We start from the raw sequence: 57,671 nt of genomic DNA on the forward strand, positions 1-57,671 counted from the left end.
AAGCCGCTGTCGCCGCGCTGCCCTGCGGTGATGACCAGCGAACCCTCGCCACAGGCAATACGCAACGGGTCGTGGCTGATGACCGTGCCGGGTGCTTCGCCGTTATTGCCTGCCTCGGCATTGGCGGCCCAGACAATCAACTTGTTCTCGCCCACCGGGCAGAATGCGCCAGGGTAGGGCTGCGTGACTGCGCGGATCAGGTTGTAGAGCTGGGTGGCTGGCAGCGACCAGTCGATCAAGCCGTCAGCCGGGGTACGCCGACCGAAATACGTTGCACGGGATTCATCCTGAGGCGTAGCTGGCAGTTGCCCTTCTGCCGCCAGCAGGGGCAGTGTTTCGCAAAGCAGGTCAGCGGCGGCATCACGCAATTTGCCATGCAGCGTCAAGGCGGTATCGGTGGCACTGATCGAAACCCGCTGCTGGGCGACTATCGGCCCGGCATCCGCGCGTTTGACCATCTGATGCAGGGTCACGCCGGTTTCACTTTCGCCGTTGACCAGCACCCAGTTGGCCGGCGCGCGGCCGCGATAACGCGGGAGCAGCGAGCCGTGCAGGTTCAGCGCGGCCTTTTTCGCGCAGGCCAGCAGCGAGTCGCCAAGAAGCTGGCGATAGTAAAAGGAGAAAATGAAGTCCGGGGCCAGTTTGCCGATGCGCTCCACCCACAGCGGGTGATTCGGGTCCTCGGGGGCATGCACCGTAATGCCGTGCCGGGCGCACATCTGGGCCACAGAACCAAAAAAGGTTTTTTCCCTGGGGTCGTCGGCATGGGTGAACACTGCGGCAATCTCATAGCCTGCATCCAGCAACGCTTGCAGGCCGACACAGCCAATATCGTGATATGCGAAAACGACAGCTTTAATGCTCATGGCGCGACCTTGTTCATATAGGGAATTACAGGGGAATCAACGCTGTCGGTGGCCACTCGGGACGAGCTGCGCACGACTTTCTCGATGAAGAAGCGCGGACGCGCACGCACGTCGCTGTACATCCGGCCCAGGTACTCACCCAGCAGTCCCATACCGATGAACTGCCCTCCGGTGAACACGAACAACACGGCAAACAGGACGAACATGCCGTCCCCGGCCCATGACGCGCCGAAGATCAGGCGCAGAACGATCAGCAGCGCCGCGAACAAGACACCGAGCAACGCCATGCTGAAACCGATGATGCTGAGCAGGCGCAGGGGCGTGGTGGTCATGCAGGTGATCAGGTCGAACATGAGGTTGATCAGGCGCATCGGGCTGTATTTGGAGTCGCCGTGCTCGCGTTCGGCGTGGTCGACCAGCACCTCAGTGGTGTGTCGCGCGAAGCTGTTCGCCAGAATAGGAATGAACGTGCTGCGCTCCCGGCAGGCGAGCATGGCATCGACAATCGTGCGTCGGTATGCGCGCAGCATGCAGCCGTAATCGTTCATGGCCACGCCGGTGGAACGCTGCACGGCCAGGTTGATGAGTTTCGATGGCCAGCGTCGCCAGGCGGAGTCCTGACGATTGCTGCGCACCGTGCCGACTACGTCGTACCCTTGTTCAGCGAGCTTCACCAGGCGAGGGATTTCCTCGGGAGGATTCTGCAGATCGGCATCGAGGGTGATGACCACGTCGCCCTGGCACTGCTCGAATCCAGCCATAATGGCGGCGTGCTGACCGTAGTTTCGATTCAGGATCACTGCGACGAACGGGCTGTCGGCGCGTCCGGCAGCCCGCTGGAGGATGTCTGTCGAGTCGTCGCGGCTGCCATCGTCGACCAGCACGATTTCGAATCGGTGGTTGAGCTGTTCGCAGGCCGCTTCAGTACGGCGCAACAACTCTGGCAGGCTTTGTTGTTCGTTGTAGACCGGGATGACGATCGACACGAACTTGATGGGATACGGTTTCAATGGCTGGATTCCACGGTCGATTCAATGGCACCGACCACCCGCTCGACATCATCGAGGGTCATGTCGGGGAACAGGGGGATGGAGCACAGCCTTGATGAATTCCATTCAGTGTCTGGCAGACGGACGTTCGGGAAACGCTTGCGGTAATAGCTGTGCAGGTGAGTCGCGATGAAGTGGATGCCGGTGCCGATGTTCCGCGCTTGCAAGGCCTTCATGAAGGCGTCGCGATTCAGCCCGCAGCGCTCGGGGTCGATGCGCAGAATGAACAGGTGCCAGGCATGTTGCTGGGCATGCCGGGGCAGGGCGAGAGGCAGAACAGGGCTGTTGGCCAGTCGATCGAGGTAATGGGTGGCGAGTGTCTGGCGCTGTGCATTGATGGCGTCAAGGCGCTGCAACTGCACCCGCGCAATGCTCGCATTGATGTCGGCCAGGTTGTATTTGAAGCCAGGCTCCATGACCTCGGCCTGAGGCTTGCGACCCAGGGTCAGGCGGTCGTAGGCATCGACACCCAGACCATGGAATTTAAGCTGACGCACCCGATCAGCCAGCCGTGCATTGTCGGTGACCAGCATCGCGCCTTCGGCACAGGTCATGTTCTTGATTGCGTGAAAAGAGAAGATCGCAGTGCCTTGCTGGCCGACCGGACGTCCCCGGTAACCGGTGCCAACGGCATGTGCAGCATCCTCGATCACGGTGATGCCGTGCCGTTCGGCGAGCGCATACAGCGGATCGAGATCGAATGCGGCGCCTGCGTAATGCACCGGCACGATCGCTTTGGTCCGGGGGGTGATGGCTTGCTCTATCAGCGCGGCGCTGGTCATCAGGGTGTCACGGTCAACATCGACAAACACCGGAGTGGCCCCCAGCAGGCAGATCATGTTGGCTGTCGACACCCAGGTTTGCGATGGTGTAATCACTTCATCGCCAGGCCCTACACCCAGCGCCAGCAGCGCAATGTGCATCGCTCCGGTGGCCGAAGACAGTGCAACTGCATGTTGCGCGCCGACCCGTTCGGCGAACTCTTCCTCCAGCTTCTGACATTCCGGGCCGGTGGTGATCCATCCGGAACGCAGCACGCGCGTTACCGCAGCAATTTCTTCATCGCCAATGGACGGCCGTGAAAAGGCAAGAAAAGTTTGACTCATCTACAGAGACTCTCCGATTGACGCAGCAGGGCCGAACATAAAAAAGTCACACGACGAGTGCGCAAATACAGGGTGCGTGAGTGTCGTGAACTTAGGCGTTCAACTGTAAAAATAATGTCCATATGCCGTTGCTTTTTTGTATCGCTTGGCAGGCTTTCGAAGCATAGAGTAGGGGGAAACTCAAACGGCCGACAATGTCGTTATGCGTCCATGTAGAATTATTAATCTGGCGTTCAGGTTTCATCGAGCCCGTCATGAACAGACAGCTTTAGTTCAGCTTGTTCATGATAATCATGGAAAGTTAAAGCGGATGATGTGTGTTGCATTTGCAGGATTTTTTAATGAAGGTTTCATGACCGCGAAATGGGTTTCGCGTTTTTTAACAGGGTCGAACATGAATCGAACAGGTTGCTATTGGTCCGGTTTCATTGGGGGGAGGCAGCTGTTTTCTCGGTTTTTTGAAAAGCAGACTGCGCGTCCGGATCAACCCGGGTCGAGAGGAATTCGCTCGGGTGTAGAAAACAGTGTCGCCATCAAGTGATATATATAACCAGGCGATAGAGTCGGGCAGTGTGGCATGGAAAAGTACGTGTATAAGGGCCAGGTTGGTACGGGTCATCATCGAGGTGTGATTGGGGGTGTTATAAGTTCGAGTCGGTTCAGTGCACGCGTGCTGGTTGTTGCAAGGTGTTCAAGGTTTACTTCATGTTCTCTTATGTCCATTGGCACGATCCTGTAGGTGGCGGGTACAGGCGAAGTATTTAACGACGGATTTAAAAACGACTGTCTGCTCGACTGCAATTGCCAGGTTCATTCGATGCAGCGAAGCAAGAAACCACGCGGAGCGCCTTGGCGTCCACCAGCACATGGCGGGCTCGTGTAACCCGCTTCACCGCGATTATCGCTCCTGCGAAGGCTGCCGATCCTTACACCCCGTTCTGTCTAGTTCCAGCTGGAGATGTTAAATTAGCCGCCATGAACTTCTTGCGAACCCATTGCTCGCCCATTGCCTGGATACTGTACGCAGTTGTCCTGTTCAATGGTCTTGCGTGCAGCATCGGTCATGGCCAGATGATGGCCGCCTTTGCAGGCACTGCAGTGGCGTCGGTCTCCCATGCAGACCATGGGATGTCGGATATGCACGGTGGGCATCACACGATGCACATGTCCATGGACGGCTCGTCCAAAAAGACGGACATGTCAGGCAGCATGAAGACGCAGTCGGGAGACTGTTCGTTTGCCGGCACGCTGACGCTGGCGATGATTTTCTTCGTGGCGCTGGGCTGGCTGACCCGTATCCGCCGTTCTCGTTTCGTGTTGCCCGACCTCTGGCTCGGCAACCTGCCAAGGTACTCCCTCCCGCGACTCAATCCACAGGCCCCGTAGCGCCCATCGTGGACGTGTGAGTATCGCTCGCACGAACAACCGATATTGTCTTTACAGCCTGCCGGAAGGTCATTCCGGCGGGGCGCGTTTATACGTTGGTGAGTCCTTATGTCTGTATCCTGTTCAAGCCCGGAGCTACGGCCTTCCGGGGCGTTTGTCGCCTTTCTGAAAAGGCTCCATTTTTACATCGGCATATTCGTCGGTCCGTTCATGCTGGTCGCGGCCTTGAGTGGCATCGTCTATGCGCTGACCCCGCAGATCGAAGATTCGCTCTATGCGCGTGCGCTGCACACAGACAGCCGTGGTCCTGCCATGAGCTTGCAGGCGCAGATCCAGCGCGCGCAGGCATCGGCAGGTCCAGGCCTGAGCGTGGCCGCAGTGCGCCCGGCACCCCGGGAAGGGGATACCACTCGGGTCATGTTCAGCGATCCGGGCTTTGGCCCATCAGAGCATCGAGCGCTGTTCGTGGACCCGGTGAGTGGCGAAATTCGCGGCGACATGAAGGTCTACGGTACCAGTGGCGTACTACCCCTACGCACCTGGATCGATCAGTTTCATCGGGGCCTTCTGCTGGGCGATGTCGGCAGGATCTACAGCGAGCTGGCCGCCTCATGGCTGTGGGTGGCTGCGCTCGGCGGTCTGGTGCTGTGGACGGTTCGCCGTCGTCGGCAGAGTCGTGAACGCGGCAACGTGCGCCGCTGGCATGCAACCACCGGCGTATGGCTGTTGCTGGGGCTGCTGTTCTTCTCGGCCACCGGTTTGACGTGGTCACAGTACGCTGGCGATAACATTGGCGTACTGCGTGCCTACTATGGCTGGTCAACGCCAAGTGTGGCCACCGCACTGGGCAAGTCGGCGGCGATGCCAATGTCTATGCCCATGGACGAGCACGCCGAGCACCATATGCACATGGCGCCGACGACACAGGCATCCGTGTTGGACCCTGCCTTGTTTGACAGCGTTCTGGCCAGCGCGCGTGCCGAGCATATCGATGCAGCCAAAGTTGAGATCAGGCCATCCGCGAGCAGCGACAAGGCGTGGGTGGTCAGCGAGATAGATCGCAGTTGGCCGACGCAAGTGGATGCCGTGTCGATCAACCCGCAAACACTGGAAGTGGTCGATCACGTCAGGTTTGCAGACTATTCGCTGCCCGCCAAGCTGACCCGCTGGGGCATTGATGCGCACATGGGCGTGTTGTTCGGTCTGGCCAATCAATTGGTGCTGGTGGTGTTCGCCAGTGGCCTGGCGGCCATGGTCGTCATGGGTTATGTGATGTGGTGGCGACGTCGTCCAACGCTTTCTCAACCACGCAATCAGCAGGCAACGCTCTTGAGTCTCTGGCGCTCATTGAATCCGGGCGCGCAATGGGCGTTGATCCTGGTCGCAGTGTTGACTGGCTTTGCCCTGCCCGTATTGGGCGTGAGTCTGCTGGGCTTTATCGTCCTGGACGCGCTACTGGGCTACCGGCGAGCCGCAAGACCCTTGGTCGACGGCAAGGTGTAACCCTTAGTTGCGCGGATTACCAAGCGCATCGAGCAACTGTTTCCCGACCAGGGCCGTCTGCTCGATGGCTTGTCAGTAGCGGATATCGCGGTCGCTCAATACGCTGCGACCGTTCCGTCCTTCCTCGGATCGGTCCCGCCCACGTATCCATGCGCGGTGCGCTGGATAATCTGCGCACCGCCGAAGGCAAACACGCCGCTCGGCTCTTCGACATCGATGTCGTGACCCTTGGCGCGCAGTGCTTTCACCACCTCGGGGTCAAACGCACGCTCCACGGCGACTTTCAGGCCGGATTCGATCCTCCAGCGCGGTGCGTCGGCAGCGGCTTGCGGGTTCTGTTTGTAGCGCAGGATGCGCATCATCATCTGCAAGTGACCCTGCGCCTGCATCGGGCCGCCCATCAAACCGAAGGACATCAGCGGCGTGCCGTCGGCATTCATGACAAAACCGGGGATGATGGTGTGGAACGGGCGTTTGCGCGGCGCGACGTAATTGACGTGCTGCGGGTCCAGCGAGAAGCCCGCGCCGCGGTTCTGCATGCTGATGCCCGTACCGGGTACCACCACACCCGAACCGAAGCCCATGTAGTTGGACTGGATGAACGAGATCATCATGCCGCTTTCATCCGCTGCCGACAGGTACACCGTGCCACCCGGTTTTGGCGAGCCGTGCCCGGGATTGGCGGCCTGATCGGTGATCAGCCGTGCGCGTTCCGTCAGGTAAGCCTGGCCCAGCAAATCGGCTGAGGGCACGCGCATGTGCTCGCTGTCGGCGACATGTTCGTCGAGGTCGGCCAAGGCCAGTTTCATTGCTTCCAGCACCGGATGAACCGTCTCGAGGCTGTCCACCGGGTGTTTACCGACGCCCAGTGCTTCGAGCATGGTCAGGCCGGCAAGGGTGGCAATACCCTGGCCATTGGGCGGCAGTTCATGCACCACAGCGCCTGCGTATGGCACTGACAGGGTGTCGATCCAGTCCACAGTGTGCGTCGCCAGGTCGTCGAGACTCATCACGCTGCCATTGGCGTTGGCATGGGTGATGATTGTTTGCGCCAGTTCGCCGCGATAAAACGCTTCGCCTTTGGTCTGCGCGATCAGCTCCAGCGTGCGGGCATGGTCCTTGAGCCGGATTTTCTCTCCGGCCATGGGGGCCTTGCCATCCGGCATGAAACACTCGGCAAAGCCCGGTTGGTCCTTAAGCAGATGCGCGCCGCGTTTCCACAGCTCGGCGATAATCGGTGTGACCTGATAGCCATCGCGGGCGTAGCCGATCGCCGGTTCGGCCAGGGTCGCGAAGGGCAGTTTGCCGTAGCGTGCCGAAAGCTCCACCCAGGCCGACACTGCACCCGGCACGCTGACCGCAGGCCAGCCGCGTTGCGGCATCTGGCTCTGGCCTTCGAAGTATTCCGGTGTCCAGGCTTGTGGCGCGCGGCCGGAAGCGTTCAAGCCTTGCAGCTTGCTGCCGTCCCAGACGATGGCAAAGGCATCGCTGCCGATGCCGCAGCCGGTGGGCTCTACCACAGTCAGCACCATGGCCGCGGCGATGGCGGCGTCGACTGCATTGCCGCCACGGCGCAGCATGTCCAGCCCGGCCTGAGCGGCCAATGGTTGAGAGCAGGCGACCATATTGTTGCCCATCACCGGCGAGCGGGCCGACGCGTACGGTTGGTTGTAATCCAGATCATCGAACATAAGCGTTTCTCTTTGGCAGAAGACGAAAGGTTTAGCCCTTGGGGTCCAGCGCATCGCGCAGGCCGTCACCCAGCAGGTTGAAACACAGGACCGTGATGTAGATCGCCACACCTGGCGCAATCGACATCCACGGCGCCTGCTCCATGAAATTTTTCGCAGTATTGAGCATCGAGCCCCAGGACGGCGACGGCGGTTGCTGGCCCAGGCCGAGAAACGACAGGCTGGCTTCGGCCAGAATCGCCGAGGCGATGGTCAATGTGGCCTGTACCACCAGCGGCGACATCACGTTGGGCAGCACGTAACGCAGGATGATCCAGCGATCCGGCAGACCGATGGCGCGGGCACCTTCGAGGTAATCCTCGTGTTTGATCGACAGCACCTGGCCACGGGTCAGGCGGGCAAAGATCGGCATCGCGGACAGGCCGATGGCGATCATCGCGTTGGTCAGGCTGGGGCCGAGAAAGGCGCCCAAAGCGATGGCCAGCACCAGGAACGGACAGGACAACAGCGCTTCCATGACCTGCGAGATGATCATGTCCAGCTTGCCACCGAAGTACCCGGCCAGCAGGCCCAGCGGCACGCCGATGACCATGGCGATGGCCACCGAAACACCACCGGCCAGCAGCGAACTGCGTGCGCCGTACAGCAAGCGCGAGAATAAATCGCGCCCCAGTTCGTCGGTGCCCATCCAGTAGATCAATGAAGGTGCCTTGCGTACCGCGAGGAAGTTGGCTTTGAGCGGGTCATGAGGCGCAATCCAGGGCGCCAGAACGGCGGCCAGGACAAACAGCAACAACACTGCCGCGCCAATCACTGCGCCTTTGTTGGCCAGGAATTTTTTCAGAAAAGGCGAGCGACTGCGGGGCAGGATCGCGCTGTGCGACAGGCTGGCGATAGCGGTCATCAGGCAGTCCTCAGGCGTGGGTTGATCAGGCGATAAAGCACGTCTGCCAGCAAGTTCAACATCAGGAAGCCAATCGCGACACATAACACCACGCCTTGCACCACGGCGTAGTCACGGTTGAATACGGCGTCGACAATCATCTTGCCGAACCCCGGAATGCTGAATACCTGCTCGGTCAACACCGCACCGCCGAGCAACTCGCCGAACAGCAATGTCGTGAGGGTGATGATCGGCATCAATGCGTTGCGCAACGCATGCTTGAGAGTCACCGTGCGCGGGAACAATCCCTTGGCCCGTGCGGTGCGGACGTAGTCAGCACGCAGGACTTCCAGCATGGCGCTGCGGGTGTGGCGCATGAGAATCCCGGAAAGCCCGGCACCCAGTACGAACGCTGGCAGGATCAGGGTCTTCAGGTTTTGCCCGAAGTCCTCACCCATCGGCACAAAGCCGGAGGCGGGTAGCCACTGCAGTTTCACTGCAAAGATCATGATCAGCAGAATGCCCAGCCAGAAGTGCGGGATGGAAATCCCCGACAGCGCCACCACGTTGGCCCCGTAATCCACCGCAGTGCCTTTGCGCACCGCCGAAATGATCCCGGTGGGAATGCCGATCAACAGCGCAATCAGCAGGGCCAGCACGGCCAGTTCGATAGTCACCGGCAGTTTCGACGCCAGCAGCGTGGTCACCGGTTGCTCGGTGCGCAGCGATGTTCCCAGGTCGCCGGTCAGCACGTTGCCGACCCAGTTGAGGTACTGCAACGGGATCGGGTCATCGAGCCGGTATTTGTCGCGCAGGTATTCCATGACCGCTGGATCGCGTTCTTCCCCGGCCATGGCCAGCACCGGGTCACCCGGCAGCAGCTTCTGCAGGGTGAAGACGAACAGCGAAACCAGAATCAGCGTCGGTATCGAGCTGAGCAGGCGTCGCAGGATGAACATCAGCATACCGGAACCTCGCAGGTGCGCCCGTCAGTCATGGCTTGAACGCGACATTGTTCAGACGAATCAGACCGTCCGGGTTAGGGACGAAACCGGTCACGTTGTTACGCATGGCAATGATTCGCGGGTCGAAATACAGGTAGGCGGTCGGTACTTCATCGGCCAACAAACGCAGCGCTTCGTTGTACAGCGCCTGGCGTTGTGCAACGTCGTTCACGGTGCGCGCCTTGTTGAGCAGTTCGTCGAGCCTGGCGTTACAGTATTTACCGTCGTTCTGGCCGCCTTTGCAGGTCACGAACTGATGGATATCGCCGTCCGGATCGGGGCGGCCTGACCAGGCGCTCATGCCGATCTGGAAGTTGCCGCTCGCCTGTTCGCTGAGCATCGTCGCGTATTCAGTGGCAATCAGGTTGACCTTGAAGCCTGCTTCTTCAGCCATGGCCTGAATGATCTGCCCGACTTGCTGCGCGATGGGGTTGTTGGCCACTTTCAGGTCCACCGCCAATGGTAGCTTCACACCGGCCTGAGCCAGCAGCGCCTTGCTTTTCTCGATATCGCGAGCCGGGATCGGCAGGTCCTTGTCGTAATACGGGCTGTTTTTCGGGAACGGCTGAGCGCTTGGCGCGTACAGACCCTCGAACACCACCTGGTTGATAGCATCGCGGTCGATGGACAGCTCAAAGGCTTTGCGTACGCGCTTGTCCTTACCCATCGGCGAGTTGGCTTTTTCACCGTTGCCGATGTTGAACATCAGTTGCATGTAGCCCAGGCCGGGTGTGTTGTAGATCGCCAGCTTGCTGTCACCCTTGACCGTTTTCACATCGGTTGGTGCAACACGCTCGATGATGTCCAGGTCGCCGGAGCGCAGGTTGGCCAGGCGCACCGAGGTATCCGGAATCGGCAGGAACACCACTTTGTCGAAGTGATAAGCCTGTTGATTCCAGTACTTGTCAAAACGCTCCAGCACGATTCGATCCTGCTGCACGCGCTGCACGAATTTGTAAGGGCCGGAGCAGACCGGGTTGGAGGCGAATTCGCCTTGCGCAGCTTTCGGCGCGAGCATCATTCCGGCGCGGTCCGACAGCTGTGAAACCAGCGTGGCATCGGCCTGCTTGAGCTTGATGGCGACGGTTTTTGCGTCTATCACCTCGACGCTGTCCACCGAGGCCAGCTCGCTTTTGCGCAGCGAGTCGGGGAGGGTGCGGGCGCGGTCGAGGTTGAACTTCACCGAGGCGGCATCAAAAGGTTCGCCATCGTGGTACGTCACGCCTTCGCGCAACGTCATGGTCAGGGTTTTACCGTCTTCGCTCCAGTTCCAGGCGGTGGCCAGTTGCGGCGAGTAGGTCAGGTCCGGGTTGACGTCCACCAGTTTGTCGCACAGCGCGGTGTAGACCAGGCGGCCGGAGTAGGTGCGCGAACGATGCGGATCAAGCACATCGGGATCGTCCTGAATGCCGATGCGCAACGTCGATTCGGCAAAGGCAGCGTTGGCGGCCAGCAATAACAATGTTCCTGTCACGACGCGTGCGATTTTCATGGCTGGCTCTCCACTGCAAGGGATTGATGGTGCTTGAACAGATTCAGGCGCTGGGTGTAGGCAGCGCTGGGTGTCGGAAGGATCAGCGTGGTGCTGCCTGCGTTGGCGATTTCACGCCAGAAGTGGCAGGCGACCTGGCGTTCGGCCTCGACTGTTTCCATGACCGGCGCAGCGTCCTTGCACAGCGCACGGGCGTGCGGGCAACGGGTATGAAAGCGGCAACCCGAAGGCGGGCGGCTGGGGCTGGGCATATCGCCGCCGAGGAGCGGACGCGGCTGGCGCAGGTCAGGGTGGCTGACCGGCACAGCGGCCATCAGCGCCTGGGTATAAGGGTGCAAAGGGTTTTCGAACAGCGCGTCGACCGGCGCCAGTTCGACGATTTCACCCAGGTACATCACCGCCACGCGGTCGCTCATATGGCGAATCACGGCCAGGCCATGGGCAACAATCACCAGGGTCAGGCCGAATTGATGCTTGAGGTCTTCGAGCAGGTTGACCACTTGCGCCTGCACTGAAACGTCCAGCGCCGAGACCGGCTCGTCGCCGAGGATCAAGCGCGGCTCGGAAGCCAGGGCGCGGGCAATGCCGATGCGCTGGCGCTGACCACCGGAGAATTCATGGGGATGCCGACCGCCGTGTTCCGGAGCCAGACCTACCGTGCGCAACAACTCGGCGACTTTAGCCTGACGGTCGCTGCGGCTGGCCTGGCTGTGCAGCCAGATCGGTTCGCCAACGATGGATTCCACGGTCATGCGTGGATTCAGCGAGGCGAACGGGTCCTGAAAGATGATCTGTAAGTCACGGCGTACCTGACGCAGTTTTTCCGGCGTCAGGTTGGCCAGGTTGCGGCCCTCGTAAATCACGTCGCCCGCAGTCGGTTGCAGCAGGTTGAGCAGCAAGCGGCCAAGGGTGGATTTACCCGAGCCGGACTCGCCTACCAATGCCAGCGTCTCGCCCTTGCGGACTGACAGGTTGACCTCATTGACAGCCTGTACCGGCGGCTTCTTCGGCTGCAAAAGGCCGCTTTGCACGGTAAAGTGCTTGCTCAGGCCGATGCCTTCCAGAATGGGTTTCTGCGCGTTGCTGTCGGGGCTGATGCGCCCGGCGATGTCTGGTCTGGAAAGGTTCACGCACTGACTCCCACATGCTGTTCCAAAGGCGCACGGATGCACGCGGCGAAGTGTCCGGGAGACAACTCAAGCAGCGGCGGGCGTTCGTCTCGGCATCGCTGGATCACGAACGGGCAACGCCCGGCGAAACGGCAACCGCCCGGCATTTCTGCCGGCGTCGGCACCCGGCCGTTAATGGTCGCCAAACGACCTTCACGAGGGCCGATCGAGGGCATCGAGCCCATCAGGCCGATGGTGTACGGATGCTGCGGATCGTCGAACAGGGTTTTCACCGGACCGCTTTCCACGACACGCCCGGCGTACATGACCATGACGTCATCGGCGACTTCGGCGACTACACCCAGATCGTGGGTGATCAGAATCATCGCTGTGCCGGTCTCGGTCTGCAGGTTGGCGATCAGCGAGAGGATTTGTGCTTGAATGGTCACGTCCAGCGCAGTCGTCGGTTCATCCGCGATGATCAGCGCCGGGTCATTGGCCAGCGCCATGGCAATCATGGCCCGTTGCCGCATGCCTCCCGAGAGTTCATGTGGGTAGGCGTCCAGCCGCTGGCGAGCGTCCGGCACGCGGACCTTTTCCAGCATGTCCAGAGCCCGCTGGCGGGCAGCCTTGTCTGAAAGGCCCTGATGACGCATCACGCTTTCAGCGATCTGCTCACCGATGGTGAAGACCGGATTAAGGGAGGTCATCGGCTCCTGGAAGATCATCGCCATGCGGTTGCCGCGCACGTCCAGCAGGCGCTCTTCGGACATGCCCAGCAAGGCTTCATCGATCAGCAGCGAGTCGCTGGCGTCTACCTTGGCCGTCGTCGGCAACAGGCCCATCATGCCCATTGAGGTCACGCTCTTGCCGCAGCCGGACTCGCCGACGATGGCCAGGGTCTTGCCGCGCTTGACGGAAAACGACACGCCGTCGACAACATTGGCGGGCGCACCGGCAAAGCGGACGGTCAGGTCGCTGATGCTGAGCACCGTGCCGTCGCCGTTTTCTGTGAGGTGGGCAGTGGCGCTCATAGGCTGGCCTCCAGGTCTTGGTTGATGACGGTGTTCAGGGCCTGTTGCAGCGCACGTAAATGGCCGCGCATGGCGGTGGCGGCTTTGATCGGATCGCGGCTTTCAATGGCGCTGACAATGTCGTCGTGATCGTGGCTGTAAGTGTCGAGGCGGTCGGCATTGCGCGCCCGGTGACGCAAGTCTCGCCAGGCGGGGTCCAGACGAATCGCATCGAGCATTTCGAAGATGTCCAGCATCAGCCGATTACCCGCGGCTTCGGCAATGGCACGGTGCAGGGCGCTGTCCCACAGCTCGATGCCTTCGGCATCGGTCTGCTCGGCGACCTGCTGGCGAGTGGTGCGCTCGGCAAGGCGGCGCAGAATCGCCATCTGTTCACCATTGGCCCGTACCGCCGCCAGTGAGGCAAGCGCTGGCTCCAGGTGCAGGCGCGCTTCCATGACCTCGGTGAAATTGGTCCGGCCGGAAAGCCGCGCGAAGCTCATGGCGGCACTGGGTGGCGTCGGTCCGACAAATGTCCCTTTACCTTGCCGGCGCCAGACCTGGCCTTCGGCTTCCAGCACCGACAGGGCGCGACGAACTGCGCGTCGGCTGACCCCGAAATCGGCCGCCAGATCCCGCTCGGTAGGCAATGCCCGCTGGGGGAAGGCCGCATGCTGGGCAACGATCTGGCGCAACGCGTCCAGCGCCAGTTTCGAAGAGTTGTCGATGGGGATGTCAGGGTCGAACCTTTGCATCGTGGTACTCGCGCCAGACCGAAAAAAGATGCCCTGAGCTGCCCGCAGTCAGGGGTTCCAGGCATAAGGGCTGGTGCAAGAGCGATGCCAATGAAAATTGGTTCGGTCAATTTTGCCGGGCAAGATGGCCAGCCACTGTCGCGGATCAAGCCTGGCGGGCCAATGTTCAAAGGTCCGCCGGGTTGGTCCGCGGCATGGCAAGGGGATTGGTTCGCCGTTGAGTGAACCAATTTTTCAGCGGGTACGGATTTGCTGCATCAATGCGTGCAGGGTGCGCCAAAGTGCACCGCTAGGTGCGCGACCGATGTGCCGCCTCGCGCTAAGCCGCTCGTCATTCCAGGGCCAGATCGAGCAGTGCGGCCCCCAGAGCCTTGCCGTGGGCATCGAGCGCCAGTGACCGCGTGACCCCGCCACGCAGGATGCCGGGCAGGACGAAGTTGAGCGCACCAACACGTGGCAGTTCGTAGCGCCGTACGGGTGGTCCATTTGCATCCAGCAGTTCGGCAAAGTGTTCAGTGACCCGTTCCACCGTCAGCAGCTCAGCCAGACGTGGATAATCGTCGATGCGAAAGGCAACGATCGAGATATTGGAGACGTCACCCTTGTCACCGGTACGTGTATGAGCGATGTCCCGCAATTTGGTGGTGTTCATGCCAGATCCTCCAGATGCACGTGCAGGTTGACTTGGTCTCTCGGCACAAACAACGACGCCACCGCGACTACCTGGCGGACTGACTTGCTCGCACCGCCGCCGCCGTACGGGCCGTTGGTGTAGAGGGTTTCCACCTCATTGCCGACGCGTATTGCATCGTTTTTGTCCACGCAACGCGCGGCCACCCGGAGGCGTACTTCCCAGGGCTCGCCCTCGGCGCGCGCTCCCAGGTGACTTCCATGCAAGGCGTTAACGCCGATCAGTTCGGCTCGAATGTCCTCACATACCACGCCTGTCAGGGCCAGGCGTTTGAGTACGATGTCCTTCGCCAATTGTCCGCGAGCCAGCGCGCCGGGGCCGCCGTAGGACATTTGTCCTTCGCCGATCCAGCCATCCAGAAAACCTACTGACACCTTCAGCGTCGCGGGACGTGCGTGTCCGTCCGCCCCCTGAACGCGCACTTCGTCTCTGGCGATGGATTCGAAGGAAGCATCGGTGAAATCCGCGCTGACATCCGGCGTCAGATAGGCGGCAGGGTCATGCACTTCGTACAACATTTGCTCGGTGCAGGTGGCGGTATCAATGCGGCCACCGGAGCCTGCCACTTTGCTGATGACGGCGTTGCCTGCCGCATCTATCTCGGCCAGCGGGAAGCCCAGACGGTCGAGGTCTGGGACGTCCTTAACACCAGGATCCGCGAAATAGCCGCCGCTGACCTGGCCGGCACATTCGAGCAAATGCCCGACCAGGGTTCCGCGACCCAGCAATGCCCATGCGTCCTCGGCCCAGCCGAACTCGAACATTTGCGGTGCGAGAAACAGTGAGGGATCAGCGACCCTTCCGGTAACGATCACGTCAGCATCGGCGCGCAAGGCCTGGATGATTCCTTCCGCGCCCAGATAGGCATTGGCCGAGATGAGTCTGTCGCCAAGGGATCGCAGAGACCTGCCGTTGTCGAGGGTTTGATCGGGCTGTTGCAGCAGGGCTGTGAGCACGTCATCGCCTGTCAGGGCTGCGACTTTCAAGCCGTTCAAGCCCAGTTCTGCCGCTATCCGGCGTATTTCACTAGCGGCGCCAAGCGGATTTGCAGCGCCCATGTTGGTGATGATTCGCAAGCGGCGGCGCGTACCGTCAACGCCGTTGCCCACAAAAGGCAAGACCCGGCGCATGCGCTCGCTCAGCAATGGATCGTAGCCTGCTGATGGGTCTGCCAGACGCGACTGCTGTGCCAGTGCAATGGTACGTTCTGCGAGGCATTCAAATACCAGGTAATCCAGTTGCCCATGCTCGGCCAGCTCGATCGCCGGCTCGATGCGGTCGCCGGAATAACCGGCTCCTGAACCAATCCGTATTGTTTTCATTCAGAAAACTCCTATGACCATAGCGGTCAGGGTCATGATGACCGAGGCCGCAAACAGGAAAGGGATAGTGAAACGCTGGTGGTCAGCCAGTTCGATCTTGCACAGGCCGACCAGCAGAAAGGTCGCTGGCGTCAACGGGCTGACCGGGAAGCCGGTGGTATGCACGCCAAGCAGCGACGCCTGCGCGACCTGCATCGGGTCAACGCCGAGCGCTTTGCCGACCTCGGCGACCACGGGCATGATGCCGAAGTAGAAGGAGTCCGGATCGAAGAGCAGGCTCAAGGGCATGGATAGAAAGCCTACGACGACCGGGATCAGCTTGCCGTGCCCGGCCGGGATCTGGCCTACGGCCACTTCTGCCATGGCCTTCAGCATCCCGGTGCCTTGCATGATGCCTGTGAATACCCCGGCAGCAAGCAGAATACTGGCCATGGTCAGGGCCGTTTTGGCGTGTGCGTCGATGCGTGCCCGTTGTGCGTCCACGGCAGGATAGTTGATGCACAAGGCAATCACGGTGCCGAGCATGAACATCACCACCGGATCGACAACCCCCGCGATCATTACGCCCATCACCACCAGCGTCATCAGCAGGTTGACCCAGAACAACCGAGGCTTGCGCAGTTCACGCTCGGCATCACTGAGCACGCGTTGGTGGGGTTTTACATCGAGATTGTCAGGACCCAGGCCCAGGCGTCGCTCTTCACGCCGTCCCAGGAAGAACGCGCAGGTGAAGACGAAGATCAGTCCGACGATCTGCACCGGAATGAGCGGCTGAAACAGATCCGAAACCGGCACGTGAAGGGCGGCGGAGGAGCGCAACACCGGACCCGTCCAGGGCAGGAAGTTGACACCCGCAGCCATCGCCGTGACGCAGGCCAGTATGCGTTTATCCATGCCCAGCCGCGTATACAACGGCAGCATTGCCGGAATGGTCACGAGAAAGGTCACCGCGCCGGAGCCGTCCAGATGCACCAACAGCGCCAGCAGTGCGGTGCCCATGACGATGCGGGTCGGCCGTGTACCGACCCGTTTGAGGATGCGATCGATGATCGGATCGAGCATGCCGGCATCCGTCATGATGCCGAAGAAGAGGATGGCGAATACAAACATCCCGACTACGGGCGCAACGTTCTTGATGCCTGTGATGATGAAACCACTGGTTTGCAGACCAAAACCAGCGAGGAGGGCGGCGATGATCGGGAGGGCGATCAATGCAACCAGGGGAGATATGCGTTTGCTCATAATACTGACGAGCATGGCAAGGATGGTTATCACACCGAGTGTGGCGAGCATGGGCAGATCCTCTTTGGCATCCCTGTGCGCGGCAGCGACGAGACACCCTCTTGTTGTTTTGCAAGAGTAATAACAACGACGCTATGCTCTGTGAATTGAAATATTCAGTGGGTCTTGTTCGGAAAAACAAAATGAAGAATTCGATCCAGCACATCCGCGCCTTTCTGTCAGTCGCTCAGACCGGCAGTTTTTCCAAGGCCGCAGCTGCTCTCAACTTGTCGCCGTCTGCACTGACCGTACAAATCCAGCAACTGGAAGATTGGCTTGGCGTTGCCTTGCTGGAACGAAGCCCGCGTCATGTCTGCTTGACCGGCGCCGGGCAAAATGCGCTTTTACCCATGGAAAAACTGCTGTTGGATCTGGACAACATCGTTACTGCTGCGCGGGATATTGCAGCCTCACGACGCGGCTTGATCACCATCGCCGCCTTGCCATCGCTGTGTTCCGGTGTACTGCCTGTCGTGTTGAAGACGTTCCGCGAGCGGTTTCCCGGTGTCGAGGTCAGACTGCGAGATGTCGTCGCGCAACGCATCGACACGCTTGTCATGGAGCGCGAAGTGGATTTCGGATTAGGCGTACAGGCCCGGCCCACTCATGGGCTGGAGTTCAACGCGATATTGGAAGACCGGTTGTGCCTGTTCGCCCCAAAAGACCATCCACTGGCAAAGCGTCCGACAGTGAGACTGGACGAGATAGCTGTTTTTCCGATCGTTCTTACCGGCAGGGAAAGCAGCGTTCGCGATTTGGTCGAGCGAGTGTTTGCTGACGAGCAACTGCCTTTATCTGCTGGTCTGGAAGCCAATTACATGTCTACCGTGCTGGCGTTGGTCAGGCAGGGGCAGGGCGTTGCGCTTCTTCCGGAGTCAGCGGACGATGGGCGGGGAGACCTGAGCAAGGTGCCAGTTGACCATCCGGGTGTTGTTCGGCAAATCGGGCTCATTACCCGTACGGAGCACACAATGGCCCCAGCTGTTGTCGAATTTGTTCGGTTGCTGGAGGATCTGCGCACGCTTGGCGATCCCAGCCATTGATTTCCTGTTATACGAATGGAATAGGATGGGATAGAAGAAAGACGGGTGTCTCGGCATTGCGTCCCGGTTTCTGACTCAAGGTATGCAACGATGAAAGTATTGTTCATGTGCACCCACAACAGCTGCCGCAGCATTCTGTCTGAGGCGCTTTTCAACCATCTGGCGCATCCAGGTCTGGAGGCAGTCAGCTCGGGCAGTTTTCCCAGTGGCCAGGTAAATCAACGGGCTTTGCAAACCCTGGAAGCAGCAGGTATTTCCACCGCAGGCCTGAGCAGCAAGGCTTCGGACGCTTTTGAAGGCTCGCCTCCAGATATCGTGATCACCGTCTGTGACAGGGCTGCAGGTGAAACCTGCCCGATCTTCTTCGGGCCTGCCCTGAAGGCGCATTGGGGGCTGGCTGATCCTTCCGAAGTCTCCGGGTCGGAAGCGCAGATCACCGCAGCGTTTGAAAGCACACTCGCCAAAATTCGCGAGCGTGTGACAGCGTTTCTTGCGTTGCCACTGGAGGCCATCAGCACCGACCAGCTCAAGGCCGAACTTGATCGTATAGGTTCGCTTTGAAGAGCGATAAAGGTTGCTACGACCAGGCTGACAACTGCTTCGAATTCTCCAGCTCACTTGAAATGAAGATCCCATGCAGCTCATTACCGAAATCATTCATCCCGAACTGAAGTCCACACAGGGCAGAATATTCAGACGCCATGCGGCACGCGGCATCGTATTGAGGGATGAAAAAATACTTTTACTGTTCACTGAACGCTATAACGACTTCAGCTTTCCTGGAGGCGGCCTTGATGCAGACGAGGACGTTGTTACAGGGTTGAAGCGTGAACTTGAAGAAGAGACGGGCGCTCGTCAAATTCAGGTGCTCCAGCATTATGGTTACATCGAAGAATACCGGCCCTATTGGAAGCCCCATTATGATCTGATGCACATGACCTCACATTTTTATCTGTGCGAAGTCGCGCACCAATTAGAGCCCGTTAGAATGGAAAGCCATGAAATAGCCAATGGCATGCGGCCCGTCTGGATCAGCGTAACTGAAGCCATCGCTCATAATGAGGCTGTTATGCAGCGTCAGGAGTCTTCGATGGGGCAGTCCATACAACGCGAGACCTTAATGCTGAGAAAAGTCGCCTCGGAGTTGGTCGTCAACCGGTGAGTATTTTATGTCTGGGCCAAGTGCAGGAGGGGCGCTTGTGGGGGGGGGGATTGATAACTCAACTAAATGACTGTTTAGTTGAGTTATTAATCTCAGGGACTTTAAGGTTGGGCGAGGGCGGTTGTTCAGCAGGCGAATATGAGTCTCACGTTCCTTGGTAGATCGTCATCAAAAGCTCGCTGACTCAACCTGATTTTAATCATATGCTAAAAAGAGACTTGGCCGGTAATGCATTTTTTAACTTCACCACCAACCCAGATGCCTTCACCGATCTGTTCTACCTGAATTCGTCCGCGACGTCCCAACGCCGTACCTTGGCTGACGGTATATCGTTTTGGCATTAGCCCGGCGGGTATTAGCCATTGGGCAAGGCTGGCATTAAGGCTACCAGTAACAGGGTCTTCTGCAGACCTGTTACTAATGAAGGCTCGAACTTCGATATCAGCTTCTGCATCTCGCCCGACCCAAGGCGCAAAGGCCCCTACGTTTAACCCATTCAGTGCTGCATAGTCTGGATGTATAGCCAACAATTCTTCACGCGTGCGCAGCATTACCACAACCCAACCCGGGCCGTTGTCTGCCCATTGGCTCGCAATAATACGGTCAGGTGCAACACCCAATCCATCGATGATGCTGTGCAAAACATCGTCTTCAACCGCGCCTCCACGTAGCAACGGTGGTGCCGCGAAAGACAAACGAGGGCCGTCGCGGCGGATGTGAACTAAACCTGCACCACACTCCTGAACGACTTCTTTACTTTGCGAAAAACCATGATCCCCCAGCCACACGTAACAGCTGCCTAAAGTAGGGTGGCCAGCGAAAGGAAGTTCACGGATTGGAGTAAAGATACGTACACGATAATCCGCATCAGGATGGGTAGGACGCATGAGAAATGTCGTCTCGCTAAGGTTTGTCCAACGTGCGAACGCGGCCATTTGTTCGGTGGTCAGATCATCAGCGTCGCTTACGACTGCCAGGGCATTGCCTTCCAGGGGCTTACTGGCGAATACATCAACCTGGTGAAAACTCAGTGTATTGGGCATAAAGCGCTCGTCGGTCGGGTTCCGTGGGAAAGGTAACCCTAAATACATCGCAGGATAGTGTCCACATAGCCGCACGAAAGACCCGGCGAAGAGTCAGTTCTTGAGTCCAGGCGCCCGTGATTGGATCTGGTTCTCGACCCCATTGTTGTTAATGGGTACAACCGAGTCATCGAGGTATCGCGACAGCGCTGCGTAGCCATCACGGATAAAGCAACTCGATAAAGCGCCGGGCTCGCTCAGTGTTTTTAGCTTCGTGATAGATCAATGTGCGTGGCGGTTTCACTCAGAATTGATTCGAGGCTGGTTGGCATGTGTCGACAGGAGCCTTTTCCTGCGGAAATGCGCTCGGCACTGCCAAGATCGCGTAACATCTTGTTACGCATAATGTATATTATGTTAAATTATGTGTATTTCTATGTCTGTCCATGTGTAGCCGCTTTCACCAATCCTTACCTCCCTTTCATGAACCCCGATGCCTCGACCTCCCTCTGTGCTTGCTGACGCTGCATCGGCGAATCTTCCACGGCCAACATTTGATTGTGAGAGGTTTCATAAATGAAGCGCCTCAACCATCGCGGCGAGCAGCAGGCAGACGCTAACCACAGCGGTAAGCTGTGATCGCATAGGAAGGTACCAGCCGGGCAAGCTTATAACCCGCAAGAGCTGTCTGTCCTGCAAAAAGTGGACAACAAAGCCGATGACCAGCAGCAAGCAACCCAATGGCATTGGCAGTAACGTGGCAATCCAGGCAATAAGTGCAGGAATGACACTCCAGATGAACCGGCCGCTGCGCTGCTGGGCTTTCATGTCTTGGGCGGTCATGGCGAAGCCCCAGTGCAAGGCGCCGACGAAGCTCAGGATGACGGCTCCATAGTTGACAAGGGCAATCGCAAACAGCGGCCGATAGTCGATAGAAAACGGGATCAGCAGCGCCAAGGAAATAAACGGCAAAAGACCGCCATAACCCAGCAGGCTGACGTGCTTTGGCAGAGAGGTTGAAGGCAATGCGTTCATTTGTATTCCTTGCAGTGAGCGACACTCAAGACTGTAGGCCCAAAAGCCACGTTTGAGCGAGATATTGATGGCAGTTGGGCCGCATGACCTAAGACCTGAGCTGTTTCAAATCCCCGCCTTTTTACCCGGTCTTCAGGGTAACCCCATATCGTGATTGAGCCGAGAGCATTGAGCCGTTGGGCAAATTGAACGAGATCCTGCATCGGCCCCCTGCCCGGCTGAGGCCTTCCGAAAGCGCGCAGCCTATTGCTATGTTAAATAGTGTTATATAAAAATTAACTTAACATTATCTGATCGTTGGCAGATCATATCTCCAACACCCATGACGCCATGACAAAAATACAATGCAGGACGGGAACGAAGATCCCCGTATTGAGACCCGGCGACGTTGCGCCATGCTGCCCTCGCTCTGAGGATTAGCCAACTGATCAATCTCCTGCAAGCATTGAAGCGCAGGACATCCTAAAACAAAAATAATAGGACATACCCATGCATAGACTCATTTCACGTCCCACGATCGGGCTGTTGTTTTCTATGGCCTTACTCGGCTCTGCCGTCAGTGCCGCGCCGTTACCCGCTGCGACCGAGGGCGACTGGGTTGCACCGCAGTTCACCTTCCATACCGGTGAAAAACTCGCCAACCTCAAACTGCACTACATCACCCTTGGCAATCCCAAAAATCCCGCCATCCTCTTTCTGCACGGCACCTATCGGCCAGGCAGCGATATGCTGAGCAAGGATTTTGGCGGGGAGCTGTTTGGCCCTGGTCAACCGCTGGACGCCAGCAAGTACTACATCATTTCCACCGATGGCATCGGCGTGGGCCAGTCCAGCAAACCATCGGATGGCTTGCGCACTCGGTTTCCGGCGTACAACTACAACGACATGGTTCAAGCCCAGTATCGGTTGGTCACCGAAGGTCTGGGTATCAAGCACCTGAGGCTGATCATCGGTAACTCCATGGGCGGCATGCAAACCTGGATGTGGGGCCAGAACTGGCCGCAGATGATGGACGCACTGGTGCCCATGGCTTCCCAACCCACCGAAATGTCATCCCGCAACTGGATGATGCGCCGCTTGCTGGTCGAGTCAATCAAGCAGGATCCGGCCTGGAGCAACGGCAACTACAGCGCGCAACCGCCGTCCCTACGCTTGGCCAACGCGATGTTCAGCATCGGTACCAGCGGCGGTACTCTGGCGTATCAGGCGGCTGCCCCGACCCGCGCTCAGGCCGATAAGCTGGTGGATGAACGCCTCAGCGCTGCACAAACCGCCGACGCCAATGACTTCATCTACCAATGGCAATCTTCCGCCGACTTCAACGCAGCCCCCGGTCTGAAAAAAATTCAAGCTCCGGTGCTGGCCATCAATTCAGCGGACGATGAGCGCATCCCGCCGGAAACAGGCCTTATGCAGGCGTCGATGAAAGAACTCAAGCACGCACGGCTATTACTTATCCCCGCCAGTGCCGACACCCGTGGTCACGGCACCACGAGCATGGCAAAGTTTTATAGCAAGGAGCTCGGGCAGTTCATGCTTGAGACTGAAAAGGCGAAATAGACCACCCGCTCACCCCGGCCAAACGTTTTTAACAAAACGGCTTCAGCTCAAAAGTCCGCCACCTTGCCCCAGGCGGACGTTTGAAAGCGGTCAGGGTGATAAGGACGCGGGTCTACAATGGGGCTCACACCGCTGACAATATCGGCAATAAGATGACCCGCGCCGGGGCCAATACCAAAGCCATGCCCGCTGAACCCGGCCGCGATCACCAACCCCGGCAGGCTGGACATTTCGCCGATACCGGGAACGCCGTCCGGCGTACTGTCCACGTAACCGGCCCAGGACGCCTTGATCGACGTACCCTGCAGTGCCGGCACCAATTCCACCGCGCGCTTGTAAGTCAGCGCAACTGCGGAGGCGTCAGCGCTTGGATCGAGAATGCGCACTCTCTCCATCGGCGTGGGCTGGTCCAGGCGCCAGCGCTTCAAGCTTTCGTGGCCTGCTTGCCAGCCTTCCAACCCCCCAGGCGCAAGGTTGCGCCAGCGACGCTGAAACATTGGCAGGAATTGCGTAGAGAACCTCAGCAACTGCGGCGTGATATCGACTCGACCCCGGCCACTGATCGCCAGCGTGTAACTGCCATCAAAGCGGCGGGTCATGGACGCGCCGGTGGTATGCAGCGCACTGGGAATTTCCTGGCTCGGGGCGGTGACCGAAAGCACGGTCTGACGAATCGTCGCTTGCGGGAAGCGAATACCATACTGGCGGCAGAACGAAGATGCCCAAGCGCCTGCGGCAAGCACCGCGAGCCGGGTGCGGATGGTGCCTTTTTCGGTGACGACTGCCGACAAGCGACCGCCTTCGGTCTCGACGCCCCGCACGGCGCAGTCCTGATGCACGCTACTGCCCAGTGCCATGATCGCGCGCGCGACTGCGGGGGCTGCGCGGGAAGGGTCGGCAATGCCATCTGTGGGCGCAAACACCCCACCTTTCCATAGCTTGCCAGTCGCCCTGCCCCGTTCGGCAGCCTGCTCGGCGGTGAGCATCTGGGTCTGCACGTTGACAGTGCGCGCAAACTCGCCCCAGCGCGCCCACCCTTCCAGCTCCTGGTCGTTGTTGCTCAGGTAGAGCAAGCCGCACCGCGTAAAGCCGGTCTGTTCACCGGATTGCTCGGCGAATTGCTCCCACAGTTCCAGGCTTTTGGTGGCCATCGGTAATTCACGCGCATCGCGATTCTGCTGACGGCACCATCCCCAGTTACGGCTTGACTGCTCGGCGCCTATGCGGCCCTTTTCAACCAGCGCGACCTTCATGCCGCGCCTGGCAAGGTAATAGGCGGTAAACGCGCCGATGATACCGCCGCCGATCACAACCACATCGGCCTCCGCCGGCAGATCTGCAGAGGTATGCACGGGAGTTAAAGGTGCTGGCATGTTCTGGTTATCCACATGAGTTCAGAAGAGTGACCTGTTGCTAAAGCCCGACCCGTCCAGCCAGTCCTCCGATAAAGCGCAGACCACCGTGGTCTGACGAGCATCTGGCCATCAAGGGTTTATTACACCACCATAAGGCCGTCAATAAGCGCTTAAACGCGGGGCTACCTGGTAGAAACCACCGTTTAAACGGCACGCTTCGGCAGACTTTATCGAGGCGCCGAGGTGGGCTTTACAATTCGGCAACAGCGCTTTCCAAGGCGTCAAGCAGAGGGCACGCCTCTCTTCTTCGCTCTGACCCTCACATCAAAAAAACGGACCTTTTCAACACAAAGGCGTCCAACCTGGGTATCGCTACCACCGATCAGCCTCATAAGCCCTCGACTCAGGACAACCCATGACCTTCTTCATTTTCCTTTTAGCCTGCTGCGCCGCCGGAGCAACCGGCATCATCTTCAAGCCAGGAGCATGGTACGAATCTCTTAAGAAACCGAGCTTTACCCCGCCTGACTGGGCGTTTCCGGTGGCGTGGACGACGATTTATCTGCTTCTCGCCTGGGCGGGCTATCGCTTGACGCTTATCCCCGGCAGCGAGATCGTACTGGCCTTGTGGGCCGCTCAAATAGCGCTTAACACGTTGTGGACGCCGGTGTTTTTTGGCGCGAACCGTCTGGTTGCTGCGATGGTGATTCTGGTTCTGCTGTGGGTCGTGGTTGCCGCGATGATCGTGATGGCCTTGCAACTGGACATCATCACCGGGCTGATTTTGTTTCCCTACCTGGTCTGGCTCTCGGTGGCAGCGGCGCTGAACTTCTCCATTCTGCGCCACAATCGATAAGTGCTTGGCGCTGACTTCCTTATGCTTCCCCGGCGAGTTTGAGCAGAATATTGATTAACTGATTCATGTAAGCCAAGGACGGCCAGCATCGGCAGTTAATCTGTTCCGCTCAATTCACAAGGCGCTACAGCGCGTAGCGCCGACAGTGCTCAAGGTAGCCTTGCTCGTGACTGCCGACCAGTTGAACGACGCTTGACCATAGCCAGGAGGGAGCGTCCAGGGTCTCGGAGCGATTGCTTTGCAGATCCCGGATCCACGCCGCACGTGTGGCCAGATCCATCTGTCTGGCGTGGGCGTTACCAACCACTTTTGCGAGATACGCTGCGGCCTGCATGGCCTCTTGCTCAGTGAGCTCATCCAGTTCCAGCTTCATGTCCTGAGGAAGCAGCTCACGTATGAAGAACGAATGATCCAGCATTCGCACGGCAACCATTCGGCTGCCCAGGCCGGGCGACAGATTCCGGGCGCCCTCCACTACCCGTTTGCCATTGTCTCTGGGCATGCGAGCCCTCGCCGTACGGGGGGCCGCCGCTGCGACGGCTTCCTTGACGTCGAGCAGGCAGAACTCTTCATCCTCTTCATCGCCAACACCCATCAGCACCGCATAGCGAAGCAGCCCCAGCGAGCTGCATCCTTTTACCCAATAGGCGGAGTCGAGTAAGCGCACCCGGTCATCCTGCGACCTGCCTTTGAGCGATGTCACCAGCGCATGAATCTCCGGCGTTTCACAAAGCTCCTTGATTGCATCGCGTTCCGCGCGTGACAGTTGCCAGAAATGCTTACCCAACGGAATGGTCGGCTGCGTACCTTCGAAGCGCTCCTTGGCAAGGTGCTTCCACGTGCGTTGTACCGCGCTACGCATTCCGGCTTTCACTTGCGCAGGGCGATCAGGCTCTTCATCGTCGTCGCCCAAAAAAGCTTCTTCGTAGCCCTGCATCATCTCTTCCAGCATTCTTGCCGTGGTAACGCCGGGCAAGTCCGAGCCACGAGCAGCCGTCGCCAACGACAACCCCAGCCTCACCAGGTCATGGGCAGGATTACCGATTACGGCCTGATCGAGATCGCGGATATGCATGTCGATGCGCCCTCTCGAATCCCCTGTGGGCCCCAGATTGCCGGCGTGACAATCGCCACAGATCCAGACCGGCGGACCGCTGGGCAGACGTCTACCCGACTGGCTGTGAAGCCACTCATAGAACTGGGCGGTATTGCCTCGAACGAACGCGTGCGCAGACCGCGCCATTTTTAGATTGCGCAGATTGATGAGGGATTTGAGACGTGTGTTCGGGCGAGGCGTTTTCATCGGAAAACCTTGAAGAGGGTTATTCCATTGACTCTTCATGTGACACGAATGTTTCAAGATATTTCATATCTGATCGCTGTTTATTTCAGCGTCCCAGCCGGATTCAAACTATTTCAAGCGCTTTGCCCACCGCAAACTGGCAAGGTCGACCGTCAACAAGAAAAGAACAAGAGAAAGCAGTGTGTATTCCCGGTCAAAGCGGTCCAGACGATCAGACCGGAAATACACCTGCACAAGCCCGTTAAAGCTTGAACTGCGCAACCATCGTGTTGAACGAAATCGCCAGCCGTGACAGTTCCTGACTGGATGCACTCGTCTGATTAGCGCCCGCTGCAGACTGTGCGCTCAGTTCCTGAATGTTGACCAGGTTGCGATCCACTTCGCGTGCCACCTGGGCCTGTTCTTCGGACGCCGAGGCAATCACCATGTTGCGCTCGTTAATGGTGCCTACGCCGCTGGTGATTTTTTCCAGGGCGCTGCCGGCACGCTGAGCGAGTTCCTGAGTGTTGGTGGCCGTCGCCAGGCTTTTGCTCATTGCAGCGACCGCACCGTCGGCACCGGACTGCACGGTACCGATCATGCCTTCGATTTCCACCGTTGAAGCCTGGGTGCGGTGCGCCAGAGCGCGCACTTCGTCGGCTACCACAGCAAACCCTCTGCCTTGTTCACCGGCGCGTGCAGCCTCGATGGCGGCGTTCAGCGCAAGCAGGTTGGTCTGTTCCGCAATGCTGCGGATGACCTCAAGCACTTTGCTGATATCCCGGACGTGGCCAGCAAGCGTGGTCACTGACCCCGTCGACTCGGTAATCTCCCTGACCATCGTGCCGATGCCCTTGACGGTGTTATCCACCTGGCCACGACCGTTCGCGGCGTCGGTTGCCAGTGCTTTGGACTCCTCCGAGGTAGACACTGCATTGCGGGCTACCTCTTCAACAGCCGCCGTCATTTCGTTTACCGCCGTTGCAGCCTGTTGAATCTCGTCATTTTGTCGAGTAAGGCCGCGTGTGCTTTCTTCGGTGACCGCGCCAAGCTCTTCGGCTGCGGAGGCAAGCTGATCGGACGCGCTGGAAATCTCCTGAATCGTGCGTTTCAAGTTGCCCTGCATCGTGCCGATCGCATTGAGCAGGTGCCCCGCTTCATCGCCTCGGGTGCTGGAAACGCTCTGGGTCAAGTCGCCCGATGCAATACGTTGTGCAACTTCGATAGCGCTTCTCAGTGGTCCTGTAATCATGCGAGTGATCAGAATACCCAACATGATCGCCACCACAAACGCGATGACAATACCCGCCGTCAACATGAATACCGAGTTGCTTTGCAGCCTGTCAGCGGCCTCTGCACCTTCTTTGATCTGGCGCTTGTTGGAGTCGATCATGATCTGCAGGTAGCCGCGAGCCTTGTTGAACTCCCCGTCCGCCAGCGCGTTGAGGCGATTGCGCGCGTCTTCCAGTTTGCCCGCCTGCTGCAGGTCAAAGATGTTCTGGGAAGCAGAGATGTAGGCCGGCATCAAGGCGTCGTACTGGTCACCCGCTGCGCGTTCATCGTCCTCCAACGGAGTCGCGCGGTAGATGGCATAGACTTTCTGCGCACGCTCCAGCTCGGCATTGATACTTTGGCGCATTTTCTCAGCCGTGGCCGTGTCCTTGGCATCGAGCAAACGGTAAAGCCCGCGGTTATGAGTGGTTAGGGCGGTCATCGTCTCGTTGGTGTTGGCCACTGAAACCAGGTTATTCGAGAATGTCAGCTCAAGGGCATCGGAAAGCCGGTTGATACCGAGCATCCCCAAGCCACCCACAGCCAATGTGATCATGGCGCAAACGATGAACGCGGCCATGAGTTTTTTAGCGAAACTGGTGCGATTTATCATGTTCATTGATTATCCATCATCGTTAAGTAAGGGGTCACTTCTGTCCGAGAGCCCTACTGCACTAGAGGCAAGTAGTTACGCGTGGTTTTGTACTTTTGTTGTAAGCGGTTCGTTGGACTACAGAAATGGCCATCCCTTCTCTGTGCCAGGGCAGAACCTGCTTCCAACAACAAACTAACCGTGCCGTAGCCTGGTAGATATCTGGCCCAAGACCGTTAGTTTTACGGGCCGCGAGAGGTGGAAAGTGCTGTTCACGACACTTTGACTTTTCGCGCTCCCCGTCTTTATCGGCATGAAGCGGATTTTATGAATAGCCACGGGGGTGTTACTGGATAAAAGGGGGGACTGCATGAAAACGGGTACTGATGCGCTGGGTGCGCTCAGTGGAACCCAGGGAGGAAGTATGTCGGAATGCGAAGTATTCTCTGGTGCTTATTCCGGTCAGGAAGCCAGCCCCGAGGCAGCATTACACTGTTTACCCAGGCCTGCGAAACCACTTTATAAGTGTCTCATGGCCATCATCGATATAAGTAAAGATAACGGGCACTACCAACAGGCTTAGTACGGTCGAGGCCAACAGTCCGCCGATAACGACCACCGCCATCGGTTGACGGAAACCGGATTCGCCGCCCCATCCCAGTGCGGTCGGCAGCATGCCCGCGCCCATTGCAATGGTGGTCATGAGAATTGGCCGGGCGCGTTTGTGGCAGGCGTCGATCAACGCTTCGTAGCGGCTTACGGTCGGCGCACGGCGAGCCATGATTGCGTACTCCACCAGCAGGATCGAGTTCTTGGTAACGATCCCCATCAGCATCAGCAGACCGATGACTGACGCCATGGAAAAACTCATCCCGCCGATCAACAGTGCCAACAGTGCGCCACCAAGCGATAGCGGGAGCGCCGACAGGATGGTCAGCGGCTGCATGAAGTCATGGAACAGCAACACCAGCACCGCGTAGATACAGAATACGCCAACGGCCATCGCCAGACTGAAGTTGCCAAACAACTCGCTCATCAACTGCAACTCGCCCTGCTCCACCAGTTTTACTTGCGCTGGCAGGTTCTGCATGACCGGCGTTTGCCTGGCCTGTTCCATCACTTCGCCCAGATTGCTGCCATTGAGTTCGATGGACAGGGTGATATTGCGCAAGCGATCGATACGATCAATCTGCGCGGGGCCGCTGCCCATGCTGAGCTCTCCCAGCGACGCCAGTGCGATCTGGCCATCACGCCCTGTGACCCGTAACTGAGCGAGGCTCTGCAGGTCGGTACGTACTTGCGGCTGCATGCGCACCCGTACATTGACCTGGCGCTGGGACAGATTGATCTTGCCCAGAGACGAACTGTACTCACCATAGGTGGCCATGCGCAGGGTGTCGGCGATGTCCTGACTGCTGACACCCTGCTCTGCCGCGCGTACAACATCCGGGCGCATCTGGATTTCCGGTCGTTGCACCGCAGCACTTGAGGTGACGTTGCCGATGCCCTTTATCTGGCGCAACTGCGGTTCAAGCGCGGCGGCGGTACGCTCCAGCAAATCGCCATCATCGCTGGCAAGGACGATGTCCAGCCGTTCGCCGCTGGCGTCACCACCGACCGTCACCCGCACACCAGGTAAACTGCGCAGACTTTCACGCATGCTCGCTTCCACCTGGGATTGTTTCAGGGCGCGCTGGTCTCGCGGCAGCAGATCGACGGTCAGTATCGCGTTGCGATTACCTGCACTGCCGGCATCGCCGCTGCCCGCTGCGATGAACACGTGGGCCACTTCAGGGATCGCACGTAAACGCTTCTCAGCCTGCAAGGCAATCTCGGCGGTCTGCGCCAGACTGCTGCCGGGCGGCAATTCCAGGTTGACGGTGCTGCTGGCAATATCCTGTGCAGGCAGAAAACTGGTCGGCAGCAAGGGTATAAGCGCCAGCGAGCCGATAAATAGAGCGCCCACAATGGCCATGGTGGTCTTGCGGTGGCTCAGGATGGTGTGAATCCAGCCCAGGTAACGCCTCATCAAACCGCCGTCGTGTTCGTCAACGCGCTCGACACTCCGCGGATGCTGATATTGCAGACTGCGGGCGTCAGCCATGTAGAGCAAGGTCTGCAGCACAGCGTGCTGGCGCCTGACGACATGCTCCTGGTCGATTGTGGCAAACCCTTCAGCGTCACCAGCATGCAAGGCTGCGAGCACTTCATTCTGCTGCTTGAAGGTAAAGATGATCGGCTTGCGGACAACGTGGACGTGCACCTTAACGGACGCACTGGCCTGGGGAGAATCCTGAGCCACTTGATCAATGATGCTTATGGCCAGTATCCCTTGCTCAACAGCCATTCTGCACGCCTGATCGGCGATAGCATTGTCGGGGTACTTGATAATGCGTTCAAAAACAAAGACGAAGAAAAGCAACTCACCCATGACTTCCGTCTGTTCAAGCAGAATCGCCTCAAAGCCTATATTGAACATCACCTTGCCGACCGGGAGCTGACTGTGGAACGCATCGCCAGCGTCGAGCAATGTTCGGTGCGCAGCCTGCACAGGACATTCCAGGTGGAACAGGGTTGTACGGTCAGTGAATATATCTGGCAACGACGCCTGTCGCGTTGCGCCGAAGAGTTGCGCAGCAATGAGCATGCCCATCGTTCACTGACCGATATCGCCTATGCCTGGGGCTACGGCAGCAGTTCGCATTTCAGCAGGCACTTCAAATCGACATTCGGTATGTCGCCCCGGCTGTTTCGAGAGATGGCTCGCGGCAGGGATAAGCCGTCGAGTGCCGCCTGACAGCTGCAATCAAGCGACGGTTTCAGACCGGTTTCGAGCCGTGCAGTGCCGGCAAAAGCACGTCAGCTCGACAATCGGCGCGCGTTGCAAGAAACTTGGCAGCACGGTCTGCTCGTATCGGCATTCCGCCTCGGCACCATGACCTCCAGCATCCCTGCTCACCAATACGCTGCAACGGGCGGCGTTCGGCAGGACCAGATCGACCTCATTACTGCCCGTGCCGTTGACGCAGTTATCCACTTCATCGATATCGCCAACGGAGCACGTTAATGTTTCATGTCATGTTCAGCATGCCCTGCCTGTACGTCATCGCCCGATTCCTATGGCCGATGCCCTGGGCGTTATCGGCGAAAATCGCCGTTGCGGTGCTGCTTGTCCTTGCCTCGCAATATCATCTGTATTGCCGGTTTTCCTCCGGCAGCGTGTTCTCGCCGGAATTTCCACGCTACATCGTGATGCTGTTCAACTGGGCGTTCGGCGCGATCCTGTTGCTTGCGGTACTGCAAATCATCGTCGACATCGGCACATTGCTGACGATGCTGGTGCGCCGGCAGACGCTGAGCATTCCGGCCAATCTGCGTTATTTCATCGGTATGGCGGCCCTGGTGCTGGCGGCCATCGGCGTCCAGCAGGCCGTGCGCGTGCCGCCAGTGAAAGACATCCAGATCGCGATTAAAAACCTGCCTCCGCAATTCGAAGGCTACAAGGTATTGCAACTGACGGACATGCACATCAGCCGCCTGTTCGATGCGCCCTGGACCCGGGCTGTGGTGCAGCAATCCAATGCGCTGGGGGTTGACCTGATCGTCATCACCGGCGATCTCATCGACGGCTCGCTCAACGACCGGAAGCAGGATATCGAGGCGCTGCGCGATTTGCGTGCGCCGGATGGCGTGTACGTCATCCCCGGCAACCATGAGTACTTTTTCGATAACCAGGCGTGGATGCAGCACTTCGTCTCGCTGGGTATGATCCCTCTCGCCAACAGCCACACGCTGATCGAGCACGACGGTGCACGCATCGCTCTGGCCGGCGTCACCGATGTCACGGCGCCGAAAACCGGCTTCCCTGCGCCAGACCTGCAGAAAGCCATAGCAGGCATCGCGAAAGACACACCGATCATCCTGCTCGACCACCAACCCAGAAACGCCGAGGAAACAGCGAACCACGGCATAGCTCTGCAACTCTCCGGGCATACCCATGGCGGCATGATTTTCGGTCTACACCGGCTGCTGGCCCTGGCCAACGGCGGATTCGTATCCGGGCTTTATGATGTGGGCGGGATGCAACTGTACGTCAACAACGGCACCGCACTCTGGCCCGGGTTTGCCATTCGTCTTGGCAAACCTTCGGAATTGACCCGGATTACGCTTCGGCGGGCGCTCTAGCGCCCCATCAGTGGGGCGTAGGCTGTTCGTTTAGTGGGTCTGCTGTCTCCTCCCGGGATTGAGCCAAAAGATCGTTCAACGCTGCGTTCAGCCTCTGCAATGCACCTTCCTTGTCTACCCACCATTCCGTGGACCATAGCCGCACCAGATTCCAGCCGAGACCGCTGAGAATTGCTCCGCGGACCTTGTCCCGATCCCGAGCAGTGGCAGCGCTGTGATAGGTAGCGCCATCGCATTCGACGCCGGCCAGATAGTCACCCGGACGATCCGGATGAACAATTCCCAGATCAATGCGGAAACGAGAGACTCCGATCTGCGGAATCACTTGCCACCCAAGACGCCTCAGGCCCTGAGCGACTGCCTCCTCGAACGGCGAGTCGTAACCACCGACCGAGCCTTGTACCGCCTCGGCCAAAGCTTTTGGTCCGCGCTGGGCAAACTCTATGAAATGCTTCAAATCACGGACTGCGCGGGCATTGGTGCGGTTCAAGTCGATCATTGAAGGATCAAAGGATGAGAACACCAACATTTCTCGGCGAGACCGGGTGATCGCCACGTTAAGCCTGCGCCAGCCGCCGTCCTTGTTGAGGGGACCGAAGTTCATGGACATGACCTGCGCGCCGGGCTCGGTAGGACCGTAGCCTATCCCGAGCATAATCAGGTCGCGCTCATCGCCCTGGACTGTCTCCAGATTCTTGACGACAACCGGCTCGGTCTGTGTGTCCTGAAAAAACGGCTCGATCTGCGGGTACTGCTTGCGGGCATTGTCCAACAGATCATTGATCAGTTTTTGCTGATCGGAGTTGAGCGTGATAATACCGATCGAATGGCCAGCAGCCACGAACGCGGGATCGGTAAGGCGCTTGACTGTCTCGCTGACAATGGCTTCGGCTTCAGCCTGGTTGTAGCGCCCTTTGCCTTTTGCATAAACACCGTCAACCCTGCGCCACTCGACGGCACTCGCGCGAGTCTCTGCTGCCGGAAAGGTAATGAGATTACTGTCGTAGTAACGATGATTGGAGAAGGCAATCAGGCTTTCATGGCGACTCCGGTAGTGCCAGCTCAGACTGTGGCTCGGCACCCCTGCTCCCAGGCATTCGTCCAGAATGCTTTCCATGTCTTCCGCGGTATCGTCGTCGCTGGCATTCGGGCCACGGTTGAAAAAGTTCGTCGGCGGCATTTGACGCGGGTCACCCGCGATAACCACTTGCCTGCCGCGAGCTATCGAACCGATTGCGTCCCATGGAGCAATCTGCGAAGCCTCGTCGAAAATGACCAGATCGAAAGGCGGTTGATCGGCGGGCAGGAATTGCGCAATCGACAGCGGGCTCATCAGCATGCAAGGCGCCAGGCGATTCAGCGCGTCGCCCATTTCGACAGCCAGTTGCCTGACAGGTTTGTGCCGGCGAGACTTCTGCAATTCATGTTTGAGAATGGCAAAGCCGCTGCTCTTGGGTATGTCATTTTTGGAGGGGATCAAGCCACACAGTTTGGCCCGGATGTAACGCACCGTCAGTTTCGCCATTTCGTCGTCCAGACGAACGAAAGCCGCAATATCACTCATGTGCTCGGCAGCCACAAAATTCCGCAACAGAGGTTCGCCGTCTATACCCTGCGTAGCGAACCAATGGGCATAGGCCGTGATGAAGGTTTCCTCGCTTGCTGCAGGTGACAGACTCCCTGCCTCGAGCGCACGCGCCAGACTGGCTAACCCAGCCTCACCAGCCTGCTCGCGAACCCGGCACCAATCGCACCATGCCTTGAGCTGCTCTTCTTGTTGCTGGATTGAGAGCGAAGTAGCCCTCAACACGCCAACGCTCGGTTGTGTATCTGTACCGGCTGCAGATAATTCGGCAAACAGTCGAGCGGCGTCTTCATAGCGAGACAACGCCTGTTGCAAGGCTGATAACGCTACGCCGATTTGCCCGCCCGGCGCCAACATTTCGTTCGCCTCAACGACCAGCCGCGCGGCGGCACCGCGTAGCGAAACGAGGTGGTCCGGTGATTGGGCCAGACCGCTTATCAGCCCGCGCAGACGTTCAGCCATTGAGGCTGCACGAAATATCTGTGACACGTCACTGGTCAGGCCCTGCCAGCCCGGGATCGATTGCAGGCTGCCGGCCAATGTATCCAGTTCGTTCAGTTGCGCGTGCAGGCGCTCGAAGATCGCCAGGTCGCCAAGCGTGTCCGGCAGGCCTGCTGCGCCACCTGAAGAGGCCAGTTTCTTCGCGACCTTTTTCTTGGCGAAAGTCGCCAGGAACCAGAACTTTCCTTCGGCATCTCGCCATTCGCTGCGCATCGCCTCAACGGGAATGCGACGGCAGGCTTCGTCCGCATAATCCAGCGACAGACCTTCCTCAAGCTCTCGATAGCTTTCGATTAACTGGCACGCGCGCCGGGCGGCTTCAATACGCGCGACGGCGTCGGGTGCAAAAGCGAATGAGAGGTTCAGTCCATAGAACTCCACGACCAGAGTCGCCAATTCGCCAAAGTACTGAACCTGCGCCACTTCGGCTACAGGCAAGTCAAGGTGCGTCAGGCCAAGAAGCCTTTCACTCGCCGCATTCAGCGCGTCAAGGGCCTGCGGCAGCTCACGTGCGGCATTTGCAATGTGTGCCTGCCAGGCGTTCGACCACTGAGTCTGCGCCAGAGCGCCGAATTTGCCTGACAAATTACGTGCGGCATCACCGTTCAGGCCTAACCGGCGCGACAGATCCAGCAACTGGCTGTACTCGGCAGCATCATGCTGCGTGTCTGATGGCCAGGTCAGCCTGGGTGTTTGAGGGCCATGATCACGAACCACACGACCAATCGCCTGATGCAGGGAGAGCCCGTTGCTCCAGCGTCGGTGCAGTACCGCGACCAGCTCGTTGAGTCGCGAACGCAGTGTCTGCAAACGAGTGGCTTCACGCTCCCATTCGTTGGCGCTCAATGCGTCGCTGACGTCCCAGGCGCGGTCCAGTTGTTTGAGTACTTCAACTTTAGAGGCCTTGCTTGAATGCAGTTCCAGGCAAAACTCGCCCAGCCCCTGTTCTTCCAGGCGACGGTAAACCACGTCCAGTGCCGCGCGCTTCTCTGCCACGAACAGCACGCGGCGGCCCAAGGCCAGATTGTGGGCAATCATGCTGGCAATGGTTTGCGACTTGCCGGTTCCCGGAGGCCCATCCATGACGAAACTATGAGTACCGGCAGATGCCACCACGGCAGATAACTGTGAAGAGTCGGCCGGCAACGGGGCGAAAAGCGTGGCGGGCGTTACTGACGAGTCCAGATGCTCTGGTCTGGGAAACTCGTCTGAGCCGGAGAAGCCCTCATCGCCCTCAGCGGGGTCCAGCAAATGCTTGACCAAAGGGCTTTGCAGCAGCTGTGCTGCGTTGGCATTCAGGTCTTTCCACATCAGGTATTTGGTAAATGAGAAGGTTCCCAACACAAGTTCGGTACTCACCTCGAAACCCGGCACGTCACGCACTGCTCGCCGCACCATGTTCCAGATACCCGTCACATCAATGCCACTTTCATCGCTGGGCAGTTCGCCGTCCAGTCCGGGAATTACCAACTCGAAGTCATGGCGCAGCAGTTCAAGCAGCGTCAGATTGAAACGTGGTTCCTCATCAAGAAGGCTTAGCGTTACCCCGGACAAGGCACTTTTACGTTCAAGTTTTACTGGCAGCAAGATCAGGGGCGCGGAGTAAGTTTTCGGGTCGTCGGCACTCTTCTTCCATTTGAGAAAGCCGATGGCCAGAAACAGTGTGTTTGCACCGCCCTCTTCCAGGTCGCTACGCGCCTTTCGGAACAGATCAATCAGGGTGGCTTCAAGTTTGACTTTTTCCAGCCCGGCGAGCACTTCACCACGAGCAAGAGCCTGACGAGCAACTTCGTCGACCAGGTTTTCATTATTCTGCTGTTCGTACAGCGCCTCATCCCGGCCACTGCTTTTCAGGTCAGGCACCGGCAGCACGCGAATTCGCTGCCCACTGGAGAGAAGGTCTTCAAGCGCTGCCGGATCGGGGCACAACAGGCGTACGCCTTTTGCGCTGTCCGGGAGATGCAGGAGACGGTTGCGGGTCGTCAGATCGAGGAGTTTGCGTTGCCACAGCGTCAGTTTGCCGGCAGGACCTTCGCTGTCGGTATTTATTTCGACATCGAACCCCGGGAGTGCCGGAGCCTCCTCCAGTCCTTCAATAGTGGGCGGAGCATCGGCTGTCGCATCAGATCCTTCTGTTACTGATATGAGCGCCATCGGACGAATCTTCTGCATCCGGGCACGGTGCAAATCGATGGCCATGATGAACTGCTCATCATCGAGTTGCCGCTCGGCAGCTGCAATTGCCTGGGAGAACCCCGGCGCAGGTGTCTGGGTAGAAAGGGTGGTTTCGAAGACCACCATTTCCTTCAGATCCAGGCGTTTACGTACTGCCGACGCCTCATCGGTCAACAATTGGGAAAACTCTTGAGGCTGCAACCATACGCCTGCAAATGCATGTCCCTTGGTCATGATCAGCAGAGCATTCAAGCCCGCCTGCTCCAACGCCGCAGCAAACAGCAATGCAGTGTCCAGACAGGTCGCCACGCCGTTTTCCAGAACCACACTCGGAGGCCTGACTTTTTGGCCCTGCTGCTCAAAACTGGCCGGAGGTAATGCATAGCTCAACTGAAAGCTGCACACTCCTGACCAAATGGCAGAGGCAAGCTCCCAGGTTCGCGTACGCGACTTGCTTTCATAGCCGTCAATGCCATCTTTCTTGCCTGCGCGCCGTAATACCTGTGAAGCTGCCTTGAGTACGCGATCTACCGCGGGATCATTGGGCATGCAGAAAGCTGCAAGCAACTCCGGCATTGCGCTCAAGCCGCCCCATTCTGTTCGCGCCAGGAGTTCTACAGGGAAGCGCTGCTCGACGAGCACGTTGTCGCCCTGGGACAAGCGCATCACCACGTCTGCGCTGAGGCTTTCAGTCAGCCCGGCCAAATAACCCGCATTAAGCTTGATATCGCGCTCGGAGATGTTGAGGCGATCACCTGCATGGATGCGGTCTATATGCCAAGTCCGGCTTTCTACGAAATCGGGGTCGGTGCTTAAACTCAGGGTCAGGTTTTCAAAACCGGTTTCTTCCTGGTTCCAGATACTTAGTTCACGTACCAACGGTACGGCGTTCTGGTGAGAGGCGAAACCGATCTTCCGGGCGATCAGCGCCTCAATCTCGATGTTCATTCACGGGCTCCTGAAGCTGCGAGCGCTTGCCTCATAGAGGCAGCCAAAATGCGCATATACTCCATGAGTCATCGACAATAAGGAATGCTTATATGTGAATGGAACGCCTTATTCGCAGCAGCACCTCACGTTGACGCGATCGGCGCCTGTCCCGATCACAGTTCCAAAAGGGTGTTGCAGCTCGCTGTACTGGCAGAAAGCCGCAGGTTTTATTGAGCGCCAAGCACTAGAGAACTCTCATCGTCTCTGGTGAATCCAAAGTTCCGCATTGAAGTTCGAGAGCGCCTGACTTGAAGCACATCCCCCTTATTTTCCAGGAACCGCCAACGCCCTGACCGGCCCTTTAGTCTCACTCATTGTCAGCAGCTCTGTTATCGTTGATGAGCTTGAATTTATCCAGGTCGATCAGAAAAACCGCAGTGTGTGTCGCTGGCTGCCGTAAGCGTGCAACCAGTTGCTCGTGAAACACACGCCGATTGAGCAAGCCGGACAAAGGATCGTGGCGGGCCAGAGATTCGCTGAGCGCCTGTGACTCGAGCAAATCGTTGTAGCTGCTATGGAGCCGTTGCATCAGGCGTTTCAGAAGAATGAACGGTATAGCCATCGATAACACTGCAAAGCCTGTCGAGGTCAATACAAAACGCCAACGCTCGGCGTTTTCGAAGTCCTGGTCGTAGGGTAAGCCCATTGCGACCATGGCGACGGATTCAAGTTCGAATTCCCACGCGATGGCCAACAGGAAAATAGAGAACACGTAAAACCACAACAAGGTGTAAAGGTACTTACGAACCATGTGTGGGCTGCGCAGGAAAGTCATAGTAACGATGCTCGAAATGACGGCGGGTGCAACGGTTATAAGCAGGGTATCGGTAGCCGGCTATCAGTCTTGAGGCAGTAGCACAGTGATTCCGATAGTGAGCGCCTTGCGCGAGTGCTGTCCCATCGATTTAATAAAACACACTCATTTAAAACTTTTATACGCAGGTGGCTCTGCACAGATCAGTACACTTCCTTTCCTGTTTAACTGCGCAATGAGTGACTCAGGGCAGCACACCTTTAGTGTCCCCTGAGTCGACCCGACTGTTCACACTTAACTGGAGCGCTGGTCCACAAACCGACTGACTGCCCGCACTACCGTGTTAGCGCCTTGCTGGATTTCCTGGATCACACGGTCTGCGTCGTTGGCCAATACCAGCGCCTCGGAAGCCTGTTCGGTGCTGCGCACAATGACGCCTACTGCGTCTGAAGCCAGGCTTTGGTTGGTCTTCACGACGTTTACGATTTCTTCCGCGGCTTTTGTCGTGCGGGAGGCCAGCTGGCGCACCTCATCGGCTACTACGGCGAACCCCCTGCCCTGTTCGCCAGCCCTGGCGGCTTCAATCGCTGCGTTCAGCGCGAGCAAGTTGGTTTGTTCGGCAATACCGCTGATGGTTTTAATGATTGTCCCAATCACCTGACTTTGCGAATCCAGTGCTTCGATACCTCGTGTAGCCTCTTCCATCGAAATGGTCAGCTGGCCGAGCATATGCAGCGTGTCCTTGATGACTTTTCGGCCTTGCTGCGCGCTGCTGTCAGTATCGATAGATGTTTGATAAGCCATTTCCGATGCTTCGGCGACGGCTTTCTCGCGCTCGACCTGTTCAGTGATGACCGTTGCGAACTTGGCAATTTTATAGAGTTTGCCGTTGGCGTCGGTAATCGGGTTGTAAGACGCCTCCAGCCATACATCACGACCACCTTTGTCAACTCGACGAAAACGATCGACGATAAACTCACCTCGGCGCAGTCTTTCCCAGAACTGGGTATACGCGTCAGAAGCGGATTCTTCAGGCAGGCAGAAAATCTTGTGATGTTTGCCCTTTATCTGATTGAGTTCGTAACCCATCGCCTTCAGAAAGTTGTCATTGGCGCCTATGACAATGCCATCAAGGGTGAAATCGATAACGGCGGTGGAGCGCTGCAGTGCGTTGACCAGGGCCTCGTTCTCACGCGAGGCTTCAATGGTTCGCGTCAGAACACTCGAGTACAGGGTGATCTGCTCGACGCCGCCGGTTTCATTTTTATAAGGAACGACAATGGTTCTCAGCCACACCCTCGATCCGGCCTTGCTGACCAGGCGCAACGTGCCGCTGAAATGCTTGCCGTCGCGAATCGCGGTCAACGCGCGTTTCTGGTGAACGTCACCGCTCAGTTCCGGCGGGCTCAGTTCAGACAGGTTGCGTCCGACAAGCTCTGCTTGGGCGTAGCTCATCTCCGTCTCGAACAACGCGTTGACGGTCTGTACCTTGCCCGTGCCATCCAGAACGACGGCGACTGTCTCCAGATTGAGGATTTGCCCTGCTTGCTCAAGCATGGCGAGGCGGCGCTCCAATGCCTTATTGGTATTTTTCAAATGAGAATTGAACATTGCGGCTATCCGGGACAGTTTGGGTTTGCAATCTGCATCGGTCATCGAACCGCAATCTTGAGCAGTGCCGGCGAACTTAATACGTAAATGGCCTGCCTATTGTCTGATTGTTGATATTAGGATCCAAATATTAAACATATTGTCATTGCCGACTTCTGATTTCCGGCTGCTGCCCCTTAAGTCTGTCGAGCAACTCCGCCCGTCTTTTTCTGTCCGCACTCTCCTTGCCAAGCAACTCGGGTAACAGTTCGTTCGCCTGTTGCGGACTCAGGATAAACACCCCGTCATCATCCCCGACTGCGATATCCCCCGGCTTTACATCCACGCCGCCTACATTGATCAGTCCATTGAGCTCGCCGCTTTCCCCGAGACTGCGCGTCGTCATTGCGCTGACTCCCCGGCTGAACACGGGCAGACGATGTTCGCGCAAGGCGGCGACGTCGGTAACCGTACCCGAGATGATGACGCCGGCAAGCCCCTTGATGAGCGCGGCCAGGGTGCGAAGTTCGCCCCAGCAGGCACAATGCTCGTCGCCGACGCATTCAATCACCAGCACATCCCCGGGCAGGCTGTTCAGCAAAGCGTCGCGCAGGATGCTGCCGTCCGGCAGCTGCAGTTTGATCGTGACAACGTTGCCGACCAGTCTGGCACCCTCGAACAGCGGCCTGATCCCACGCAGGTAACCCACGTCGGTCAGATGGCCAATGGTTGACGCAGCAACATCACGGTATTGCTCTATGACCGCGTCGCTGAGCTGTTGCTGGCGGTGGGCGATCTGCTTGTTCATCGACATTTTTTGGGCCTCAGTAACGGGCAGGTCGAGCAATACTCGACAGGGTTGCTGGCGTCATAATAGAAGCAGCAGGTGCGCCGAAAACGGACGCTTTTGCCTTCGCCTTCGAGCACAATCGGTGGACGGCGGAAGTGTTTGAGCGGGTTGTAGGCCAGGCCGAACAGCGCCGGATCGGCCTGATGCAGCAGCCAGTCGAAATCGGCTTCACAGCGCTGCCGGATCACCGGGTCTTCAACCGTGTCCATGCGCTTGTCGTACAGCGAATAGACACGTACTGCGGTGTTTTCCCACAAAATGCGTCGGGAAATGCCAGTGACACGGTTGAAGGTTTCCCACAGCGGCTGAAGCAGGTCGCGGAACAGGGTGGCGACGAGCACATCACGCCACGCCTCGCGAGCCCCCGGTGCGTAACCCACAGGCGTTGTATCGAGCAAGGGCATTGAAGAGGTCCAAAGGCCGTTATCGTGCGCGTATTCAACCACGCTATTGTCCAGCGACAGGGCCAGGCCCTTGTCGTAGACCGACATCGCGTACAGACAGGCACCGGTGCTGAGGAAGGAAAAGCGCTTGGCCAGCAATGACGCGGTGATTGCCGGGGTAGGAGAACCGATCACCGGCCCCAGCACGCCGAGCAATTGCTCGCAGACGGCGTCGTCCAGCAGCGCTCGGGCCGGGAGTGAGCGCGGATCGTGTTCACCTGCCGGCCTGAGCCGCAGCGCCCCGGACAGCAACGACCATTCGGACTCGCTGAACGCCTGCGCCAGACTCATTGCGGCAGTTCCCGGCCAAAGGGAATGCACAGCGGCGTACCAAAGAATGGATCGGCGATGATCCGGCAGTTGAGGCCGAAGACCTGCTTGACCAGCGCCTCGCTGAGGATGTCCGCCGGACGTCCCTGGGCAAAGGCGCTGCGTTCGTGGACAGCGACCATGTGATCGGCGTAACGGCAGGCCAGATTCAGGTCATGCAGGACCATCACGATGGTCTTGCCCTCTTGCCGATTCAGGTCGCGCAAGAGGTCCAGCACTTCGATCTGATGAGCCAGATCGAGAAAGGTCGTCGGTTCGTCCAGCAATACAATGTCGGTATCCTGCGCCAGGGTCATGGCGATCCATGCGCGCTGACGCTGACCACCTGACAGGGCATCGACAGGTCTGTCGGCCAGTTCCTGCATGCCGGTCTGCGTCAGAGCCCGTGCGACCATGGCTTCATCCTCGGCGGACCATTGCTGCATCCAGTTCTGATAGGGATAACGCCCCAACGCCACCAATTGCCGTACGCTGATGCCTTCCGGTGCGCTGGGCATCTGCGGCAGAATCGCCAGTTCACGCGCGACAGTCGCAGTGGACTTCTGGTGAATGTCGGCACCGTTGAGTACGACGGTGCCTTGCTGGGGTTTGAGCAGGCGCGCCAGGGATTTGAGCAAGGTGCTTTTGCCGCAACCGTTACTGCCGATCAGCACGGTTACCTGGCCTGCGGGTAGCTGCAGATCAAGGCTGTCGATGATCACCTGCCGCTGGTAACTCAGGGTCAGGTCGTGGGTTGCGATTGACGCCATCCGTAATTCCTTAATGCCGCTGGTTGATCAATAGGTACAGAAAAAACGGTGTGCCCAGCACCGCGACAAAAATCCCTGCGGGCAGATCCAGCGGCAGGAACAGCGTGCGTCCGGCCAGATCGGCAAGCATCACCAGATTGGCACCGATCAGCGCCGCCATCAGCGCCTGACCGACGAACCCCGGCGGCATCAGGCGTTTGGCGATATGAGGCGCTATCAGCCCGACAAAGGCAATCGCCCCGCCCCAGGCGACCGCCAGGCCGGCCAGCGCCACGCTCACCAGCAGCAAACCGGCACGCAGCCATTGCACGCGCACGCCGATGCCCTGGGCTAGCGCGTCATCCAGTTGCTGCATGCGCACCTGACGGGCGAGCAGCGCCAGCAGCGGCAACGTCAACAATAGCCAGCCGGCCAGCGCGCGGGGCTCCGGCCAACTGGCACCATACACGCTACCGGTCAGCCAGACATAAGCCGACAAGGTGGTGGTCAACGGGCTGAACACCAGAATGAACGTGGTGACCGCAGCCAGCAAAGCCGACACCCCTACCCCGATCAACACCATACGCAAGGGTGAAGCGCCCTGATTCCAGGCCAGCAGATAAATGACCAGCGCCGCGAGGCCTGCGCCGGAGATCGCCGCCAGGGGCAGAAACTGCGCACCCAGTGCAGCCGAGAAGAATGACAGGTACAACACGGCTGCGGCGCTGGCACCGCTGGTGATGCCTAACAGATCCGGTGAGGCCAGCGGGTTGCGAATGATGCTTTGCAGGATCAGCCCGGACACCGCCAGGGCCGCACCGACCAGTGCGGCCAGGGCGAGCCGGGGCATGCGCAGTTGTTCAACGATGAACACCAGGCTGGCGTCCGCCTGGCCGGTAAAAACACTCAGCAGGGTCGTGGGCGACAGGTTGATCTTGCCCACGGCCAGCGAGATCAAGGCAACCAGCAGCGTCAGCGCCAGACCCGTAAGCAAACGCGTCAACACTGTCAGGCTGAACTGCCGGGAAAAGCTCCGGTAGCGCACGGTGACATGCTTATCCATAGCGCGCCCCCCGCCGAACCAGCGCAATGAAAAACGGCGCACCAAACAGCGCAGTCATTACACCCACCGGCACTTCCTGAGGTACAATCACCACTCGTGCCAGGGTGTCGGCCAGCAACAACAGCGTCGCGCCCAGCAACGCACAGCCGGGCAGCAGCCAGCGATGGTCGATGGACAGCGTCTTGCGCACCATGTGCGGCACCAGCAGACCGATGAAGCCGATACTGCCCGCCAGCGCCACGGCGCTGCCTGCCAGGGCAATGATCACCACGCTCATCATCAGACGAATCAGCCCCGTACGCTGTCCCAAAGCCGTCGCGATGGATTCCCCGGTGTTGAGCACGTTGACCTGCCCCGCCAGCACCAGTGCGCCGACAAGCCCCATGACCACGCAGAAGAGCAGCGGCGCAGCAGTGCTCAGTTCGCGCTCCGACAAGGAGCCAGCCAACCAGAACAGCACGGTATCCAGACCGTCCTGATTGACCACCAGCAAGGCCTGACTGAACGCGGTAAACAAGGCAGTGATCGCTGCGCCAGCCAATACGATGCGCAATGGATTGAGGCTGCCCTGCCCCCGGTTGCCGATGACCCAGACGATCGTGCCCGCCACCGCAGCGCCGATGAACGCGCACCACAGCCATTGGCTCATGGACGACAGTGAAAGCAGCGACGAACAGGCGATGATGGCAAACGTCGCGCCAGCATTGATACCGAACAGGCCAGGCGACGCCAGCGGATTGCGCGTCAGCGCCTGCATCAGCGCCCCGGCAACCGCCAGACTAGAGCCTACTGCGACGGCCATCAGGGTACGTGTCAGCCGTGTGTCGAGCAGCACGTGCTCGATAGCGCTCAGCGCATCGGGCTGCCAGGCACTTCGCACAATGGCAGCGGGCGATATCCAGGTGGCCCCGGTGGCCAGACTCAACCCCATGCACGCTACCAGTACCAACAGCCCCAGGCCCAGTTTTACCGCAGCCGTCATGAGGCGCTATCCGCCATCGCCACGCGAGCGATTTCATCAAGCATGCGGTTGGCGCCCAGAATGCCGCCGGACAGACTCCAGGCGACGGCATCCACGCGCCATACCTGACCGTCGCGTACTGCCCGCAACTGTTGCCAGAACGGGTTCTGTACCAGCTTGTCGTAAGTGTGTTGCGCGGCGGTGCTGTCCGCGCGCTGAAAGACGAAGAACAGGTCGGCATCGACCACAGGCAAACTCTCTTTACTGCTGAGTTTAAGGGACACGCCCGTGGCTTGGCGGGCCGCGGGCGTCCAGGCAAAGCCCAGTTCACTGAGCACCGAGCCAGCAAAGCTGGCCGGCAGATAGCTACGGATATGGTCTTCGCGAATGTCGAGCACCGACACGGTGATTGGCCAGCGTCCGGTGAACTTCGCCTGCAACTGGCCACGCAGCGCTGCCACACGCTGTTGCCATTGCCCGAGCAGCTCGATGGCCAGTTTTTGACGCTGCAGGGCCGCACCCATCATCGCCAGGGTGCGCTTGAATTCGAACACCTCTTCAAGCATCAGTACCGTACTGATCTGTTCCAGCAACGGCGCAATGCGCTGATGACGAAAGCGTGAGGCGACGATCAGGTCCGGCTTTAGCAGCACGATATCTTCAAGGCTCGGCTGGGTTTCCAGACCCACATGCGGTACCGCCGCCAGCGCCGGGCGCAGGTAGCGATACATCGGTTTTTCGCTCCACGAATCCACCACGCCGCAAGGCGTCACGCCCAGAGCCACGGCAGTATCGGACGCCCCCTGAAACAGGGTGACAACGCGTAGCGGCGCTGCCCGGGCAATGCCAGGCAGTGCCAGTAACCCCAGCGAAAGGCGCAACACTGTGCGCCGCGAAGGATGCAGGGTTCGGTCAGGTTGCACGGCGCAACCTGTGGAACGGGTTGACCACTTCGCCCTTGCCGAACGGCATGCTGCCCGGACCGCCCGCGCGCTCGATCATGGGTGTCAGCAGAAGTTTCTGCGGCCAGTTGGGGGCTTCGAACAGTTGTTGCCTGATCATGCCACGCGCCTCGTCGTCAAATTCGATGGTTGTGATCAGATTATCCAGAACATCACGCAATACGGTCCACAGCGCTGTGACAGGCGCGTCATACACCTGCGCCAGCGTATCCATGATTGCCCGCACGTTTACCTGAATACCCAGTGTCTGCAGCCAGAACAGCAAGTCCTCGGGACGGTCATGATAAAGCGTATTGGCATGACCTTTCTTGATGCGATACTCCGGATCGTGCATGCCGTTGCGCTCCAGCCAGGGCACGAAAATACGCAACGAGTCGTGGTCACGCAACAACAGCCCTTGCGCCTGTCCGTCTTTCCAGACCATGACCGCGTTCTGGCCATGCACTTCGCCGAGCATCCCCAGGCGGAACATGCGCAGGTTGATGTCGAAGAAACTGTGGCTCAACTCGCGAAACAGTGTCAGTACCGAAGCCTGATTGCGCGGCAGGTCGCGATAGTCCATCCACTCGTCGAAGAAATGCCGATTGCTCCCCGGTAGCGGTGTGCCCAGTGCCGCCATGGGCAACAGGCGGCACTCCGGATCATCGAGCAAGGCGGCCGGATAGCCGCGCACCATCGCCGAAAGATGCCGAGGCCCTTCGTCGAACAACGTGGCTTGCGGCGGCATGAATGCCCACCATTTGCGCTCGTCGCACAAGTGCAGCGAACGGCCCAGGTTTTGATCCTTGTCGACCACCTGGCGCAGCAGTTTTTCGCTCAGCCCGCCGTTGATCATTTTGACCGCTGGCAGGTAACGCGAAGCGCCGAGCGAATAAATCGCCATGGGCAGCTTCAGGTAGTCAGCGCTGTTGAAGCACGGTGTCATCGAACGCAGCGACGAAGTGGCGTGGACCTGCGCCTGATTGAAGTCAAGCCGCTGGCAATCGCCCTTGGCGAACGCATCGCCCAGCTGGGCCTGCAGAACATGCTCGAACTGCCACGGGTGAACCGGCAGCGCAACATGGCTGCCGGCAATGCCACGCGCCTGCATCTCCTGGTCAAGCTCCGCTTGCAGGTGCTCGGGCAGCAGATAGCGGGCCGGAAACGATGCGTTCAAGTCCTTTACGCCGTCGCCGCATTGCAGCAAGGTCTTGTCGACCGCCACCCAGTTCAGCGCTACCGGCCGGGCGAACTCGGCCTGGTAGTGTAAGTATTCCTGTTCATTCAAGCCTTGTTTGGCCTTGGCCAGCGGGTGATACGGGCGATCACGCAGCGACGCCCACTGCTCCATGGTCCTGAAGAAGGTTGCGCCGTCCTGAGCCATCAGGTTTTGCTCGTCGACCTTGTGGTCCAGCGACAGCGCGGTCTGCCAGACACTGATACGCAATACCTCGAGAAACAGCGCGATACCCTTTTCGTTGTCCTGGCGCTCGCTGTCCTGAAGCAGCGTTGCCTTGCCGGCGAACACCCACTTCATGAAGTCTTCCGGCGACAACTGCGTCCAGCGCTCGTCCTGTCGCCCCAGTACCGGCGTACCGGGTACTTTTTCCCATTGCTGGGTAATACCGGCGCGCAACGCGATGCTGATAAAGCGCTGCTCCGAATCATTGCAGCACCATTCCCAGATTTGCTGCGCACTGCCCTGCTCCACCAGTTGCGGAGCCTGTGGATGGCGCAGTTGCCATTGGCTGCTGTCCTGCAAACGCAATGGCTCGCGACCAAAGAAATCTTCAGCCAGCAGGCAATCGACCAAATCCTGCATGACCAGGTCAGCGGCGAGTGAAGTGAAGTTCATGGTTTATTTTCCGTCTGCTGAATGTTGAGCCAGGCGGGCCTGAAGCGCGCGAAAGGCAATGCCGCGCTCATCCCCGAGGACAAAGGTGTTGACCCCGCGAGCCTGCCAGCGGGCAGCGTCACCGGGTTGACGAGGGATCGCGCAATAGGCGACGCCTGCCGCGCGGGTGGCTTGCCAGGTCGCAAGCAACGCGTTTTGTACGTCCGGTTGATCGATCTGCCAGGGCATGCCCAGTGACTGCGACAGGTCTGCCGCGCCTTCAAGAATCATGTCCAGCCCCGGCACGCTGGCGATCTCGGCGGCACGTCGCACGCCTTCGGCGCTTTCGATCATCGCCACCACCATGATCTGTTGATTGGCGGCCTCCACGTACTGCGCCAGGCTGTGCTTGCCGAAAGAGCCGGGACGTCCGGCATTGAGGCTGCGACGACCCAGCGGGTAGTACTTGCAGGCGGCAATCGCATCTGCCAATTGCTCAGGGCTCTCGATCATCGGCAAGACGATGCCCTGCGCGCCGCCATCGAGCAGGCGCAGCAGGGTTTTCGGGTTGAGATCGGCGACCCGCACCAATGGTGTGAGGCCGTAGCTCTCTGCCACACGGATCATGTTTTCCACGGTTTCCGGGTTGATCAGGACGTGTTCCATGTCGATGATCACGAAGTCGAACCCGGCTTCAGCGATCAACTCGATGGCGGCCGGGGCCGGGATCGAGCTGATCACCCCGTGTGCCGGCTGTCGGTTGGCAATTCTGCTTTTGAGCGCATTGGTCCTCAGCATCATTGCGGCCTGTAGGTATGCAGTGGGTTAGGTACCGAGCGGAAGCGGCGCTCGCCATCTCCCAACAGGCGGCGCTTGGTCAGCTCTTCGACTTCGTACGAGGGCGCAAACACGTCAAACAGCCCGAAACGGTCGCGGTGCTGCGGGTGAGCCTGCTGATAGTCAAGAATGACGTCGGCGGTCATCTGCCAGAACAGCGCTTCGTCCAGCTGGTATTGCTGGCGCAGGAAAATCGCCATTTCGGCCAGGCAGATGAAGAAGAAACAGTCGCAGGAAAAGTCGCGCACCGCGTTGACGTCGTCGGTAATGATGAACGAGTTGCGGTTGAGCTTTGCGTGGCTGGCGGGCAGCGGCACCAGCTCCGGGCACAGTTCGGGACGCCCGAGGTGCTCAGGTGAATAACGCACGCCGTCATGGAAGTCCTTGAGGGCGATGCGCTGCGGCCAGCCCTGCTTGACGATCAGCACGATGTTCTGGCCGTGGGACTCCATACCGATGCCTTCGGCATAGAGCATGTGAATGATCGGCGGCACCGTGACCTGCAGCAGTTGCCGGGTCCATTCCTTGAGCCCGTACTGGCTGACCCATGCGTCTATGAAAGGCGTCTGCTGGCCATCACCGTAACGATTTTCCACATGGCTGAGGCCGTTGAATGGCACCGCCTGCTCGTCGTCCCGGAGGTATTGATGCAGGCTTTCCCGCCAAATCGCACCCAGCGTGCCGTAGGTCTGCGCCGAACGCGATTCCGGCAGATGGCGGTAATCGAAGCTCACCCCCGCCACCTCACCGAGAATCACGAAATCCAGCGCTTGAGCGGTGCTGTCGGTTGCGATCAGCTGGTGCAGCCAATCGGTGATGATCGGGCCGTTCAACACCGTGTGGCGCGCCAGGATGCGTGTGCTGGAGGTGTTGGTCATGCTCATCGCCAGCTTGACGTATGGGCGCTGTGGCTGACTGGCGTTGGCCAGCGTGCGAATCGACTGCTGAGCCTTGTAGCGATCGGTCGAGGTGCCCAGATAAATCAGCTCGCCGCTGGCCAGTTCTGGGTAGAAAGTCGACACCGTGACGTTGTCCCACTGCCACGGATGCACCGGCATCAGTTGATAGTCGTCGATGGACTTGCCCTGCGCAGCCAGTTCTCGAGTTATTTCCTGCCAGCGTTGTGTACCCAGCTCCTGACGGATGAACGCCTGAAAATCCATGCTCCGCGAGTGGCCGACCGAGGCGCTGGACTTCGCCACGGCCAGCCAGACCACCGCGAAAGGTGTGGCAAATTCTGGCCCGTAGTGGCGGTTGTCCGCCAGGGAAAAGCCGATCCGCGACTTGTAGCACGGGTGATAGCTGTGGGCGTCCATGAAGTGCTGCTCCAGCGCATCGACATCCAGCTGATGCGCAGGCCTGGCGGGCTGATACCCCTGATTACGGGCCTGCAGGTCCTTGAGCTGGGTCTGTTCGATTTCCTGGATGAAGCGCGTCAGGTGCGGGCTGTCCTTGAACGGGCTGAGCAGCTCGGTCAACGCCAGATGCAGATCCGGCACGCTGCGTTCGCCGGCACTGTCCACCCGCTCAAGCGTGGCGTGATCGAGGCGGATCAGCTCAAAGCTGGTGCTCAGCAGGCCCTCGCAGTGGTATTCCACACCGCCACTGACGGCCACGGCAAAACGATGCCGATGATCATCCTGCGGCTCACAGCGATAAGGCAGCGCCGCCTCGTACAGCAGGGTTTGTAGCAACTGGCCAATCACGCGGCGTTGCACTTGCTGATAGCGCTCGGCGCTGACGTCAGCCAGCCAGGCACCCGTACCCGTCGTTGTCGTTGTCGAAGCGGCGTTACGTTGCAGCGGTAAAGGGGTAGCCATGTTCATACCTCGAACGAAAAATTATCGGGGTTCGACCGCGTCGGGCTGGGCCTCGGCGCGCTCGTCGTTAAGGGGGAAACGCCAGGCACAGGGCAGTGCCAGCAGGATCAGCAGGCCGGTGGCGATGAACACTTCACTGATGGCCGAGGGCGTGGCGGCCGGTCCCGCGGTGTTGAAGCGGAACTCCAGCCACAGCGACGCAATGACGATGGCCAGCGACGCGACCAGACGGCGGGAAATGTTGTTCATCGCGGCGCCCTGAGTGACCATCGGCTCGGGCAAGGCATTGAGCCCCGCCGTGGTCACCGGCATGTAGGAGAGCCCGAGACCGGCGCCACGAATCATCATCAGCACGAACACCACGCCGATTGCGGCATCGGCCTTGAGCATGCCCAGCGCCAGGGTCGAAACGCCGGTCAACAGCAGGCCGACGGCGACGACGGTGCGCGGCCCATGGCGGTCCAGTGCCTTGCCGCCCCACTGCCCGAACAGGCTCGCGAAGCTGGCGGTACACAGCAGCGCCAGGCCGGTCCAGATCGGGTTGTAGCCCAGCACGCTCTGCACCAGCAGCGGCAACAGCACCAGACACTCGAACATGCCGACCGATTGCACCACGGCGATGATTACGCTCAGACGATAACCGCGCAGGTTGAACAGGCGCAGATTCAGCAGCGGTGCCTGGCGACTCAACTCGACGCGGACGAACGCCAGCAGACAAGCCACCGCGACCAGCACCATGGCCTGATTGACTGGGTCGAGCAGCGCCTGAGCATGGTGCATGCGGCTGATGGCGATCATCAGCAAGCCAATGCCCGACGCCACCAGCAGGTAGCCGATCAGGTCGAACGGCTTGCGCTCGGCAGGCTCGGAGTCCGGCAGCACGCCGACGCCCAGCAACAGTGCCAGCAGACCAATGGGCACATTCATCAGGAACAGTGAGCGCCAGCTGAACCACTCCAGCATCAGGCTGCCACACAGCGGACCAAGCGCCGGTGCGAGCATTACTGCTGCGCTCCAGAGCCCGGTCACCCTGCCCCGTTCGTGCTTTTCATACACCGAGAAGATGATCGCCAGCGATAACGGGATCATCAGCCCGCTGGCAATGCCCTGTACCACCCGTGCGGTGATCACCAGTGCGATGGAGTCGGCCAGCGCGCCCAACAGCGAACCGCCGATGAACAGCGCCACGCCCCACAGATACAGGCGTTTGCGTCCGATGCGCTGACTGAGGAAGCTGGTCAGCGGCATGGTCATGCCCATGCTGGTCATGAACCCGGCGACAATCCAGGTGGCCAGCAGAGGGCCGATCCTGAACGCATCCATAAAGGTCGGCAGCGCCGGGTTAAGCGAACTGTTGCTCAGGCTGACCGTCAGCGTACCGAGCAGCACGTTGAACACCACCCAGCGGCGTGGGACGTTGAAACTCATTGGCGAACCCGTTCACCGTTGCGCACGAAGTGCTGTGACGGTCGTGGATGGCAGAGAAAGTCGGCGTGGGAGATGTTGTAGCCATAGGCTCCCGCCAGCGGCAGGACCAACAGGTCACCAATGTTCACACCTTTGAGTGGCTGGCGACGGCTCAGCACATCCTTGGGCGTGCACAGCTGCCCGACAATGGTGTAAGCCTGCTCTGACGACTCAGTGCTCTGCGGTGCATTCGGCAGGTGGATAACCGGATGGTCATGGCTTTGCGCAACCGGCAGGCGAAACTGGTGAGTACCGCCTCGACAGACCAGAAAATGCTCGCCGTGGCTGGTTTTGCTGTCCAGCACCTCGATGGCGTAATAGCCGCAATAGGCACTGATGAAGCGTCCCGGCTCGAAGCGCAGGATCGGCGCGTCGTGCTGCTCGCCCAGGCGTTTTTCCAGATAACGGCACAGCCGCTGCCAGTCGAACTGCTGACTGTTGAGGTAATCGACGCCAATACCGCCGCCGACGTTGAAATGGGTGAGCTGGCTCGGATCGCGGGCCAGAGCCTTCCATTCCGGCCAGCGCTGCAGGTAGAAATCGAGCAGTTGCTCATGACGTTCAACCGACATCTGATGCGACATGGCGTGTACGTGGAAGCCCTTGAGCGTCAGGTGACTGGCGTTGTCCACGCGTCTGACCGCCTCGGCCAGATCCGCTTCGTCAATCCCGAACGGTGTCGCGGTCCCGGCCATCGCCAGCCTGCTCGATTGCGCAGCGGGCAGTTGCGGGTTGATGCGCAGGAACACCGGTTGCACGCGCCCCGCTTGTTCTGCCAACTGTTGCAGACGCGCGATTTCGTTGAGGCTCTCCAGGTGGATGGCTTCAACCTTGTTCAGCAACGCCGAACGCAGATCGGAATCAAGTTTGCCCGGGCCCGAGAACACGTAGGGCTTGCGTGTCGGACAGGCCATCACCCGCTCGATCTCGCCCCCAGAGGAAATTTCAAAGCCACTGACCAGCGGGGCCAGGGTTTCCAGCATCAGCGCTTCGCTGTTGGCCTTGATCGCGTAATACAGCTCGACACCGGCGGGCAGCGCCGCCATGACTTCACTGACATGCTGCTGCAACGCGTCCAGATCGTAGACAAAGGCCGCCAGTGGATCGGTTTCCAGCGCCCGTGCCTCTTTGATGGCCGCCAGTACGGTTTCCGGCACCTTATGCATAACGTGCCTCCGTGGCCCACGGCGACGCAAGACGCACATAGTTGGCTTCGCGATCGGCCTTGGCAGCGAGCCGGACCTTGAGGTTGGTCTTGCAGGCAATCGACTGGCCTGCGATCAGCGCGTCCAGCTCGGGCGCAGGCAGCACCAGTTCATCACGGATACGCTGCAATTGGCGCTCGACGCGCTGCCACATCAGTGGTGCCAGGTGCGGGCGCTCCCAGCTCAAGGCCAGTACCGCCTCGGACAGGTTGTTGATCAGCAGGCAATAGGTAATGCGGTTCCAGCCCTGTTCGCGGCTGTAGAGCAACGACTGGCGAATTCTCGGGTGCAGCCCCACCTGAATCGCCTTGATGCCCAGCTCTTCGGTCAGCTTGACGCCTTCAAAGTCGCGCAACAGCAGCTGTTGCGGGCGTCCGTTGTCGTGAATCAGCACCGCATTCTGCAAGTGCGGCTCCATCACGATGCCGTGATTGAAGAACAACGCCATGACCGGGTTCAGCAGCAAGGCCTGGTACTCATCGAACCAGTCCAGCAGATGCTGGTCCTCAAGCTCCCCGCCATTGAAACGCTGGAGGAAGTCGTGCACCAGTGGGCGTGAACGCAGATCACGAGCGAACAGTGTGCCCGCCATCACGCTGCTGTCGGCGCCGGAGCGGCGGCAGAAGTTTTCCCGCAGAATGGCGCCGGTCTGCTCGCGGAACCAGTGACCGTCAGCCTCGCTCGCACCTTTGGGCGCCCAGCTCATCGAACCGGGTTCGGCGACTGTGGACAGCCCACCGAGGGTTTCCGGACGAGTCTGCTGCAGGCGCTGAAACAGTTCGTCGATGATCAGCGTGCTCTCCAGTTCATACCATGCGTTTTTCCTCACGCAGTTGGTGATGCGCACATTCAGCGAACCCTTGATGAAGTAGTCGTGCCCCTCGATGTACCAGGTGCGCATCGACGCCGTCGGGCTGGCCAGCAGCCCACTGGCACCCAGGTCCGAGATATCCCCCAGCTCAAGCAGCCTTTGCACGCGGCGGTCCTGCATGAACAGTTGCGCCTGTACCGGATGCATGCAGATCAGCGCATGCCCGGGCCGGGCCCGCGATTGGTCCGCGAAGCCTGACATCACCTCGGCTTCGCTCAAGCCATTGGAGGTGATTCGTAGCCCTTCCAGCGGCACTTCGAACAGATGCAGCGCGGTCTGCGCCTGAAACTCCGGAGCGTAGGTCTCCTGCGCCAGATGCTCAGGCCACAGGCGCGCCTTGGGCGCCGGATGGTTGGGGTGGCCGAACCACAAACCCTGCTCACTGGCCAGATAGCCGCTGAGCGGTGCCGGATGCTGACCGGTCATGTTGTGCGCAACGATTGCAGCAGTCAGGTGCTGGCTTTGCAGGACCTGATCCAGCAGTTCGTCATTGCTGGCACGGGTCATGTGCTCACAGGCGGTCAGCAGTTGCCGGGCGAATTCGGCGAACGCCAGGCAGCGCCAGGTGCCCTGCCCCTGACGAGCGTAGACATCGGAAAGGTAGCGATGGCTGCCCAGGTGGTCGCGGCGGTCCACCAGAACAAAGAACTGCTGCTGATTGGGCAGGCTGATGGTGAGCGGAATGCCCTTCCATTGCCCGCCATCGACGAAACTGCCAGGCGCTATGCCTTGCATGCCTTCAGGCCAGGTGTAATGCAGGCACTCTTCCGGCAGTGCGAATTCCTTGATCAGGCAATTGAGTAACGCGCGAGTGGTTGCCAACTCGCTCACCATGTTTGATAAGACGGTGCGATCGGTATTAGTCATGTCTGCTCCACAGTCGCCTTTACGCTGACCGTTCAAATGACGTCGCAACAAACGTTGATTTATCGCTTGCGGCACAACAATCGAGCTGTCGAGGGGCGATAAGTTCGCCCAGCCAAACGTTGTGTGCGGTGTTGTTTCAATCGTGATATCAGTGTCACGATGATGGGCTGTTTATGCCTTGCTTATTACAAACTTTTATTTACGTAGCTGGGACAGTGCCGCCTTGAGCGCTTGTTCAAAACGCTGGATCACCAAGTGGCATTGCTCTTCGGTAATGATCAACGGCGGCAATAAGCGAATGACGTTGCCATTGCGACCACCGCGTTCAAGTAACAACCCCTGTTTGAAACAATGCTGCTGAATGGCGACAGCCAGGTCCGGGTCCATCGGCAGGCTGCCGAGGCGGTCAGCCGCTTTGCGCTCATCGACAATCTCGATGCCCAGCATCAGGCCTCGGCCGCGCACATTGCCGATCGCCGGATAGCGTTGTTGCAACAGACCGAGCTGTTCCTTGAGCCAGTCGCCACGTTTTGCGGCCTGGCCAGCGAGGTTCTGTCGCTGCAGCACTTCAAGGGTCGCCAGGCCGGTGGCCATGGCCATCTGGTTGCCACGAAAGGTGCCGGCATGATTGCCCGGAGACCAGGCGTCGAACTCGCGTTTGAAACCCAGCACTGCCAACGGCAGACCGCCGCCGACCGCCTTGGACATGACGATGACGTCGGGTTCGATCCCGGCGTGTTCGAAGGCAAACATCTTGCCGGTACGGCCAAAACCGGCCTGCACTTCATCCAGAATCAGCAGAATGCCGTGCTTGCGGGTGACTTCGCGAATCTGGCGCAGCCATGCCGCAGGTGCCGGATTGACACCGCCCTCGCCCTGCACCGCTTCCAGAATTACCGCGGCCGGGAGCGACACACCACTTTCCACGTCTTCGATGAACTGGGTGAAGTAATAACTCAGTGCTTCAGTGCCGGCCTCGCCGCCAATGCCCAGCGGGCAACGGTATTCATGGGGATACGGCAGGAACTGCACACCGGGCATCAGGTTAGCGACAGCGTTTTTTGGCGCCGTGTTGCCGGTCAGCGCCAGGGCGCCGTGGGTCATGCCGTGGTAGGCGCCGGAAAAGCTGATGATGTTATGGCGGCCGGTGGCGGTCTTGGCCAGTTTGATCGCGGCTTCGACGGCGTCGGCCCCGGACGGACCACAGAATTGCAGGCAGTAATCACGCCCCTGTCCTGGCAGCAGACTCAGCAGCGTTTCGCTGAAGGCGTCCTTGACCGCAGTGGTCAGGTCAAGGGTGTGCATCGGCATGCCCGAGGTCAGGAAGCTGTCGAGACTGGCCATGATAGCTTCGTGATTGTGTCCCAGTGCCAGTGTTCCGGCGCCGGCCAGGCAGTCCAGATACGTGGTGCCTTCGACATCCGTGACCCATACGCCATGTGCCTTGGCTATCGCCAATGGCAACTTGCGCGGGTAACTCCTTACATTCGATTCAAACTTGCTCTGCCTGTCCAGATAGTTGGCATTGGTTTTCTGCGACGTCGTAGAGTGCAATAAGCCATTATTCAACATCTGTAAGTCCTCGCTGGATTTCCGGATGCAAATTATTATCATTTACCCAAAAGCGCAACCCATTATTTCGAAAACAAAGATGAAATTTAAATGAACGTTTCTGCGCGCCTGACAATGAATAAGGCACGCAGTTATACCGACAGAATTAATCGGTATAACTCAATGTGCCACTATTGAAAGTGGCCATTTGTTATTCTGGCATATGACAAAGCAGTCTATTTAAATAACAGACTGTGGTGTCGCCGTGTTGAGGTTGATTATTTAATACTGCACACAGGTTATCCCTCGATGAGGACTGCCGGTCGTTCGCTATACACGTGAGCCCTTCCCTGGGCGTAGCGTATCCACTCAGAAACCGATGGTGGCCGACAACAGATAGGTGCGCGGTGTCGACAGGGTCAGCCCCGGCTCGCTGTCATCCGACGCGCCGGCCGAGCTCCAGTAGTACTTGTTCATCACGTTCTCGACGTTGGCCCGCAGTGTGATGTCCTTCTGATCGACCTTGAAAGCATACCGCGCACCGACGTCGAAACGCTCCGATGAGTCGATGCTTTTGCTGTTGGCTTGATCCAGATACTGCGAACCGGTGTAGATGCCTCGTCCGGTCAGGGTCAGACCGTTTACGCCCGGAACGTCCCACTCGGCCCCCAGATTGACGTTGTACTTGGGGGTGGCCGGTGCGCGGTTGCCGTCGAATGTGCCATTGACGGTGTTGGTCAGTTCGCTGTCGATGTACATCACCCCGCCCAGCAGACGGAAGCCCTTCATCGGCTCACCGAACATGGTCAGCTCGACACCGTCGTTACGGCGCTTGCCGTTCGGGCCGAACACACGGGAGGTGGTATTGGTCTCGTAGGCCGGTTGTTTGATACGGAATACGCTGGCAGTGAAGGCGTATGACCCCAGGTCATATTTGGCGCCGACCTCGACCTGACGACTGACGAACGGCGGGAAGATCTGGTCTTCGTTCACCGAGGTCGACGGAGCGATCTTGCCCTGGCTCAGGCCTTCCATGTAGTTGGCGTACACCGAAAAGTCGTCGGTCACCTTGTACAGGATGCCGCCTGATGGTGAGACCTTTTCCTCATCGTAGGCGGTGTCGCCTTTCACGCCATCGGTCCAGTCATCAACCTTGACACGCTGCCAGCGGGCGCCGAGTGTCAGCAGCAGACGGTCCTCGAAAAAACCTAGCGTGTCAGTCAGCGCCACACCGCTGAAGCGGTTCTCGGTGTAAACCTTGGAGTCGGCCCGCGTGGGATTCGAGGGTGTCGGCGTGTCGACCGGGTTGTAAAGATTGCTCGGCGCTGCCGCGTAGCGTGCACCACCGTTTTCAAAGTCCATATAGAAATAGCTGGCAGCCAGATTGACCTCGTGGCTGACCGGCCCGGTAGTGAACCAGCTGCGCGCGCCGGCAGTGGCTGTGCGCACATTTTCGTCACGGGTGAAATCGCGTGGTTGAACGCTGAAGTCGCCTGCATCGTTGGTGACCGATACCGCATGGCGCAGGAAGTCATGGTTACTTTTGCGCGCGCCGACACCGCCGTAGAGCATCACCGAGTCGCTGAGGTCATATTCGGCATTCACTGCGCCGAACGTGTCCTTGGTGCGCGCCTTGCTCCAGGACTGCGCATAGTTGTCACGCACATCGTTGGCGTTGGGCACCTTCGCGTTGGCACCGACCTGCACGCGTTCCTGCGGAGCATCGGTGTCGCGTTCGGTGTGCCCGATGTCCGTCGACAGACGCAGGCGATCACCACGGAAATCCAGGCCCA

At 59.0% G+C, this 57,671-nt stretch carries 47 protein-coding genes and 1 pseudogene (2 of these 48 only partly in view); 11 read left to right on the forward strand and 37 right to left on the reverse strand.

From position 1 onward, the window contains the following. The 3 genes in view from arnA to arnB are tightly spaced (each overlapping or abutting the next) and all read right to left on the reverse strand, a layout consistent with a single transcriptional unit that may run on beyond the window. Positions 1 to 866 carry the beginning of a bifunctional UDP-4-amino-4-deoxy-L-arabinose formyltransferase/UDP-glucuronic acid oxidase ArnA gene (gene arnA / locus ACW55A_RS04440; RefSeq protein ID WP_065349802.1) on the reverse strand. The gene continues 1,129 nt to the left of window position 1, outside the view, so the window shows 866 of its 1,995 coding nt (coding positions 1-866); the start codon lies at positions 864 to 866; its stop codon lies off the left edge, out of view. Further along, the gene (arnC, locus tag ACW55A_RS04445) at positions 863 to 1,876 is read right to left on the reverse strand and encodes an undecaprenyl-phosphate 4-deoxy-4-formamido-L-arabinose transferase (RefSeq protein ID WP_498810747.1); all 1,014 of its coding nucleotides are present in this window, start codon (positions 1,874 to 1,876) and stop codon (positions 863 to 865) included. Before arnC ends, arnA begins: the two co-directional genes overlap by 4 nt. Then, positions 1,873 to 3,021, reverse strand: a complete 1,149-nt coding sequence (arnB, locus tag ACW55A_RS04450; protein ID WP_498810746.1) for a UDP-4-amino-4-deoxy-L-arabinose aminotransferase — start codon at positions 3,019 to 3,021, stop codon at positions 1,873 to 1,875. Before arnB ends, arnC begins: the two co-directional genes overlap by 4 nt. Positions 3,022 to 3,996: 975 nt before the next feature. Here arnB and ACW55A_RS04455 point away from each other — a divergent pair. Further along, complete coding sequence (locus ACW55A_RS04455; RefSeq protein ID WP_455808769.1) at positions 3,997 to 4,407, forward strand: DUF2946 domain-containing protein; 411 nt, start codon at positions 3,997 to 3,999, stop codon at positions 4,405 to 4,407. Between the two features lie 108 nt (positions 4,408 to 4,515). Further along, complete coding sequence (locus ACW55A_RS04460; RefSeq protein ID WP_455808768.1) at positions 4,516 to 5,910, forward strand: PepSY-associated TM helix domain-containing protein; 1,395 nt, start codon at positions 4,516 to 4,518, stop codon at positions 5,908 to 5,910. A gap of 95 nt (positions 5,911 to 6,005) precedes the next feature. Here the strand turns inward: ACW55A_RS04460 and ACW55A_RS04465 are convergent, their stop codons facing one another. From ACW55A_RS04465 to ACW55A_RS04510, 10 genes are all read right to left on the reverse strand, one after another. Beyond that, positions 6,006 to 7,601 (reverse strand): gamma-glutamyltransferase family protein, encoded by a 1,596-nt coding sequence (locus ACW55A_RS04465; RefSeq protein ID WP_498810745.1) that lies wholly within the window; start codon positions 7,599 to 7,601, stop codon positions 6,006 to 6,008. A gap of 31 nt (positions 7,602 to 7,632) precedes the next feature. Next, positions 7,633 to 8,505 carry an ABC transporter permease gene (locus ACW55A_RS04470; protein ID WP_003370958.1) on the reverse strand — a complete coding sequence of 291 codons (873 nt, stop codon included), beginning with the start codon at positions 8,503 to 8,505 and terminating at the stop codon, positions 7,633 to 7,635. Next, complete coding sequence (locus ACW55A_RS04475; protein WP_498810744.1) at positions 8,505 to 9,449, reverse strand: ABC transporter permease; 945 nt, start codon at positions 9,447 to 9,449, stop codon at positions 8,505 to 8,507. Before ACW55A_RS04475 ends, ACW55A_RS04470 begins: the two co-directional genes overlap by 1 nt. Before the next feature lie 28 nt (positions 9,450 to 9,477). Continuing rightward, positions 9,478 to 10,980, reverse strand: a complete 1,503-nt coding sequence (locus ACW55A_RS04480) for an ABC transporter substrate-binding protein (protein ID WP_455808766.1) — start codon at positions 10,978 to 10,980, stop codon at positions 9,478 to 9,480. After that, positions 10,977 to 12,110 carry an ABC transporter ATP-binding protein gene (locus tag ACW55A_RS04485; RefSeq protein ID WP_498810743.1) on the reverse strand — a complete coding sequence of 378 codons (1,134 nt, stop codon included), beginning with the start codon at positions 12,108 to 12,110 and terminating at the stop codon, positions 10,977 to 10,979. Before ACW55A_RS04485 ends, ACW55A_RS04480 begins: the two co-directional genes overlap by 4 nt. After that, on the reverse strand, positions 12,107 to 13,123 hold the full coding sequence (locus ACW55A_RS04490; protein ID WP_455808765.1) for an ABC transporter ATP-binding protein: 1,017 nt from the start codon (positions 13,121 to 13,123) through the stop codon (positions 12,107 to 12,109). Before ACW55A_RS04490 ends, ACW55A_RS04485 begins: the two co-directional genes overlap by 4 nt. Beyond that, positions 13,120 to 13,857 carry a FadR/GntR family transcriptional regulator gene (locus ACW55A_RS04495; RefSeq protein WP_003401136.1) on the reverse strand — a complete coding sequence of 246 codons (738 nt, stop codon included), beginning with the start codon at positions 13,855 to 13,857 and terminating at the stop codon, positions 13,120 to 13,122. The genes ACW55A_RS04490 and ACW55A_RS04495 overlap by 4 nt, the downstream gene beginning before the upstream one ends. A gap of 331 nt (positions 13,858 to 14,188) precedes the next feature. Next, complete coding sequence (locus ACW55A_RS04500) at positions 14,189 to 14,509, reverse strand: AtuA-related protein (RefSeq protein WP_003370969.1); 321 nt, start codon at positions 14,507 to 14,509, stop codon at positions 14,189 to 14,191. Further along, on the reverse strand, positions 14,506 to 15,870 hold the full coding sequence (locus tag ACW55A_RS04505; RefSeq protein WP_096137310.1) for an acyclic terpene utilization AtuA family protein: 1,365 nt from the start codon (positions 15,868 to 15,870) through the stop codon (positions 14,506 to 14,508). The genes ACW55A_RS04500 and ACW55A_RS04505 overlap by 4 nt, the downstream gene beginning before the upstream one ends. Then, positions 15,871 to 17,163, reverse strand: coding sequence for a CitMHS family transporter (locus ACW55A_RS04510; protein ID WP_455808763.1), 1,293 nt, complete (start codon positions 17,161 to 17,163; stop codon positions 15,871 to 15,873). 131 nt (positions 17,164 to 17,294) lie between these two features. Here ACW55A_RS04510 and ACW55A_RS04515 point away from each other — a divergent pair, with 131 nt between their 5' ends. The 3 genes from ACW55A_RS04515 (at position 17,295) to ACW55A_RS04525 (ending at position 19,356) form a co-directional block, all read left to right on the forward strand. Continuing rightward, positions 17,295 to 18,194: a LysR family transcriptional regulator gene (locus ACW55A_RS04515; RefSeq protein WP_060708918.1), complete on the forward strand. Its 900-nt coding sequence runs from the start codon at positions 17,295 to 17,297 to the stop codon at positions 18,192 to 18,194. 90 nt (positions 18,195 to 18,284) lie between these two features. After that, positions 18,285 to 18,755, forward strand: a complete 471-nt coding sequence (locus tag ACW55A_RS04520) for an arsenate reductase ArsC (protein WP_248695532.1) — start codon at positions 18,285 to 18,287, stop codon at positions 18,753 to 18,755. Positions 18,756 to 18,828: 73 nt separating this feature from the next. After that, on the forward strand, positions 18,829 to 19,356 hold the full coding sequence (locus tag ACW55A_RS04525; protein ID WP_455808761.1) for an NUDIX hydrolase: 528 nt from the start codon (positions 18,829 to 18,831) through the stop codon (positions 19,354 to 19,356). Positions 19,357 to 19,562: 206 nt separating this feature from the next. On the opposite strand, the gene ACW55A_RS04530 is transcribed toward ACW55A_RS04525, so the two are convergent. Together ACW55A_RS04530 and ACW55A_RS04535 are read right to left on the reverse strand one after the other, a co-directional pair. Beyond that, positions 19,563 to 20,399 carry a PhzF family phenazine biosynthesis protein gene (locus ACW55A_RS04530; RefSeq protein ID WP_455808760.1) on the reverse strand — a complete coding sequence of 279 codons (837 nt, stop codon included), beginning with the start codon at positions 20,397 to 20,399 and terminating at the stop codon, positions 19,563 to 19,565. A 549-nt stretch (positions 20,400 to 20,948) separates the two neighbouring features. Continuing rightward, entirely contained in the window at positions 20,949 to 21,413 is a 465-nt protein-coding gene (locus tag ACW55A_RS04535) for a DUF3429 domain-containing protein (protein WP_498810742.1), read from the reverse strand. A 489-nt stretch (positions 21,414 to 21,902) separates the two neighbouring features. Between ACW55A_RS04535 and ACW55A_RS04540 the strand changes: the two genes are divergently transcribed. After that, positions 21,903 to 22,973 carry an alpha/beta fold hydrolase gene (locus ACW55A_RS04540; RefSeq protein WP_498810741.1) on the forward strand — a complete coding sequence of 357 codons (1,071 nt, stop codon included), beginning with the start codon at positions 21,903 to 21,905 and terminating at the stop codon, positions 22,971 to 22,973. A gap of 47 nt (positions 22,974 to 23,020) precedes the next feature. On the opposite strand, the gene ACW55A_RS04545 is transcribed toward ACW55A_RS04540, so the two are convergent. After that, positions 23,021 to 24,346, reverse strand: a complete 1,326-nt coding sequence (locus ACW55A_RS04545) for an NAD(P)/FAD-dependent oxidoreductase (RefSeq protein WP_498810740.1) — start codon at positions 24,344 to 24,346, stop codon at positions 23,021 to 23,023. A gap of 397 nt (positions 24,347 to 24,743) precedes the next feature. Between ACW55A_RS04545 and tspO the strand changes: the two genes are divergently transcribed. Beyond that, positions 24,744 to 25,184: a tryptophan-rich sensory protein TspO gene (gene tspO / locus ACW55A_RS04550; RefSeq protein ID WP_003371008.1), complete on the forward strand. Its 441-nt coding sequence runs from the start codon at positions 24,744 to 24,746 to the stop codon at positions 25,182 to 25,184. Between the two features lie 124 nt (positions 25,185 to 25,308). Here the strand turns inward: tspO and ACW55A_RS04555 are convergent, their stop codons facing one another. Beyond that, a complete protein-coding gene (locus tag ACW55A_RS04555) occupies positions 25,309 to 26,487 on the reverse strand; it encodes a DUF2252 domain-containing protein (RefSeq protein WP_032609567.1) in 1,179 nt (392 codons plus the stop codon). Between the two features lie 48 nt (positions 26,488 to 26,535). Here ACW55A_RS04555 and ACW55A_RS04560 point away from each other — a divergent pair, with 48 nt between their 5' ends. Continuing rightward, positions 26,536 to 26,739: a hypothetical protein gene (locus ACW55A_RS04560; RefSeq protein ID WP_032609569.1), complete on the forward strand. Its 204-nt coding sequence runs from the start codon at positions 26,536 to 26,538 to the stop codon at positions 26,737 to 26,739. Here ACW55A_RS04560 and ACW55A_RS04565 read toward each other — a convergent pair. Then, on the reverse strand, positions 26,729 to 28,357 hold the full coding sequence (locus ACW55A_RS04565; RefSeq protein ID WP_498810739.1) for a methyl-accepting chemotaxis protein: 1,629 nt from the start codon (positions 28,355 to 28,357) through the stop codon (positions 26,729 to 26,731). The two genes, ACW55A_RS04560 and ACW55A_RS04565, sit on opposite strands and share 11 nt — an antisense overlap. A 469-nt stretch (positions 28,358 to 28,826) precedes the next feature. Continuing rightward, entirely contained in the window at positions 28,827 to 30,359 is a 1,533-nt protein-coding gene (locus ACW55A_RS04570) for an efflux RND transporter permease subunit (protein ID WP_498810738.1), read from the reverse strand. A 42-nt stretch (positions 30,360 to 30,401) separates the two neighbouring features. Between ACW55A_RS04570 and ACW55A_RS04575 the strand changes: the two genes are divergently transcribed. From ACW55A_RS04575 to ACW55A_RS04585, 3 genes are read left to right on the forward strand one after another with little or no spacing between them, the layout of a single operon-like run. After that, the gene (locus ACW55A_RS04575; RefSeq protein WP_499140256.1) at positions 30,402 to 31,127 is read left to right on the forward strand and encodes a helix-turn-helix domain-containing protein; all 726 of its coding nucleotides are present in this window, start codon (positions 30,402 to 30,404) and stop codon (positions 31,125 to 31,127) included. Between the two features lie 45 nt (positions 31,128 to 31,172). Next, positions 31,173 to 31,397 (forward strand): hypothetical protein, encoded by a 225-nt coding sequence (locus tag ACW55A_RS04580; RefSeq protein ID WP_054081409.1) that lies wholly within the window; start codon positions 31,173 to 31,175, stop codon positions 31,395 to 31,397. Next, positions 31,397 to 32,515, forward strand: coding sequence for a metallophosphoesterase (locus ACW55A_RS04585; protein ID WP_498810736.1), 1,119 nt, complete (start codon positions 31,397 to 31,399; stop codon positions 32,513 to 32,515). Before ACW55A_RS04580 ends, ACW55A_RS04585 begins: the two co-directional genes overlap by 1 nt. Before the next feature lie 7 nt (positions 32,516 to 32,522). On the opposite strand, the gene proA is transcribed toward ACW55A_RS04585, so the two are convergent. From proA to ACW55A_RS04675, 18 genes and pseudogenes are all read right to left on the reverse strand, one after another. After that, positions 32,523 to 37,724 carry an anti-phage protein ProA gene (gene proA, locus ACW55A_RS04590; RefSeq protein WP_498810735.1) on the reverse strand — a complete coding sequence of 1,734 codons (5,202 nt, stop codon included), beginning with the start codon at positions 37,722 to 37,724 and terminating at the stop codon, positions 32,523 to 32,525. 349 nt (positions 37,725 to 38,073) lie between these two features. Further along, on the reverse strand, positions 38,074 to 38,541 hold the full coding sequence (locus ACW55A_RS04595; RefSeq protein WP_498810734.1) for a diguanylate cyclase domain-containing protein: 468 nt from the start codon (positions 38,539 to 38,541) through the stop codon (positions 38,074 to 38,076). Positions 38,542 to 38,814: 273 nt separating this feature from the next. Further along, positions 38,815 to 39,324 (reverse strand): methyl-accepting chemotaxis protein, encoded by a 510-nt coding sequence (locus tag ACW55A_RS04600; protein WP_404944151.1) that lies wholly within the window; start codon positions 39,322 to 39,324, stop codon positions 38,815 to 38,817. Between the two features lie 30 nt (positions 39,325 to 39,354). Continuing rightward, positions 39,355 to 40,176, reverse strand: a pseudogene (locus ACW55A_RS04605) (PAS domain-containing protein); the annotation flags it as partial. Positions 40,177 to 40,273: 97 nt separating this feature from the next. Beyond that, positions 40,274 to 40,924 (reverse strand): RraA family protein, encoded by a 651-nt coding sequence (locus ACW55A_RS04610; RefSeq protein ID WP_060707766.1) that lies wholly within the window; start codon positions 40,922 to 40,924, stop codon positions 40,274 to 40,276. After that, positions 40,915 to 41,694, reverse strand: coding sequence for an IucA/IucC family C-terminal-domain containing protein (locus ACW55A_RS04615; protein ID WP_065349833.1), 780 nt, complete (start codon positions 41,692 to 41,694; stop codon positions 40,915 to 40,917). Before ACW55A_RS04615 ends, ACW55A_RS04610 begins: the two co-directional genes overlap by 10 nt. Then, positions 41,691 to 42,482, reverse strand: coding sequence for an ABC transporter ATP-binding protein (locus ACW55A_RS04620; protein ID WP_065349834.1), 792 nt, complete (start codon positions 42,480 to 42,482; stop codon positions 41,691 to 41,693). The genes ACW55A_RS04615 and ACW55A_RS04620 overlap by 4 nt, the downstream gene beginning before the upstream one ends. 10 nt (positions 42,483 to 42,492) lie before the next feature. Then, complete coding sequence (locus ACW55A_RS04625; RefSeq protein WP_003433965.1) at positions 42,493 to 43,524, reverse strand: FecCD family ABC transporter permease; 1,032 nt, start codon at positions 43,522 to 43,524, stop codon at positions 42,493 to 42,495. Beyond that, positions 43,517 to 44,506 carry a FecCD family ABC transporter permease gene (locus tag ACW55A_RS04630; protein ID WP_054081417.1) on the reverse strand — a complete coding sequence of 330 codons (990 nt, stop codon included), beginning with the start codon at positions 44,504 to 44,506 and terminating at the stop codon, positions 43,517 to 43,519. Before ACW55A_RS04630 ends, ACW55A_RS04625 begins: the two co-directional genes overlap by 8 nt. Further along, on the reverse strand, positions 44,503 to 45,408 hold the full coding sequence (locus ACW55A_RS04635) for an ABC transporter substrate-binding protein (RefSeq protein ID WP_065349835.1): 906 nt from the start codon (positions 45,406 to 45,408) through the stop codon (positions 44,503 to 44,505). The genes ACW55A_RS04630 and ACW55A_RS04635 overlap by 4 nt, the downstream gene beginning before the upstream one ends. Beyond that, complete coding sequence (locus ACW55A_RS04640; protein WP_455808486.1) at positions 45,398 to 47,281, reverse strand: IucA/IucC family protein; 1,884 nt, start codon at positions 47,279 to 47,281, stop codon at positions 45,398 to 45,400. Before ACW55A_RS04640 ends, ACW55A_RS04635 begins: the two co-directional genes overlap by 11 nt. 3 nt (positions 47,282 to 47,284) lie before the next feature. Then, a complete protein-coding gene (locus tag ACW55A_RS04645; protein WP_455808487.1) occupies positions 47,285 to 48,058 on the reverse strand; it encodes an HpcH/HpaI aldolase family protein in 774 nt (257 codons plus the stop codon). Next, the gene (locus tag ACW55A_RS04650; RefSeq protein WP_096107127.1) at positions 48,058 to 49,917 is read right to left on the reverse strand and encodes an IucA/IucC family protein; all 1,860 of its coding nucleotides are present in this window, start codon (positions 49,915 to 49,917) and stop codon (positions 48,058 to 48,060) included. Before ACW55A_RS04650 ends, ACW55A_RS04645 begins: the two co-directional genes overlap by 1 nt. A gap of 21 nt (positions 49,918 to 49,938) precedes the next feature. Beyond that, positions 49,939 to 51,345: a DHA2 family efflux MFS transporter permease subunit gene (locus tag ACW55A_RS04655; RefSeq protein WP_003433975.1), complete on the reverse strand. Its 1,407-nt coding sequence runs from the start codon at positions 51,343 to 51,345 to the stop codon at positions 49,939 to 49,941. After that, positions 51,342 to 52,550, reverse strand: a complete 1,209-nt coding sequence (locus tag ACW55A_RS04660) for a type III PLP-dependent enzyme (protein WP_074807693.1) — start codon at positions 52,548 to 52,550, stop codon at positions 51,342 to 51,344. The genes ACW55A_RS04655 and ACW55A_RS04660 overlap by 4 nt, the downstream gene beginning before the upstream one ends. Then, on the reverse strand, positions 52,543 to 54,327 hold the full coding sequence (locus ACW55A_RS04665) for an IucA/IucC family protein (RefSeq protein WP_044308133.1): 1,785 nt from the start codon (positions 54,325 to 54,327) through the stop codon (positions 52,543 to 52,545). The genes ACW55A_RS04660 and ACW55A_RS04665 overlap by 8 nt, the downstream gene beginning before the upstream one ends. Before the next feature lie 195 nt (positions 54,328 to 54,522). Next, positions 54,523 to 55,899, reverse strand: coding sequence for a diaminobutyrate--2-oxoglutarate transaminase (locus tag ACW55A_RS04670; protein WP_003372849.1), 1,377 nt, complete (start codon positions 55,897 to 55,899; stop codon positions 54,523 to 54,525). Positions 55,900 to 56,247: 348 nt separating this feature from the next. Further along, on the reverse strand, positions 56,248 to 57,671 hold the 3' portion of the coding sequence (locus ACW55A_RS04675; RefSeq protein WP_498810733.1) for a TonB-dependent siderophore receptor. The gene runs 985 nt beyond the window's last position; 1,424 of the gene's 2,409 nt are visible here — the last part of the coding sequence; the start codon falls outside the window, past its right edge — the gene reads right to left on this strand; it ends in the stop codon at positions 56,248 to 56,250.

It is taken from the genome of Plantibacter cousiniae (nom. nud.) (genome assembly GCF_977070315.1).

Excerpts from the sequence above, each read along its gene's own strand:
- arnB (WP_498810746.1), bottom strand. The coding sequence starts at position 3,021 with ATGAGTCAAACTTTTCTTGCCTTTTCACGGCCGTCCATTGGCGATGAA.
- ACW55A_RS04455 (WP_455808769.1), top strand. The coding sequence starts at position 3,997 with ATGAACTTCTTGCGAACCCATTGCTCGCCCATTGCCTGGATACTGTAC.
- ACW55A_RS04460 (WP_455808768.1), top strand. The coding sequence starts at position 4,516 with ATGTCTGTATCCTGTTCAAGCCCGGAGCTACGGCCTTCCGGGGCGTTT.
- ACW55A_RS04465 (WP_498810745.1), bottom strand. The coding sequence starts at position 7,601 with ATGTTCGATGATCTGGATTACAACCAACCGTACGCGTCGGCCCGCTCG.
- ACW55A_RS04470 (WP_003370958.1), bottom strand. The coding sequence starts at position 8,505 with ATGACCGCTATCGCCAGCCTGTCGCACAGCGCGATCCTGCCCCGCAGT.
- ACW55A_RS04475 (WP_498810744.1), bottom strand. The coding sequence starts at position 9,449 with ATGCTGATGTTCATCCTGCGACGCCTGCTCAGCTCGATACCGACGCTG.
- ACW55A_RS04480 (WP_455808766.1), bottom strand. The coding sequence starts at position 10,980 with ATGAAAATCGCACGCGTCGTGACAGGAACATTGTTATTGCTGGCCGCC.
- ACW55A_RS04490 (WP_455808765.1), bottom strand. The coding sequence starts at position 13,123 with ATGAGCGCCACTGCCCACCTCACAGAAAACGGCGACGGCACGGTGCTC.
- ACW55A_RS04495 (WP_003401136.1), bottom strand. The coding sequence starts at position 13,857 with ATGCAAAGGTTCGACCCTGACATCCCCATCGACAACTCTTCGAAACTG.
- ACW55A_RS04500 (WP_003370969.1), bottom strand. The coding sequence starts at position 14,509 with ATGAACACCACCAAATTGCGGGACATCGCTCATACACGTACCGGTGAC.
- ACW55A_RS04505 (WP_096137310.1), bottom strand. The coding sequence starts at position 15,870 with ATGAAAACAATACGGATTGGTTCAGGAGCCGGTTATTCCGGCGACCGC.
- ACW55A_RS04510 (WP_455808763.1), bottom strand. The coding sequence starts at position 17,163 with ATGCTCGCCACACTCGGTGTGATAACCATCCTTGCCATGCTCGTCAGT.
- ACW55A_RS04515 (WP_060708918.1), top strand. The coding sequence starts at position 17,295 with ATGAAGAATTCGATCCAGCACATCCGCGCCTTTCTGTCAGTCGCTCAG.
- ACW55A_RS04520 (WP_248695532.1), top strand. The coding sequence starts at position 18,285 with ATGAAAGTATTGTTCATGTGCACCCACAACAGCTGCCGCAGCATTCTG.
- ACW55A_RS04525 (WP_455808761.1), top strand. The coding sequence starts at position 18,829 with ATGCAGCTCATTACCGAAATCATTCATCCCGAACTGAAGTCCACACAG.
- ACW55A_RS04530 (WP_455808760.1), bottom strand. The coding sequence starts at position 20,399 with ATGCCCAATACACTGAGTTTTCACCAGGTTGATGTATTCGCCAGTAAG.
- ACW55A_RS04535 (WP_498810742.1), bottom strand. The coding sequence starts at position 21,413 with ATGAACGCATTGCCTTCAACCTCTCTGCCAAAGCACGTCAGCCTGCTG.
- ACW55A_RS04540 (WP_498810741.1), top strand. The coding sequence starts at position 21,903 with ATGCATAGACTCATTTCACGTCCCACGATCGGGCTGTTGTTTTCTATG.
- ACW55A_RS04545 (WP_498810740.1), bottom strand. The coding sequence starts at position 24,346 with ATGCCAGCACCTTTAACTCCCGTGCATACCTCTGCAGATCTGCCGGCG.
- tspO (WP_003371008.1), top strand. The coding sequence starts at position 24,744 with ATGACCTTCTTCATTTTCCTTTTAGCCTGCTGCGCCGCCGGAGCAACC.
- ACW55A_RS04555 (WP_032609567.1), bottom strand. The coding sequence starts at position 26,487 with ATGAAAACGCCTCGCCCGAACACACGTCTCAAATCCCTCATCAATCTG.
- ACW55A_RS04560 (WP_032609569.1), top strand. The coding sequence starts at position 26,536 with ATGTTTCAAGATATTTCATATCTGATCGCTGTTTATTTCAGCGTCCCA.
- ACW55A_RS04565 (WP_498810739.1), bottom strand. The coding sequence starts at position 28,357 with ATGAACATGATAAATCGCACCAGTTTCGCTAAAAAACTCATGGCCGCG.
- ACW55A_RS04570 (WP_498810738.1), bottom strand. The coding sequence starts at position 30,359 with ATGAGGCGTTACCTGGGCTGGATTCACACCATCCTGAGCCACCGCAAG.
- ACW55A_RS04575 (WP_499140256.1), top strand. The coding sequence starts at position 30,402 with ATGCTGATATTGCAGACTGCGGGCGTCAGCCATGTAGAGCAAGGTCTG.
- ACW55A_RS04585 (WP_498810736.1), top strand. The coding sequence starts at position 31,397 with ATGTTTCATGTCATGTTCAGCATGCCCTGCCTGTACGTCATCGCCCGA.
- proA (WP_498810735.1), bottom strand. The coding sequence starts at position 37,724 with ATGAACATCGAGATTGAGGCGCTGATCGCCCGGAAGATCGGTTTCGCC.
- ACW55A_RS04595 (WP_498810734.1), bottom strand. The coding sequence starts at position 38,541 with ATGACTTTCCTGCGCAGCCCACACATGGTTCGTAAGTACCTTTACACC.
- ACW55A_RS04600 (WP_404944151.1), bottom strand. The coding sequence starts at position 39,324 with ATGGCTTATCAAACATCTATCGATACTGACAGCAGCGCGCAGCAAGGC.
- ACW55A_RS04610 (WP_060707766.1), bottom strand. The coding sequence starts at position 40,924 with ATGTCGATGAACAAGCAGATCGCCCACCGCCAGCAACAGCTCAGCGAC.
- ACW55A_RS04615 (WP_065349833.1), bottom strand. The coding sequence starts at position 41,694 with ATGAGTCTGGCGCAGGCGTTCAGCGAGTCCGAATGGTCGTTGCTGTCC.
- ACW55A_RS04620 (WP_065349834.1), bottom strand. The coding sequence starts at position 42,482 with ATGGCGTCAATCGCAACCCACGACCTGACCCTGAGTTACCAGCGGCAG.
- ACW55A_RS04625 (WP_003433965.1), bottom strand. The coding sequence starts at position 43,524 with ATGGATAAGCATGTCACCGTGCGCTACCGGAGCTTTTCCCGGCAGTTC.
- ACW55A_RS04630 (WP_054081417.1), bottom strand. The coding sequence starts at position 44,506 with ATGACGGCTGCGGTAAAACTGGGCCTGGGGCTGTTGGTACTGGTAGCG.
- ACW55A_RS04640 (WP_455808486.1), bottom strand. The coding sequence starts at position 47,281 with ATGAACTTCACTTCACTCGCCGCTGACCTGGTCATGCAGGATTTGGTC.
- ACW55A_RS04645 (WP_455808487.1), bottom strand. The coding sequence starts at position 48,058 with ATGCTGAGGACCAATGCGCTCAAAAGCAGAATTGCCAACCGACAGCCG.
- ACW55A_RS04650 (WP_096107127.1), bottom strand. The coding sequence starts at position 49,917 with ATGGCTACCCCTTTACCGCTGCAACGTAACGCCGCTTCGACAACGACA.
- ACW55A_RS04655 (WP_003433975.1), bottom strand. The coding sequence starts at position 51,345 with ATGAGTTTCAACGTCCCACGCCGCTGGGTGGTGTTCAACGTGCTGCTC.
- ACW55A_RS04660 (WP_074807693.1), bottom strand. The coding sequence starts at position 52,550 with ATGCATAAGGTGCCGGAAACCGTACTGGCGGCCATCAAAGAGGCACGG.
- ACW55A_RS04665 (WP_044308133.1), bottom strand. The coding sequence starts at position 54,327 with ATGACTAATACCGATCGCACCGTCTTATCAAACATGGTGAGCGAGTTG.
- ACW55A_RS04670 (WP_003372849.1), bottom strand. The coding sequence starts at position 55,899 with ATGTTGAATAATGGCTTATTGCACTCTACGACGTCGCAGAAAACCAAT.